This is a genomic window from Actinokineospora enzanensis DSM 44649 (assembly GCF_000374445.1).
Taxonomy (GTDB): domain Bacteria; phylum Actinomycetota; class Actinomycetes; order Mycobacteriales; family Pseudonocardiaceae; genus Actinokineospora; species Actinokineospora enzanensis.
In genome coordinates, this window is sequence record NZ_KB894445.1 from 1 (window position 1) to 52,226 (window position 52,226).

At 69.8% G+C, this 52,226-nt stretch carries 67 protein-coding genes and 1 pseudogene; 48 read left to right on the forward strand and 20 right to left on the reverse strand.

The genetic code is table 11. The annotated features are described in order from the left end of the window. Positions 1 to 97 precede the first annotated feature (97 nt). Genes C503_RS0132945 through C503_RS0132955 form a run of 3 tightly spaced genes read right to left on the reverse strand, consistent with a single transcriptional unit; the run spans position 98 to position 1,412 of the window. Positions 98 to 895 (reverse strand): SIR2 family NAD-dependent protein deacylase, encoded by a 798-nt coding sequence (locus C503_RS0132945; RefSeq protein ID WP_018686494.1) that lies wholly within the window; start codon positions 893 to 895, stop codon positions 98 to 100. Then, positions 892 to 1,053, reverse strand: coding sequence for an antibiotic biosynthesis monooxygenase family protein (locus C503_RS41750; protein WP_018686495.1), 162 nt, complete (start codon positions 1,051 to 1,053; stop codon positions 892 to 894). Before C503_RS41750 ends, C503_RS0132945 begins: the two co-directional genes overlap by 4 nt. A 35-nt stretch (positions 1,054 to 1,088) precedes the next feature. Continuing rightward, entirely contained in the window at positions 1,089 to 1,412 is a 324-nt protein-coding gene (locus C503_RS0132955; protein WP_033401318.1) for an antibiotic biosynthesis monooxygenase family protein, read from the reverse strand. 44 nt (positions 1,413 to 1,456) lie between these two features. Between C503_RS0132955 and C503_RS0132960 the strand changes: the two genes are divergently transcribed. Beyond that, entirely contained in the window at positions 1,457 to 2,278 is an 822-nt protein-coding gene (locus C503_RS0132960; RefSeq protein WP_018686497.1) for a TrmH family RNA methyltransferase, read from the forward strand. Here the strand turns inward: C503_RS0132960 and C503_RS0132965 are convergent. The 3 genes from C503_RS0132965 to C503_RS46435 form a co-directional block, all read right to left on the reverse strand. Then, positions 2,268 to 3,596 (reverse strand): radical SAM protein, encoded by a 1,329-nt coding sequence (locus C503_RS0132965; RefSeq protein WP_018686498.1) that lies wholly within the window; start codon positions 3,594 to 3,596, stop codon positions 2,268 to 2,270. The genes C503_RS0132960 and C503_RS0132965 overlap by 11 nt on opposite strands. A 40-nt stretch (positions 3,597 to 3,636) precedes the next feature. Continuing rightward, positions 3,637 to 3,765, reverse strand: a complete 129-nt coding sequence (locus tag C503_RS48665; protein ID WP_018686499.1) for a hypothetical protein — start codon at positions 3,763 to 3,765, stop codon at positions 3,637 to 3,639. 83 nt (positions 3,766 to 3,848) lie between these two features. Next, the gene (locus C503_RS46435) at positions 3,849 to 4,196 is read right to left on the reverse strand and encodes a hypothetical protein (RefSeq protein ID WP_156893680.1); all 348 of its coding nucleotides are present in this window, start codon (positions 4,194 to 4,196) and stop codon (positions 3,849 to 3,851) included. Between the two features lie 586 nt (positions 4,197 to 4,782). Between C503_RS46435 and C503_RS41755 the strand changes: the two genes are divergently transcribed. Together C503_RS41755 and C503_RS45210 are read left to right on the forward strand one after the other, a co-directional pair. Continuing rightward, positions 4,783 to 5,589 (forward strand): helix-turn-helix domain-containing protein, encoded by an 807-nt coding sequence (locus tag C503_RS41755; RefSeq protein WP_018686500.1) that lies wholly within the window; start codon positions 4,783 to 4,785, stop codon positions 5,587 to 5,589. Beyond that, positions 5,495 to 5,770, forward strand: coding sequence for a DUF397 domain-containing protein (locus C503_RS45210; protein WP_084477451.1), 276 nt, complete (start codon positions 5,495 to 5,497; stop codon positions 5,768 to 5,770). The genes C503_RS41755 and C503_RS45210 overlap by 95 nt, the downstream gene beginning before the upstream one ends. A gap of 538 nt (positions 5,771 to 6,308) precedes the next feature. Here the strand turns inward: C503_RS45210 and C503_RS0132975 are convergent. Next, on the reverse strand, positions 6,309 to 6,734 hold the full coding sequence (locus C503_RS0132975) for a hypothetical protein (RefSeq protein WP_018686501.1): 426 nt from the start codon (positions 6,732 to 6,734) through the stop codon (positions 6,309 to 6,311). A gap of 528 nt (positions 6,735 to 7,262) precedes the next feature. On the opposite strand from C503_RS0132975, the gene C503_RS43820 reads away from it, so the two are divergent. From C503_RS43820 to C503_RS0133035, 12 genes are all read left to right on the forward strand, one after another. Beyond that, on the forward strand, positions 7,263 to 7,541 hold the full coding sequence (locus C503_RS43820; RefSeq protein ID WP_018686502.1) for a hypothetical protein: 279 nt from the start codon (positions 7,263 to 7,265) through the stop codon (positions 7,539 to 7,541). Beyond that, the gene (locus tag C503_RS0132985; protein WP_018686503.1) at positions 7,538 to 7,996 is read left to right on the forward strand and encodes a hypothetical protein; all 459 of its coding nucleotides are present in this window, start codon (positions 7,538 to 7,540) and stop codon (positions 7,994 to 7,996) included. Before C503_RS43820 ends, C503_RS0132985 begins: the two co-directional genes overlap by 4 nt. Beyond that, positions 7,993 to 8,241 (forward strand): hypothetical protein, encoded by a 249-nt coding sequence (locus tag C503_RS0132990; protein ID WP_018686504.1) that lies wholly within the window; start codon positions 7,993 to 7,995, stop codon positions 8,239 to 8,241. The genes C503_RS0132985 and C503_RS0132990 overlap by 4 nt, the downstream gene beginning before the upstream one ends. After that, entirely contained in the window at positions 8,231 to 9,271 is a 1,041-nt protein-coding gene (locus C503_RS43825; protein WP_018686505.1) for a hypothetical protein, read from the forward strand. Before C503_RS0132990 ends, C503_RS43825 begins: the two co-directional genes overlap by 11 nt. After that, positions 9,268 to 9,819: a zinc finger domain-containing protein gene (locus C503_RS0133000; RefSeq protein ID WP_018686506.1), complete on the forward strand. Its 552-nt coding sequence runs from the start codon at positions 9,268 to 9,270 to the stop codon at positions 9,817 to 9,819. Before C503_RS43825 ends, C503_RS0133000 begins: the two co-directional genes overlap by 4 nt. Next, positions 9,816 to 10,685: a hypothetical protein gene (locus C503_RS0133005; protein WP_018686507.1), complete on the forward strand. Its 870-nt coding sequence runs from the start codon at positions 9,816 to 9,818 to the stop codon at positions 10,683 to 10,685. The genes C503_RS0133000 and C503_RS0133005 overlap by 4 nt, the downstream gene beginning before the upstream one ends. Positions 10,686 to 10,921: 236 nt before the next feature. Next, on the forward strand, positions 10,922 to 11,305 hold the full coding sequence (locus C503_RS0133010) for a hypothetical protein (RefSeq protein WP_156893681.1): 384 nt from the start codon (positions 10,922 to 10,924) through the stop codon (positions 11,303 to 11,305). 179 nt (positions 11,306 to 11,484) lie between these two features. Next, positions 11,485 to 12,309: a DUF2786 domain-containing protein gene (locus C503_RS0133015; RefSeq protein ID WP_018686509.1), complete on the forward strand. Its 825-nt coding sequence runs from the start codon at positions 11,485 to 11,487 to the stop codon at positions 12,307 to 12,309. Between the two features lie 162 nt (positions 12,310 to 12,471). After that, positions 12,472 to 13,041, forward strand: coding sequence for a hypothetical protein (locus C503_RS0133020; RefSeq protein ID WP_156893682.1), 570 nt, complete (start codon positions 12,472 to 12,474; stop codon positions 13,039 to 13,041). A gap of 241 nt (positions 13,042 to 13,282) precedes the next feature. Beyond that, entirely contained in the window at positions 13,283 to 13,759 is a 477-nt protein-coding gene (locus tag C503_RS0133025; RefSeq protein ID WP_018686511.1) for a hypothetical protein, read from the forward strand. A 175-nt stretch (positions 13,760 to 13,934) separates the two neighbouring features. Next, positions 13,935 to 14,591 (forward strand): hypothetical protein, encoded by a 657-nt coding sequence (locus C503_RS0133030; protein WP_156893683.1) that lies wholly within the window; start codon positions 13,935 to 13,937, stop codon positions 14,589 to 14,591. 91 nt (positions 14,592 to 14,682) lie between these two features. After that, entirely contained in the window at positions 14,683 to 15,309 is a 627-nt protein-coding gene (locus C503_RS0133035; protein ID WP_018686513.1) for a winged helix-turn-helix domain-containing protein, read from the forward strand. A 99-nt stretch (positions 15,310 to 15,408) separates the two neighbouring features. Here the strand turns inward: C503_RS0133035 and C503_RS0133040 are convergent, their stop codons facing one another. Then, positions 15,409 to 15,624, reverse strand: a complete 216-nt coding sequence (locus C503_RS0133040; protein WP_018686514.1) for a hypothetical protein — start codon at positions 15,622 to 15,624, stop codon at positions 15,409 to 15,411. 57 nt (positions 15,625 to 15,681) lie between these two features. Here C503_RS0133040 and C503_RS0133045 point away from each other — a divergent pair, with 57 nt between their 5' ends. From C503_RS0133045 to C503_RS41775, 6 genes are all read left to right on the forward strand, one after another. Beyond that, positions 15,682 to 15,996: an HNH endonuclease gene (locus C503_RS0133045; protein ID WP_018686515.1), complete on the forward strand. Its 315-nt coding sequence runs from the start codon at positions 15,682 to 15,684 to the stop codon at positions 15,994 to 15,996. 172 nt (positions 15,997 to 16,168) lie between these two features. Further along, positions 16,169 to 16,321 carry a hypothetical protein gene (locus tag C503_RS46440; RefSeq protein WP_156893684.1) on the forward strand — a complete coding sequence of 51 codons (153 nt, stop codon included), beginning with the start codon at positions 16,169 to 16,171 and terminating at the stop codon, positions 16,319 to 16,321. 16 nt (positions 16,322 to 16,337) lie between these two features. Next, positions 16,338 to 16,973, forward strand: a complete 636-nt coding sequence (locus C503_RS46445) for a Mom family adenine methylcarbamoylation protein (RefSeq protein WP_483756927.1) — start codon at positions 16,338 to 16,340, stop codon at positions 16,971 to 16,973. Then, positions 16,966 to 17,145, forward strand: coding sequence for a hypothetical protein (locus tag C503_RS46450; RefSeq protein WP_018686518.1), 180 nt, complete (start codon positions 16,966 to 16,968; stop codon positions 17,143 to 17,145). Before C503_RS46445 ends, C503_RS46450 begins: the two co-directional genes overlap by 8 nt. Next, a complete protein-coding gene (locus C503_RS0133065; protein WP_018686519.1) occupies positions 17,145 to 18,293 on the forward strand; it encodes a GNAT family N-acetyltransferase in 1,149 nt (382 codons plus the stop codon). The genes C503_RS46450 and C503_RS0133065 overlap by 1 nt, the downstream gene beginning before the upstream one ends. Before the next feature lie 12 nt (positions 18,294 to 18,305). Further along, the gene (locus C503_RS41775) at positions 18,306 to 18,995 is read left to right on the forward strand and encodes a formyltransferase family protein (RefSeq protein WP_018686520.1); all 690 of its coding nucleotides are present in this window, start codon (positions 18,306 to 18,308) and stop codon (positions 18,993 to 18,995) included. Here C503_RS41775 and C503_RS0133075 read toward each other — a convergent pair. Further along, positions 18,992 to 19,333: a hypothetical protein gene (locus tag C503_RS0133075; protein WP_018686521.1), complete on the reverse strand. Its 342-nt coding sequence runs from the start codon at positions 19,331 to 19,333 to the stop codon at positions 18,992 to 18,994. The two genes, C503_RS41775 and C503_RS0133075, sit on opposite strands and share 4 nt — an antisense overlap. Before the next feature lie 90 nt (positions 19,334 to 19,423). Here C503_RS0133075 and C503_RS43830 point away from each other — a divergent pair, with 90 nt between their 5' ends. From C503_RS43830 to C503_RS0133165, 18 genes are all read left to right on the forward strand, one after another. After that, the gene (locus C503_RS43830; RefSeq protein WP_018686522.1) at positions 19,424 to 19,879 is read left to right on the forward strand and encodes a phage terminase small subunit; all 456 of its coding nucleotides are present in this window, start codon (positions 19,424 to 19,426) and stop codon (positions 19,877 to 19,879) included. After that, the gene (locus C503_RS0133085) at positions 19,869 to 21,545 is read left to right on the forward strand and encodes a hypothetical protein (protein ID WP_018686523.1); all 1,677 of its coding nucleotides are present in this window, start codon (positions 19,869 to 19,871) and stop codon (positions 21,543 to 21,545) included. Before C503_RS43830 ends, C503_RS0133085 begins: the two co-directional genes overlap by 11 nt. Before the next feature lie 20 nt (positions 21,546 to 21,565). Beyond that, positions 21,566 to 22,933, forward strand: coding sequence for a phage portal protein (locus tag C503_RS0133090; RefSeq protein ID WP_018686524.1), 1,368 nt, complete (start codon positions 21,566 to 21,568; stop codon positions 22,931 to 22,933). Further along, a complete protein-coding gene (locus C503_RS43835; protein ID WP_018686525.1) occupies positions 22,930 to 23,628 on the forward strand; it encodes a VG15 protein in 699 nt (232 codons plus the stop codon). Before C503_RS0133090 ends, C503_RS43835 begins: the two co-directional genes overlap by 4 nt. A gap of 74 nt (positions 23,629 to 23,702) precedes the next feature. After that, positions 23,703 to 24,260 carry a hypothetical protein gene (locus C503_RS0133100; RefSeq protein ID WP_018686526.1) on the forward strand — a complete coding sequence of 186 codons (558 nt, stop codon included), beginning with the start codon at positions 23,703 to 23,705 and terminating at the stop codon, positions 24,258 to 24,260. 35 nt (positions 24,261 to 24,295) lie between these two features. Next, positions 24,296 to 25,207, forward strand: coding sequence for a phage major capsid protein (locus tag C503_RS0133105; RefSeq protein ID WP_281170554.1), 912 nt, complete (start codon positions 24,296 to 24,298; stop codon positions 25,205 to 25,207). A gap of 13 nt (positions 25,208 to 25,220) precedes the next feature. Next, positions 25,221 to 26,204, forward strand: a complete 984-nt coding sequence (locus tag C503_RS0133110) for a glycosyltransferase family 4 protein (RefSeq protein ID WP_018686528.1) — start codon at positions 25,221 to 25,223, stop codon at positions 26,202 to 26,204. A 3-nt stretch (positions 26,205 to 26,207) separates the two neighbouring features. Beyond that, complete coding sequence (locus C503_RS47065) at positions 26,208 to 26,390, forward strand: DUF7302 family protein (protein ID WP_018686529.1); 183 nt, start codon at positions 26,208 to 26,210, stop codon at positions 26,388 to 26,390. Then, entirely contained in the window at positions 26,387 to 26,782 is a 396-nt protein-coding gene (locus C503_RS45220; protein ID WP_018686530.1) for a Gp19/Gp15/Gp42 family protein, read from the forward strand. Before C503_RS47065 ends, C503_RS45220 begins: the two co-directional genes overlap by 4 nt. 7 nt (positions 26,783 to 26,789) lie before the next feature. Continuing rightward, the gene (locus tag C503_RS43840; RefSeq protein WP_018686531.1) at positions 26,790 to 27,149 is read left to right on the forward strand and encodes a hypothetical protein; all 360 of its coding nucleotides are present in this window, start codon (positions 26,790 to 26,792) and stop codon (positions 27,147 to 27,149) included. Next, complete coding sequence (locus tag C503_RS41790) at positions 27,121 to 27,402, forward strand: DUF5403 family protein (protein WP_033401316.1); 282 nt, start codon at positions 27,121 to 27,123, stop codon at positions 27,400 to 27,402. The genes C503_RS43840 and C503_RS41790 overlap by 29 nt, the downstream gene beginning before the upstream one ends. Before the next feature lie 12 nt (positions 27,403 to 27,414). Then, positions 27,415 to 27,825 (forward strand): hypothetical protein, encoded by a 411-nt coding sequence (locus C503_RS0133135; RefSeq protein WP_018686533.1) that lies wholly within the window; start codon positions 27,415 to 27,417, stop codon positions 27,823 to 27,825. Between the two features lie 88 nt (positions 27,826 to 27,913). After that, the gene (locus tag C503_RS41795; protein WP_018686534.1) at positions 27,914 to 28,459 is read left to right on the forward strand and encodes a phage tail tube protein; all 546 of its coding nucleotides are present in this window, start codon (positions 27,914 to 27,916) and stop codon (positions 28,457 to 28,459) included. A gap of 35 nt (positions 28,460 to 28,494) precedes the next feature. Then, entirely contained in the window at positions 28,495 to 28,857 is a 363-nt protein-coding gene (locus C503_RS0133145) for a phage tail assembly protein (protein ID WP_018686535.1), read from the forward strand. Next, complete coding sequence (locus tag C503_RS47475) at positions 28,821 to 29,231, forward strand: hypothetical protein (RefSeq protein ID WP_018686536.1); 411 nt, start codon at positions 28,821 to 28,823, stop codon at positions 29,229 to 29,231. The genes C503_RS0133145 and C503_RS47475 overlap by 37 nt, the downstream gene beginning before the upstream one ends. A gap of 26 nt (positions 29,232 to 29,257) precedes the next feature. After that, positions 29,258 to 31,519 carry a phage tail protein gene (locus C503_RS43850; protein ID WP_018686537.1) on the forward strand — a complete coding sequence of 754 codons (2,262 nt, stop codon included), beginning with the start codon at positions 29,258 to 29,260 and terminating at the stop codon, positions 31,517 to 31,519. Positions 31,520 to 31,537: 18 nt separating this feature from the next. Next, positions 31,538 to 32,434, forward strand: a complete 897-nt coding sequence (locus tag C503_RS0133160) for a phage tail family protein (RefSeq protein ID WP_018686538.1) — start codon at positions 31,538 to 31,540, stop codon at positions 32,432 to 32,434. A 25-nt stretch (positions 32,435 to 32,459) separates the two neighbouring features. Further along, positions 32,460 to 33,500, forward strand: a complete 1,041-nt coding sequence (locus tag C503_RS0133165; RefSeq protein ID WP_018686539.1) for a hypothetical protein — start codon at positions 32,460 to 32,462, stop codon at positions 33,498 to 33,500. On the opposite strand, the gene C503_RS0133170 is transcribed toward C503_RS0133165, so the two are convergent. Next, a complete protein-coding gene (locus C503_RS0133170) occupies positions 33,497 to 33,706 on the reverse strand; it encodes a hypothetical protein (RefSeq protein ID WP_018686540.1) in 210 nt (69 codons plus the stop codon). The genes C503_RS0133165 and C503_RS0133170 overlap by 4 nt on opposite strands. A 595-nt stretch (positions 33,707 to 34,301) precedes the next feature. Here C503_RS0133170 and C503_RS0133175 point away from each other — a divergent pair. The 4 genes from C503_RS0133175 to C503_RS0133195 all read left to right on the forward strand — a co-directional run bounded on the left by C503_RS0133175 (position 34,302) and on the right by C503_RS0133195 (position 37,181). Then, complete coding sequence (locus tag C503_RS0133175; protein ID WP_018686541.1) at positions 34,302 to 35,117, forward strand: hypothetical protein; 816 nt, start codon at positions 34,302 to 34,304, stop codon at positions 35,115 to 35,117. Between the two features lie 10 nt (positions 35,118 to 35,127). After that, positions 35,128 to 35,871, forward strand: a complete 744-nt coding sequence (locus tag C503_RS0133180; protein WP_018686542.1) for a hypothetical protein — start codon at positions 35,128 to 35,130, stop codon at positions 35,869 to 35,871. Between the two features lie 79 nt (positions 35,872 to 35,950). Beyond that, positions 35,951 to 36,907: a LysM peptidoglycan-binding domain-containing protein gene (locus C503_RS43855; RefSeq protein WP_018686543.1), complete on the forward strand. Its 957-nt coding sequence runs from the start codon at positions 35,951 to 35,953 to the stop codon at positions 36,905 to 36,907. Between the two features lie 16 nt (positions 36,908 to 36,923). Continuing rightward, complete coding sequence (locus C503_RS0133195) at positions 36,924 to 37,181, forward strand: hypothetical protein (protein WP_018686544.1); 258 nt, start codon at positions 36,924 to 36,926, stop codon at positions 37,179 to 37,181. Between the two features lie 199 nt (positions 37,182 to 37,380). Here the strand turns inward: C503_RS0133195 and C503_RS45230 are convergent, their stop codons facing one another. The 3 genes and pseudogenes from C503_RS45230 to C503_RS0133215 form a co-directional block, all read right to left on the reverse strand. Further along, a complete protein-coding gene (locus C503_RS45230; RefSeq protein WP_169514648.1) occupies positions 37,381 to 38,943 on the reverse strand; it encodes a recombinase family protein in 1,563 nt (520 codons plus the stop codon). Between the two features lie 18 nt (positions 38,944 to 38,961). After that, a pseudogene (locus C503_RS41825) lies at positions 38,962 to 39,126 on the reverse strand (antibiotic biosynthesis monooxygenase family protein); the annotation flags it as partial. Positions 39,127 to 39,135: 9 nt separating this feature from the next. Then, complete coding sequence (locus tag C503_RS0133215; RefSeq protein ID WP_018686548.1) at positions 39,136 to 40,569, reverse strand: M1 family metallopeptidase; 1,434 nt, start codon at positions 40,567 to 40,569, stop codon at positions 39,136 to 39,138. Positions 40,570 to 40,656: 87 nt separating this feature from the next. On the opposite strand from C503_RS0133215, the gene C503_RS0133220 reads away from it, so the two are divergent. Beyond that, complete coding sequence (locus tag C503_RS0133220; protein ID WP_018686549.1) at positions 40,657 to 41,421, forward strand: alpha/beta fold hydrolase; 765 nt, start codon at positions 40,657 to 40,659, stop codon at positions 41,419 to 41,421. Here the strand turns inward: C503_RS0133220 and C503_RS0133225 are convergent. The 4 genes from C503_RS0133225 to C503_RS0133240 all read right to left on the reverse strand — a co-directional run bounded on the left by C503_RS0133225 (position 41,411) and on the right by C503_RS0133240 (position 44,415). Further along, positions 41,411 to 41,923, reverse strand: a complete 513-nt coding sequence (locus C503_RS0133225) for a 2'-5' RNA ligase family protein (protein WP_026316948.1) — start codon at positions 41,921 to 41,923, stop codon at positions 41,411 to 41,413. The genes C503_RS0133220 and C503_RS0133225 overlap by 11 nt on opposite strands. A 10-nt stretch (positions 41,924 to 41,933) precedes the next feature. Beyond that, entirely contained in the window at positions 41,934 to 42,959 is a 1,026-nt protein-coding gene (locus C503_RS0133230) for a peptidoglycan recognition protein family protein (protein ID WP_018686551.1), read from the reverse strand. Positions 42,960 to 43,040: 81 nt separating this feature from the next. Next, on the reverse strand, positions 43,041 to 43,907 hold the full coding sequence (locus tag C503_RS0133235) for an HhH-GPD family protein (RefSeq protein ID WP_018686552.1): 867 nt from the start codon (positions 43,905 to 43,907) through the stop codon (positions 43,041 to 43,043). 16 nt (positions 43,908 to 43,923) lie between these two features. After that, entirely contained in the window at positions 43,924 to 44,415 is a 492-nt protein-coding gene (locus C503_RS0133240; RefSeq protein WP_018686553.1) for a beta-class carbonic anhydrase, read from the reverse strand. Positions 44,416 to 44,592: 177 nt separating this feature from the next. On the opposite strand from C503_RS0133240, the gene C503_RS41830 reads away from it, so the two are divergent. Then, positions 44,593 to 45,270 carry a hypothetical protein gene (locus C503_RS41830; RefSeq protein ID WP_018686554.1) on the forward strand — a complete coding sequence of 226 codons (678 nt, stop codon included), beginning with the start codon at positions 44,593 to 44,595 and terminating at the stop codon, positions 45,268 to 45,270. Between the two features lie 14 nt (positions 45,271 to 45,284). On the opposite strand, the gene C503_RS0133250 is transcribed toward C503_RS41830, so the two are convergent. Beyond that, complete coding sequence (locus tag C503_RS0133250) at positions 45,285 to 46,385, reverse strand: LacI family DNA-binding transcriptional regulator (RefSeq protein ID WP_026316950.1); 1,101 nt, start codon at positions 46,383 to 46,385, stop codon at positions 45,285 to 45,287. A 229-nt stretch (positions 46,386 to 46,614) separates the two neighbouring features. Between C503_RS0133250 and C503_RS0133255 the strand changes: the two genes are divergently transcribed. From C503_RS0133255 to C503_RS0133265, 3 genes are read left to right on the forward strand one after another with little or no spacing between them, the layout of a single operon-like run. After that, the gene (locus C503_RS0133255; RefSeq protein ID WP_018686556.1) at positions 46,615 to 47,580 is read left to right on the forward strand and encodes a metal ABC transporter solute-binding protein, Zn/Mn family; all 966 of its coding nucleotides are present in this window, start codon (positions 46,615 to 46,617) and stop codon (positions 47,578 to 47,580) included. After that, the gene (locus tag C503_RS0133260) at positions 47,577 to 48,473 is read left to right on the forward strand and encodes a metal ABC transporter ATP-binding protein (RefSeq protein WP_018686557.1); all 897 of its coding nucleotides are present in this window, start codon (positions 47,577 to 47,579) and stop codon (positions 48,471 to 48,473) included. Before C503_RS0133255 ends, C503_RS0133260 begins: the two co-directional genes overlap by 4 nt. Continuing rightward, entirely contained in the window at positions 48,473 to 49,318 is an 846-nt protein-coding gene (locus C503_RS0133265) for a metal ABC transporter permease (RefSeq protein WP_018686558.1), read from the forward strand. Before C503_RS0133260 ends, C503_RS0133265 begins: the two co-directional genes overlap by 1 nt. A 30-nt stretch (positions 49,319 to 49,348) precedes the next feature. Here C503_RS0133265 and C503_RS0133270 read toward each other — a convergent pair whose 3' ends face one another. Together C503_RS0133270 and C503_RS0133275 are read right to left on the reverse strand one after the other, a co-directional pair. Continuing rightward, positions 49,349 to 50,527 (reverse strand): DUF445 domain-containing protein, encoded by a 1,179-nt coding sequence (locus C503_RS0133270; RefSeq protein WP_051115003.1) that lies wholly within the window; start codon positions 50,525 to 50,527, stop codon positions 49,349 to 49,351. A gap of 103 nt (positions 50,528 to 50,630) precedes the next feature. Then, a complete protein-coding gene (locus C503_RS0133275) occupies positions 50,631 to 51,800 on the reverse strand; it encodes a hypothetical protein (protein ID WP_051115004.1) in 1,170 nt (389 codons plus the stop codon). Positions 51,801 to 52,226 lie beyond the last annotated feature (426 nt).

The window sequence follows — 52,226 nt, forward strand, 5'->3', positions numbered from 1 at the left end:
GAAACGACCAAGTACATCCAGTACGAGGCCGTTCCGGCGGCACCGCCAGCCACGCCGTGGACCCGCCGATACACGGCCGACGTTCTGGGTCGCACCACTAACGGCGTGCGTCGATTTCGACCAACGCTTCCCGGGCGCCCATGGCGAGCGAGATCCCCCGGCCATGGCGCACCTCTGGCTCGCGTGGATTGATCCGGATGAGATTCCCGGTCGCCGCGCTGGCCAGTTCCGCCTGCCTGCGCACCGTGGGCACGGCCTGACCCGCGCCGATTTCGATGACCACCAGGTTCTTGCCGTGGCAGGCCCGACGCCAGGTGTTGAGCGCGGTCAAGGCTTCCTGGCTGCGGTCGGGGACCCAGGAGATATCGCCGAACATGAGGATGTTGGGGCGGGCCAGGGCACCGCAGTTCGGGCATTCCGGCAGTGGGCTCGCGGCGCGCATGGTTTCCGGGTCGACGGTGATGTCCACGGTGGTCGACCAGATCTCACGGCGGCAGGGGAGTGTGCATTGCAGATGGTGGATGGAACCGTGTACCTCGGCGACGTGCTCGAATCCGGCCAGCTGGAATTGGCCGTCCACGTTGGAGGTGAAGACCCGGGCGTCCCACTTCCGGAGGATCGCGAAACCGGAATGCGGCACGGTGGTGCGGTAGAGATCGAGTCGGTGGCCGTAGAAGCCCCAGGCGAGCTCCGGGTCCTCGGTGAAGTGGATGGGATCGGCGATCTCCTCGAACCGGAGGCCGAGCCGCTCGTATGGGGGATAAGCGCGCCAGAAACCGGTGGTGCCCCGGAAGTCGGGGAGGCCGGAGTCGACGCCCATGCCCGCCCCCGCACAGACGAGGACCGCGTCGGCCGATCCGAGCAGAGCGGCCGCGCGGTCCAGGGGGTCGGTCACGGGCGGGGGTTCGCGGACTGGACGATCTCGAACTCCAGCAGGTCGGAGCCGGTGCCGACGGGCTTGGCCCGCGCGCCTGCGTGGGCCTCCTTGGCCGAGCCGGTGAGCCAGGCCTGGAAGTGCTCCTCGGACTCCCAGCAGATGTGTGCTGTAGGCAATACCCGCTGACCTGGGAAAACTTGCTGACCTGCGCTCATGCGGAGGTTTCGGTGGTCGGAAATGTGCTCTGCACCACATCGAACTCAAGCAACGCTGACCCCGTAGCTACCGGCTTAGACCGATGCTCGGCATGTGCTTCCCTGGCGGGGCCGTTGGCCCACGCCTGGAAGTCCGTCTCGCTCGCCCATCGTGTGTACACGTAGTAGCGCGTCTCGCCAGCTCTCGGACGCAGCAACTCGAAGCCGAGGAAACCAGGGGCCGACTCGACCGCCCCAAGGCGTTGCGCGAAGCGCTGTTCGAGTTCGGGGCCTGCGCCCTCAGGCACTTCGATCGCGTTGATCTTCACCACGGCGGTCATGCTGTCAGCGTAGCCCGTCAACGCTAGCGCTAAGCTAGCGTCCCATGGACATGGACCTACAGCAGATCGGACCGGGGCACCCAGCGGTCAAGGATGTTCTGGCGATCCAGAAGAACACGGCGAACCCTTTCCGCCTGTTCGTGGCCGAGGGGCTGTGGGAAAACAACGTCGTCCTGGACACCGATCTCCGCGTGGACACGTTCTATTGGTGTCCGGAGCTGACCTACTCGGATGAAGCCAAGAAGCGTGCCGCCGAACTGGTAGCCGTAGCACGCAGGTCTTTCCGAGTGTCGGAAAAGACCATGGCTCGCCTGACCGAAAAGGGGCAGCCTGACGGACTCCTAAGCACAGCGCGTATGCCAACGTGGACGCCCGACGATATTCGATTGGAAGAGTCGTCCCTGGTGTTGGTGACCGATGCCCTGGAGATTCCAGGCAATCTAGGAACGCTCCTACGTACCTTGGATGCCGTGCATGGAGACTTGCTCGTCATGACGAACCGACGGACCCGCATGAGCCACCCAAAGGTTCTCAGGGCTAGCCAGGGGATGAGCGTGCGTGTTCCGCATCTCGACTTTGACGACACCGGCGATGCCATTGCCTGGTTGAAGGCCAACCAGTTTACGGTATTGCTCGCCGATACAGACAAAAGCATCAACTACAGGACTGCCGACTACGCGGGGCGAACAGCGATCGTAGTCGGTAGCGAGCGATACGGCGTTTCAAAGCCTTGGTATCAGCACGGTTTCAGTAGGATTGGTCTGCCCATGCTTGGATACGCCGATTCGCTCAATGTTGCCGTGTCAGCCGCCGTTTTCTTGTACGAGGCTCGCGCACGAAAGTCCGCATGGGACGCTAAGCGTTGACCGCCGGTTCAGGACCGAGGTCAAACAGGCTTGGATTGTCGGGGTAGTGCTTGACGAAGAAGCGCAAGAACTCGTCCAGGTCGAACGGCAGGAAGTCACACGGGTTGTTGTCGGGGACGTTCTCGTTCGTCTTGCAAAACAACATCCCGCCGCAGATGCCCACGTTAGGGCATCCGCCGCACTGAGGGTGCAGGAACGGGTCGTGGCTCGCAACCTCGTGGAAGATTTCGCCGTGCTTGTCGATGTCGGCGACAAGTTCGTCGGCAGAGCCCCGAGCGGTGTGCATCGCGTCGCAGGCGGCCAACTGCCCGGTCGCAGTGAACTTGACGTTGAACGGCGTGTAGGCCGAGCACGGCGAAAAGGTCGGTCGCGGGAAGTCGGTCACCACCTCTCCGTGCTGCACCTTTAGGGCGATGATCTCCATGTACAGGCGTTTGAAATCATCACCCGACATGCTTCCGGCCAGCGCGTTGTATCCGTACTGAACCGTGTTGTGCAGTTCAAACTCTGTGTGGGTGATGCCCAGACCCTTGATCATCTTGTACACCTCGGCCGCGTACTTGGCGTTGAACGCGTTGGCGTTGTACCTGATACTCAAGATGGTCTGATGGTCGTTGAAGACGGGAGCAAGCTTCCCGAGGATCTTCAAGATCGTGTCGTAGGTTCCAGACCCGTTGTGGCGAATCCGGGACTTGTCATGGTCAGCCTTGTTTGTCAAAGTGATCGAGATGGAGCGCATGGCGCGTACAACGCTCTCGTCAACCAGTAGGCCGTTTGTGTCGATTTGCGGATGGAAGTTCACGCCAAAGCGTTTTGCGATCTCCGCGCCACGCGTCACGCCATCCAACACCTTGGCCTTCTGCATCAAGGGTTCGCCACCGATCGTGCGGAACACCACGTCCGTAAAGGGACGCTTCTGCTCCTCCAGGACGGAGGTCATGTAACGTAGGACGTTGTCCAGTCCGCCGTCCGTTATCGGAGTGTCATCCCGATAACTATTCTGGTAGCAGAATGGGCAGGCCAAGTTGCACGCCTGCGTCATTTCCATGGTCAAGTTGAAGACGGAGTTCGTGGCTTTGCGGCGAAGGTACTGCTCGTGAGCAACGTCGATCTCGTTCGTTGCGGCGTCAACGACGAACCCCGCGTCTTCCATGCTCGCCAAGGTGCTGGCGTCGAGGCGAACCAAAGTACCTGCTTCGAGCGCACTAGCGTCGGCAGCGTCGAAAACAGCAACGCTGCCCCAATACCGGTTGAAGACGATAGCGGAGCCGTCGCCGGTCGCGGCATAGTGATTGTAAAAGGACGACTTGAGCGGCACAGATATGCCCTTTCTCCGGTTCGCGACCGGCGACGGTCATCTACTTGGCAACGACGGGCGCGGCCGTGCGGAGCTTGCCGTCGTTGGACGACCCCGAGCACTGGCCGCACGCCTTCGCGGCGAGCTGGCGCCCCCGCAAGGACAGAACCACGTTGGGCTTGGTCTTCAAGCTGACACCTCCCTTCGTCACTAGATGATGCAAACGTGCCTCCGGCCGGATGGCTAGAGCCGGAAGAGTGGTGTAGTTGCCATCTACGCCGATATCCCTTCGAGGATGGCAAGTTGTCCAGGGAAACGCGTCACGGTGCAAATTGATGCGTCCGGGTAGTAACGTGAGAGCAAGGTGTCCACAACCCGGTCTAGAGGGCCAGCCAATGTCCAAGTCGGCAGGTCCAGGCGGAGCGCGGTAGTTGGATTGAAGTCGTTCCGCACTCGCGAAGCAATAGCCATCTCGTCCACCGCGATAAACAGGGTGTCCACATAACCATGCGGCAGGTATTTGTTAAGGACAATGCCACCAAATCCGCTCTCTGTCCTTGGGAACGGATGCACGCGAAAGCCAAGGTCGAGCAGTCGGGTGATGCTGTACGTCTCGCTCACCGTTCGGTCCTACGCGTGGACTTGCCGTTGGACGAGCCACTCGGTCGGTCGTCAAGGTTTATGGCTATGCGCACGACCGTCACCACGAGAAGGGCGGCCAGAAGAACCCACTGGGCCCACTCTGCGCCATCAGACACGGGCACACCCATCGCAACTCCTGGTAACTAGGGTCGGGCTCGCGGCGAGGTGGCGGTACCCACACCGCGAGCCCGACCGGGCGCGTAGCGACGCCGGGGGGCCACGCCGCACGCTCGTCGCGCCACAGGTCGCACAGCGCGCGGCAGCGTCACCGCGGCGAGCATGATCCGCACTCGCGTCCGCTGTACGTCGCCAGATGCTCAGCGCACACCGTTGTGCGCTGCTGGCGTTGGCACGCCGCCGGGTGCGGGGCTTCCTGTGTCCGCAGGTCGGCCCTTAGGCCAGCGGAAGTCGACCACACCCGGCGACTCGTGAACAGTACCACGTGAACAGTACACGGAGATCAGCGCTGAACGGGTGAATCTGTCCGAACCCGATTGACGAGGCCGACTACGGTGTTCGCGTGGCCACGGGCGAGACGAGACGCAAGCGGGTACTGGGCGCATGGATGCGCCAGCTCCGGACGAGGGCGAGTAAGACGCCAGAGGCGGTCGCCTCGGCCATCGACGTCACCCGCCCTACGGTCCAGCGCATGGAGACCGGCTACTCGCTTCCGGGTCCTCCGACGTTCGCTGCTATCCTGGACCAGTACGCGCCCTCGGATTCTGATCGCGCGAAAGCGATGCAACTGTACGCCTATGCCAAGGAAGACGACGCGGTTGTTGATCACGCGTTCGGTCTGGACCTGGCATATCGAGCGTTTCGGCAAGACGAGCGGGACGCGATCAAAGAGCAGAACTACCAACCGTTCGTGACGCCAGGTATCACCCAACTTGACGGGTACGTCGCGGCGCTGCGCGGCGACATGGTCGCCGAGGTAGCGGGGGCGGCAGAAGAGAGACGCGTGCGGCGTGATCAACTGCGCCCGCCTCGCTCCTTTCCGTTGGAGGTCGTCCTGCACGAGGCGGCTTTGCTCAACCCCGTTGGCGGCCCGGCGGTCATGGTCGAGCAACTTGAATATCTGTTGGAACTCGCCGAATTGCCGAATGTGGACATTCGAGTCCGCGCGTTCGCCGATGGACCATTCGTGTTGATGCACACGAGCGCCGTCATCTTGTCGTTTGATGACGCTGGTGTTGGCCTCAGCCGCTCGGTATACCTCGAATCCCCCGCAGGGGGCAGGACCTTGGAAGATGTCGAGACTGTGCAAGTCCTCGCAGATGAGTTTGAGCTGGCCAAGCGAGGCGCGCTGCCCCCGGCAGCTTCCATGGAGAGGATCAGACAACAGATTGAGGTGTACCGCCGTGGCGCATGACAACAAGCTTGTGTGGCGCAAGAGTTCCTTTAGCCAGTCGCCGACCAACGAGTGCGTCGAGGTGGCGTGGCCGCGCACTTCGGTAGCGGTGCGAGACTCGAAGCAGGGAGAGTACGGACCGACCCTAGGGTTCGGGGCTGCGCAGTGGCGGCGATTCGTCCAAGCCGCTACGAAGGGATGAGGCCGTGGTCGGGTTCTACCGTCCAAGGTCGAACCCGACCACGCCGTCCTAGTCCATCGCAGCAACATCGGGACCATCCGCGTCACGTCGTCCAGGCTGTTCGCCGTGTGGACTCTGATCAGGGATGGTCCTGCTACTGGCGGCGTTTAGTAGGCGCTCGGCTAGCCGCCCGTTCTCGCCGTCGTCGGGGTGGTTGCAAGCGCTGCCCGTAGCTTCCCCGATCCGTTGGCAGTGTAGGTCGTTGATGACCTCGTAGAGGGCTCCGATGCGGGCCAGTGGCCCCGCCAGGAGCTTGCTGCTGCCGTCTGGGTTTTGGACGACTTGCGCTGTCGTGCCTAAGTCTTGTCGGATCTCGATCAGGTCTGCCGACACGTCTCTCCCTCGCGCACAACCCCCCAGGTTGCGCTGTGCTGTGCTTCGGGCTAGCTCTCCGCCAGGGCCGCGGGCAGGGTGGCTCGCGGAAGCGTTGAGCTTAGCGACTGTGTGCTTCGCCGCGTACCCACGATCTCAGGATGTGCCGGTCGGGCGCCGGGATGATCTACGTGTCGGATGTGATGCTGGTCTCTTGAGCGATCGAGGGAGATCCGCACTCGACGGTGGCCGCCTGGTCGGCCAGGAGGGCGTCAAGTAGACCGATGGCTATGCGCCGTCGTTCCGGTGTCAACAGGGCGTAGGTGTCGACCACCTGCTGTTGCTCGGGCGTGAGCACGGGTCCGTCCAGCGCTACGCCCGCGTCGGCGAAGAACGCCTGCGAGACCTCCCACATCTCTGCGCCGAGGGCTGCCGCGAAGCGCTCGATGACCTTCAAGTTGGGCGAGCGTCCAAACCGAACGCTGGGCTTGAGGTGGTGGGCGAGGTGGCCAGGCTTCATCCCCGCCAGCCGTTCGATCTCTGCGGTGGACCGGCCTCGGCGGTACTTGTCCACCAGCATCCCGACGCGCGTCTTGACGTCGTCATCTGCCATGTCGTCCCCCTGTCGACCCGGTCGGCGTGATCCCCAGTGATCACAGACGTACCCCGTACTGGCGTTGGCAGCGTAGGGATAGTCACCGACTCGTGAGCACACGGTAGGACCTCGGTCCGAGGTCCGCTTGAACAGTTGCCATTTTCCGGTTCGGGCACGGAGCGTGTCTGTCGAACTACTCCACATCGTCTCAGTGTTCGTACTTTCTTGACAGACGCGTGCGCTGTGATCCACTGTGGAGATCGCTCGCCGGGATGGGTTTGTCAACCCTCCGGTCGGTGGGTTTCTGAGCCTCTGGGGGAGGTCTGCTGTGTCCTGGCGAATACGTCGCCTTGCGCCTGCTGTGGTGACAGCTCTGCTGTCGGTGTGGCTGGCGCTGATACCCGCTGCGCCGAGCGGGCCTCGCTCGGCGCGCGCGTCCGGGTTCACACGACGTTGTTTGCGCCGCTGGGAGGCGGTTTCGTCATGTCCACAATCGCTTTGGCTACGCCCGATCCCGAATCGGGTAACGAAGACGCGGCATCGCTGGTGTCGCTGGATCGGGTCGCGGACGAGTTCGCGCAACTGGAACGGTTGGTGCCGCGCCTGGACAAGCTCGCCGCGCGTCAGCGGCAGCTACGTCGGGTCATCCAGGCCGTCATGGGAGACGGGGAGATCGGCACCATCGGCGAGGTGCCGGTGGTCTCGTGGCGGAAGACGCTGCGTGTCGGGGTGTCGCAGAAGCTGTTGAAGGAGAAGTACCCGGACATCGTGCCGGAGGTACTCGACATCACCGAGGTCCGGCGGTTCCTGGTGCTCGGGCGGTGAGCACGGTCGCCGCACCACAGGAGCGCGGCGTGCGGGAGCTGGTCGGCGAGATCGCGCGGCGGGCGATCTCGTTGACCCCGGCACAGGGTGATCCGGTCGCGGCCGTGGCGGCGCTGCTGGTACTCGACCCGCGCAACGTCGACCACGTCGAGGCGGTCATCACGGTCATCGTGTGCGATGCGCTGGGTGACCCGTGGCGGGAGACCACGGCGAACCGCTGGCGGTCGTTGCTGCCGACGTGGATCAGGCCGCAGGTCATCGGCGCGGTTGTACAGCGCATGAGGTCGGCGGGGCTGCTGGTGTCCACCGGCCGGTGGGTGCGTTCGACCGACCGGGCCGGGGGCAACGGCGGCAAGCCGCAACCGGTGTACGTACTGATAGTCACTGGGGAAGACCAGCCGTTGCCGCTGTCGCGGCTGGGTGACGTGGGGCCGGACGGCCCCGACAGGACGTGATCCCGGCACGCAGCCACGCCGACGCCGAACAAGCCCGCCGCTGTATCGGCGGTGAGTTGGTCGCCGAGGAGCTGACCAGCGCTGCCCGCGGGCTGGTCGTGGCGTGGCTGCACGCCCGCAAGCTGACAGACACCGAGATCGCCAGGCGCGCCCGGATGTCGACCTACACCACTAGCCGCATCAGGGAACGCCTGGGCCTCCGGGCGCACACCGCACATTCGAGGAGCACCGCACGTGGCGCGTGACCACGCCCGCATTCAGTGCGACATCTGGGACGACGACGACTTCCGTCCACTGTCGACACTGGCCAAGCTGATGTACATCCACCTGCTGTCACAGAAGAAGTTGAGCTATGCCGGGCTGCTCGATCTGGCCGCGAAGCGTTGGGCGCGCGCGCACCCCGACCACGACGTGAGCGAGATCCGGGCGGCGTTGTCGGAGCTGGACGCGGCGCGCATGGTCGTCATCGACCACGACACGGAGGAGCTTCTTGTCCGGACCCTGATCCGCAACGACGGCATCGTCAAGCAGCCGCAGGTGCTCGCCGCCGCGTTGCGGCAGTCCTACGCGATCGAGTCGCCGATCCTGCGGGCGGCGCTGGCGGTGGAGCTGCGTCGCCTGCCGGTCGAGTTGTGCGGGTCGCTGCCGCAGATCGTGGCCGCCTCGCTGGAGCGCGGCGACACCGCGCCGCCGGTGGAGATCAAGCCCGTGCGCCGCCGCCCGGCCAGCGACGCCGCCGACGCGCCCGCGGCGGTCGAGTCCGCCGAGCGGGAGCCCGTCGACAACCCTGCGGGCGACCCTTCCCGGAAGGGTTCCGGGCGGCCTCTGGGGGAAGGGGGCAGGGGGCAAGGGGACTCTTCCCGTCCTCGGTCTCGTAGTTCTTCTGGGCGCACGCGCGCGACGCGACCCGCCCGCGAGCTGGCCGCCCGCTTGGTCGCCGACCACGTCCCGGCGCAACCGCGCCGGGTGACCGATCGGCTCACCACCGAGGCCGCCGCGCTGCTGACCGAGGGCATCACCACCGACCGGGTGGAAGCCGGGCTACGCCGTTGGGCACAGCGTCGGGTCGGGGCCGGTCTGCTGCCGGAGCTGGTCGGCGAGGCCATGCGCACCGCCGCGCCCGCCGGGGCCGCGGGCACGACCCCGCTGGCCGCCGCGCTGGAGCTGGCTCGTCGGGTCGCGCACGAGGACCAGGACGACAGCGAGCTTGGACGCATCCTGCGCACCGCCGACGACGAGACCGCCGTGGCCGCGTTGCTGGGGGTGGCGGCATGAGCCAGGAGACCATGAGCGGCCAGGCCGGGCCGCTCATGTCGCGGGTGGAGGTGTCCGGGCTGCTGGCGATGATGGCCGCGTTCCGCTCCCGCACCCCCAGCGACACCGAGCTCCGTTGGTGGCGTGACCAGCTCGTCGGGTACAGCTCGGCCGAGTGCCAAGCGGCGCTGCTGGCGCACTCCAAGACCAGCCCGGAGAGCGTGACCCCGGCCCAGATCATCGGGCGCATCCGCGACGCGCGGCACCGTACCGAGGTCCGGCGGCAGCGCCTCGCCCGCGACCCGGAGACCGACCGGCGCCGCAGTGCCGACGCGGCCCGGCGCGGCATGGCGGCCGTCTACGCCGAGACCGGATGGACCCGGCTGCCCGAACAACGCGCGGCGCTGACCGTGCCATGCCCGGAACCGGGGTGTGAGGTCCCCGCCGGGGTGATGTGCGCCCAGACCGGCCCGCGTCCCCGCCGGGACCCGGCCACCGGCGTGCACCGGTCCCGACGTGACGCCGCCCAGGCCGCCGCCGCCGCGCAGGACCGGGAGGTGACCGCGTGAACGACCTCGCCGACCTGGATATCTACGCCGCGACGCCGTGCCTGCTCGGCTGCGTCGCGGGCGACGGAGAGCCGTTTCCCGCCCAGCACGGCTACCGCACGTGCGACCCGTGTGCCGACCGGCTCCGCGCCACGCTCAACGAGCTGGTGGAGCTGTACGCGCTGGTCGACGACGCCATGGTCCCGGGCGGCGGCGGGGCCGCCGCGCGCGGCGCGCCCGGTCACGGCTCCCGGTCCCCGGCCCGGGACAGCGTGATCGTGCTCACCGACCCGCGCACGCACGCGGTGGAGGACGACGACCCGCACTCGGTGTTGGCGGTGCTGTCGAGCTGGGCGGACAACGTGCGCCAGGACACCGGCCAGGATCCGCGCGGCGGCCCGGCCACCGTGTCCGGGGAGGTCGCCGTCCTGGTCCGGTGGCTGGACTGGGCGACCCGCCAGTACTGGATCGGGGACCTGGGCCAGGAGGTGGACGAGCTGGCGCACCAGCTCCGCGCCGCGCTCGGCGTGCAGGAGCGCACGATCCCTGTCGGTCCTTGCCCGGCCCGGGTCACCGACCCGGGCACCGGCCGTCTCACGACCTGTGGCGGGCCGCTCAGGGCCCGATTGTCGGTCGAGCGGATCAGGTGTCCCCGGTGCCGGGCGAGCTGGCCGCGTGACCGCTGGGACGACCTCGGCGGCGAGCTGGGCACCCCGGTGTCGGACTACGCGTCGCTGTCGGTGTGGCTGTCGACGCCGACCGGCACCCTGCGCCGCTGGCGGGGCGAGGACGAGTGGGCCAACCACGGCAGCAGACGCCGCCCGCAGTTCGCGCGCACGGACGCGCTGGCCTCCTGGCGGCGCAGACACGCGGCGGTGCCCGGGTAGTGGGTTGCGGGACCGGTGACCACCCCGGAGGGCGGTTGGAACCACCGGCCCCGCAGTCCCGTTGCACTCGGCCACGAAGGCCGCAGAAAGGACACGCTCAGTGTAGGCGAGCGGGTCCCCGTGTCGCCAGGTGGCGTCGTGGATCACCATCGCTAGCTCCACTCCCATCACTCCGGATATAGTTATTGCTGTGAGGGGGACGGGATGGAACCCCACCCCACACCAAAGGAGAACCGTTGCACACCAAGGAAATGGACACCATGGACTTCCCCATTCCCGTATGGCTCGGCACATTCAAGGAGGTGACCGTATGGGCGGTGTACCACTGGCGACCGGCCGGTCCGACGACCCTCGGGGCCCAGGGCGTCGGCACGCCCGTGGTACACGCCCTGTTCAGTGACGACCGCTGCTACTGCGGCCTGTGCACGCTGGTACCCGGCAACGTCGGTCCCTGCCCGAACCTGGAGCGGCGCGCCCTCCTGGCGCACGACCAGTTCCGGGAGCTGTACTCCGACTACTCCGTCCAACTGGGACAGTTTCCCGTGCTGGGTTACCTGAGCCTCGGCGCCCGCCGGATCGAAGTGGTCGCCCGCTTGCTCAACCTCGCCCCCGAGGACTGATTCACAGGCGAGGCGGGAGCCGTCGCGCTCCCGCCTCGCCCCTTGGAGAAGTGGCGTCGTGGATCACGATCGCTAGCTCCACTCCCCGCAAGCCGGATATAGTTCTTCTTGTGAGGGGGACGGGATGGAACCCCACCCCACACAACACCAAACCGTTGCACCGAACCGAAAGGACCATCATGGCCACCACTCGCAAGACCTCCAAGGGCAAGGCCGCCGAGTCCAAGCCCGCGGCGACGGAGGACAAGGCCGCCATCAAGCGCAAGGTCGCCGCGCTGCTCAAGCAGGCCGAGGACTCCGCCGTCACTCCGGAGGAGGCGCAGGCGTTCGCCGCCAAGGCGGCCGAATTGCTGGCCCGGTACAGCTTGGACGCCGCCGCGTTGCGAGAGGAGAAGGGGCAGAGGCCGGAGCCCATCTCGACTCACGTCTTCACCGTGTCCGGCCAGGGATGCCACGGCAAGGCGCGCACCATCCTCCACCGCTTCGTGATCGACGCCGTGGGAGGCAAGCATATCGCCCAAGGCGATGACATGACGACCAAGGACCGTTTGGTGACCGCAGTCGGCACGGCCTCGATGATCGACACGTTGAAGACGCTCCTGCCCTGGGTCATGGCGCAGGCGGAGAGCGCGGCCCGCCTGGCGACGCCCTTGTACGTAGCGCAGGCAGACACCGATCACCTGACCACGGCGAACAAGAACATCCTCCGCCGCGACTACTTCCGGTCGTTCATCAAGGGCTACGGCCAGGGGGTGGCGGACAAGATCCTCGCCACCCGGAACGACCTGGCCGAGGAGGTCAAGGGAAGTGCCAAGGCGGTGGTACTGGTTCGCGACACGGAGCGGATCGCCGCCGAGTACGCCCGCAAGTTCCCCGAGATCTCGCAGGATCGCGGCAGCAAGACCACCGTCGCCGGACACGCGGCCGGCGTGCGCGCCGGTCGGGCCGCCGACACCGGTCAGGCCAAGGTCACCACCAGGAGTCGGAAGGGGGTCGGCAAGTAGTCGATGGGCGCCCCGGCCTCCGGGTCGGGGCGCCCCGCTCCTGGCGTCGTGGATCACCTTCCATGATCCCCACATTCCGGATAGAGTTATTGGTGTCAGGGGGACGGGATGGAACCCCGCCACCCGACGCGAAACCCGTTGCAACAGGAGGATTCAATGTCCATGAACAACACTCCCCCCGGGCGTCACCGCCGCGCCCGAATCCAGCGGTGCCGGGCACTGCTGGTCACCCCGAGCGGGCCGACCACGATCGACATCCACGCCGACCGTCGCGGGCTGCCCGTCCTGCTGACCGCCACGTCCGCCTTGACCGGCTGGGATCTGGCCGGGGTCGCGTTCTGGGTCGACCGGGACGCCGAAGTCGACACCGCGCCGCTGAACCGGCCCGCGACCAACCTGTTGGACGCGTTCCTGCGCAGTGTCAAGGCGGGCCGCTACCTGCCCGGCAGGGACACGTGGGAGCGCCGCCACGCCGCCGAGCTGCTCGACGGCGACCCGAGGGACCGCCGGGTCTACGGCGCGTGCGTGGTGGACGGTCTGATCCCGGAGGCCGACCGCGACTACACCGACCCCCGGCCCATGTTCCGGCCGCTGTCTCGCGAGTTCTGGACCTGGTACACCCGCGATGGCGACCCCCGCGTCACCGACCTGGGCCGTGAACTGGCGTTGCTGATCCGTGAGAGCGGCCACCGCCTGGACCGCGTCATCGGTGTCCGGATAGTCGCCGACTGACCGACGCGGGTCCCGCTCACACGAGCGGGACCCGCCCCCTGGGGAGCGTCGTGGATCACCTTCCACGATCCCCGAATTACGGATAGAGTTATTGGTGTCGGGGGACGGGATGGAACCCCGCCGCCGACGCCACCGTTGCGAACAGAGAGGCACCACAAGCGTCATGCGCACCACAATCCGGCCACACCAGCCGAACGTCATTCCACAAAGGATCAGGGTCGCTCCCGGTGAGGTCGACCTCATGCACATCACCTTCGACAGGCTGTACGCCTTCACCGTCGAACAGGGCGACGCCCACGGTTTCATCGGCTCACACCTGGCCTACCCCAGGGCGCACCGGTGGGAACCCATTGCCGGGGTCGGGTTCTGGACCGGCCAGCAGTCCTACAAGCGGTGGGACCTCAACCCGGTGGCGGGCGCGGTCTACGTCGAACTCGTGCGCGCCGTCGCGGACGGCCGCTATGCCGCCGACGAACAGGAACGAGTGGCCGCCGGGATCAACCGCGTCGGCAGCCCCTGTTTCTACGGGCCGTGCCTGATCGCCGGGATCGGCGACCAGGGCGAGGCGACACCGCTTCCCGACGCGTTCTGGTCGTGGTGGGAAGGCTCCGCCCCCGACCTGCACCGGATCATCCTCGCGCACCGCATCGCCGACACGCTCGCCGAGGTGGGCGTGACGGCCGACCAGGTAACCGAGGTGACCGTCCTGTCCGACTGACCGACCCGGCCCCCGGCCCACGGGCCGGGGTGTCCCTGGGGGGCGTCCCTGGGGGGGCGTCGTGGATCACCTTCCATCTTCCCTGTAATCCGGATACAGTTATCACTGTTCGGGGGACGGGATGGGACCCCGCCCCGACACCGCAACCCGTTGCGAAACAACGAAAGGAACACCAGTGAGTAATCAGATGTACGCCGACCTCGCCGCGTTGCTGGCCAGGGTTACCGAGCTGGTCGCCGACTCGGTTGGCGGCGAGTCGCCCGACGCGGCGAGCTGGTCGCAGGAGGGCACGCAGCGCCCGGAGGACTCGGACATGGACGGCGGCCGATTCCAGGCGGTACTCATCCGCCGCAACGGCGAGATCGGCTTTCTGGCGTTGACCGCCGAGACGGCCACGGACAAGATTGCGGCGGTCCTGGGGGAGCAGGAGATCACCCCGATGGACCTGGTGACCGGCGTGGGCTTCTGGCGGCCCGGGTTCGCCGCGCCGCGAACCGAGGTCAACGTCCCCGCGACCGTCGCGATCACCCGCCTGGTCAACGACATCGTCGCAGGCGACTACGCGGTCGGTGACAAGGACCTCGCCCGAGTCAAGCGGTTGAAGCGCAACAACATGGCCGATCTCACCATCCACGGCCCGTGCGTGATCACCGGCCTGAGCCTGACCAACCGACCGGCGCCGATGCCCGAGCGGTTGAAGGACTGGGTAAACGGGCTGATCGTCGACGTCGCCTACTACCAGCTCGGTACCGAGATCGCCGAGCAGTTGAAGGCGACCGGCGTCCCGCCGCACCTCGTCACGGGCGTCATGGTCAAGGTCTCCTCGGACTGACGACCGTAACCGCTGCCCCGGCTCCCACGCGGAGCCGGGGCAGCGGCCACAATGACACCGACCACGCGCACCGGAAGGGAGCCGATCGACCGTGATTCACGCCGGACGCACCGCCGTCGACAGCGAGGCCATCGCCGTCATGCACGGTCTGTCGCCCGCCACCGCGCACAAGCGGCGGCCGTGGACCGACCCCGGCCACCCCAAGCCGATCACGCAAGGGCGGCCGGTCCCCGGCCGCCCCCGGCTGTGGGACGAGCAACAGGCCAGGGCCTACGCCAACGGCGAGCCGATCCCGGCCCTGCCCACGCGGCCGAACGAGCGGGACCTGTTGGATCGCGGTGAGGCCGCCGCGTTGGCCGGACTCACCCCCGACACCTGGAGCAAGTACCAGCGCACCGCCCGCGCCCAGGTGCGCGAGGGCGCGCCGTTGGTGCCCCCGGCCGACGAGGTCGTGTGCGGGGTCGACCACTGGTACCGCGCCACCGTGAAGCGGTGCAAGCGCGAACGGGCCGCCCGCGCGACAGCAGCCCGCGGCGGCCGACCGCCCGGCAGCGGCGACCGCCTCGCGCGCGAGAAGATCGGCCCCGCCGTCGCCGAGCTGGTGCACGCCGCGCGCGCGAACGACGAGCGGGTCAACGTCGCCGAGATCGCGCGCACGCTGGGCATCGCCTACTCAACCGCCCACGCCCACGTGAAGCGGCTAACCGGCGCCACGTGATTGTCGGTTGCGCCTGACCTGGGGCGAACGTAGAGTGATTCACAGTGGTGAACTCTGCGCCAAACGAGTGAATCTTACGGCGCTCGCCGACCGCGCGCGCTACTCACCGTCGTAGTCGCGGTGTCCGGTCGGTGTGTAGCGGTCCAGGCTCGTGGCCTCCATGAACGCGATCATCCGCGTGAGCAGGACGGCCTCCGCCGCGCCGCCCCCGGCACCCAGTAGTCCATCACGCTCGGCTTTCAGCGCGTCCAACGGCGCGCCGTTGCGGGCCAGCGCGAACGGCGTGAACCCCACCGACTGTGTCTCATCCGTCACGCGGACAGTATCCCGCCGCCCTGACCGCCGCGTCCCCGCGCCGCCGGACGGGGGCACGTGGGCACCGGATGGACCGGCAGCGACCGCCGCGCGCGCCTGCCCCGAGACTGGCCGCGCCGCCGCGCGTTGGTGCTGGCCCGTGACCCGTGGTGCCGACTGTGCTGGACACAGCCCTCCACCCAGGCCGACCACATCATCGCGGGCGACGACCACAGCCTGTCGAACCTGCAAGGCGTGTGCGCCCGGTGCCACGCGGCCAAGAGCTCCAGCGAAGGCGGACGCGCCCGCCGCCTCTCCCGGCCCCGCCCGGCGGTGCCGCACCCGGGCGAGTTGCCCCGGCCGACAGATCGACCCGACCAACACCACATGTAGTCGACAGGTCGGCCCGGGGCGCTCCCGTGCGCCACACCCCAGGGGGGCACCCCCCACCCCCGCCGTCGCCGTGCACCGGTTGGTCATAGCGACTCGCGGTCCGTACGAAACTCCCCGACCGCCCACACGAACAGGGCCCACCCCGCGCACCCGCGCTCACCAGGGAGAACGCATGTCCGCATCTCCGTCGCCAGCACGCGCACCCGCCCACCGGAGGGAGGTGCCCGGCGATATCGACTTCACCCCCCAGCCCGCGGCGACCCTGCCCCGGCTCGACCAGCTCTCCCTCGTCACCCAGCGCCGCCACGCCCGCACCCCACGCTGACCCGACCGTCCCCCTGCTGGTCGCCCCGTGCACGCGGGCCGCCGCCGCCGACGCGGTCATGCGCTGGCACTACAGCGCCAAGACCCCGCGCGGCAAGCTCGCCACCTGGGGAGTCTGGGAACACGGGCGGTTCGTCGGCGCGATCGTCTACGGCCGGGGCGCGTCCAACCACCTGGGCCGCCCCTACGGCCTGGAGCAGACGCAGGTGGCCGAGCTGGTGCGCGTCGCGCTCACCGACCACGCCGCCCCGGTCACCCAGATGATCGCCGTCACCCTGCGCCAACTGCGCGCCAGCTCGCCCGGCCTGCGGCTGGTCGTGTCCTTCGCCGACACCACCCAGGGCCACCACGGCGGCATCTACCAGGCCGGGAACTGGCTCTACAGCGGAACCACCGACCCGCACACCCTGTCCTACATCGTCCACGGCCGCGAGATCCACGGGCGCAGCCTGCGCCACCTCGCAGCAGCCCGCGGCCCCGACGAGACGGCGGAGGCGTTCGTGCGGCGGACCATCGACCCGCACGTGCGGGCGATCAAGACGCCCACGCTCAAGCACCGCTACCTCTACCCGTTGGACAAGGCGATGCGCCGCCAGCTCCGTGACCGCGCCCGCCCCTACCCGCCGCGACTGGAGGTGAGCACCGATGCCTGAACCCCGCCGTGCGCCGGTTCCCGGGTCGGCCGACGTGCTGACCAAGCCTGACACGGACCACTACCGCGAGCGACACGGGATCGTGGTCGTCTGCCGCGACGCCCACCACCAGGAGCAGGTCTACAACCGCCTGCGAAAGATGGGCCTGCGCTGCCGGGTGGTGAGCGTCTAGTGCGGATCAGCGTGCGCCACCAGGTCCCCGTGGCCGAGTCCTTCCGGGCCGCCAAGGTGCGGGGCCTGTTCAACGCCACCGACGCCGACGCGACCCGGTTCCACCTGGACGTCGATCTGCCCATCGAGGACGAGCAATGGCGGATCGGGGTCGTGGTCGGACCGTCCGGGACCGGCAAGTCCAGCATCGGCCGCGCCCTGTGGGACGGCACCGCGTTCTACACCGCCGACGACTGGCCCGACGACGCGCCGATCATCGACGCCATCGCCCCCGGCGGCGACTTCGAGGCCGCCACCGCCGCCTTGAGCGCGGCCGGTCTCGGCGACGTCCCGGTATGGCTGCGCCCCTACAGGGTGCTCTCGACTGGTCAGCGGTTCCGCGCCGACCTGGCGCGCGTCATCGCCGAGCAGCCTGACAAGGTCGTGATCGATGAGTTCACCTCCGTGGTGGACCGTCAAATCGCGCGCGTGGGCGCGGGCGCGTTCGCCAAGGCGTGGCGACGCGGCAGCGGGCAAGCGGTGCTGCTGACCTGTCACTACGACGTGCTCGACTGGCTGGAACCGGACTGGGTCTACGACAGCGGCACGGCTTCGTTCACCAGGGGGTCGGTTCAATTCCGGCGCCCGAGGATCGACGTGGAGATCCGGCAAGGCGGCTGGAACCTATGGCCGCTGTTCCGGGCACATCACTATCTGACCCTGCCCAAGATGGTCGCCGCGAAGGCATACGTGGCCTTTGTGGACGGTGAACCGGTCGCCCACGTCGGCATGACCACCAAGTCGCTGACCACCGGCCCCCACACCGACCGGGTCGTCTCGGTGGAGGCCCGCGCTTCCCGCCTGGTCGTCCTTCCCGCGTGGCAGGGCGCGGGCGTCGGCACGCGGTTCCTCAACCACGTGGCCGAGCTGCAACGCACCGGGCACGGCGTTCTCGACGGCCGCCGGATGACCACCCTGTTCCACACCACCCACCCGCATTTGGCGGCGGCCCTGCGCCGCGACGACCGATGGCGGCAGATCACCGCCCGACTCACCGGCCACAAGACCGGCGACAGCGAGAAGTTCTTTCCCGATCGCGAGAAGTCGTTGCCGCGCACCGGATACGGCGGACACTTCCGGTCGGTGCAAGGGTTCCGCTACTACGGCTGAGGGGGTGGGGTCGTGCGTCTGTTCCTGTCCGGACAGGGCGGTTTCGCGCTCGCCGTCGCCAAGGCGGTCACCGACCGCGGGCACACCCTCGCAGGGGTCGCCACCCCCGCCACCCGCCGGAACCGGCCCGACGACGACGACCCGCTGCACTGGGACCGGCTACGCGCCTGGGCCTACCCCCGCCGCCTGCCCTGGGTCGACGCGGGGCAGCTGCACGCGCACCACGTCCCCGACGACACGGATGTCCTGGTCGCCGCCCACTCGCACGCGTTCATCGGCCGCGCCACCCGCGCCCGCGCCCGCGTCGCCGCGATCGGCTACCACCCCAGCCTGCTCCCGCTGCACCGGGGCCGCGACGCCGTGCGCTGGACCATCCGCGACCGCGACCGCGTCACCGGCGGCAGCGTCTACCACCTCACCGACCACACCGACGCCGGACCACTCGCCGCCCAGGAGCACGTCCTTGTCCCGCCCGGGGCCACGGCCACGACCTTGTGGCGTGAGCACCTGGCCCCGCTCGGCGTCCGGCTGATCCTGGGTGTCCTGGACGATCTCGCGGCGGGCCACCGCGTCGAGGTCCCCCAGGACGAAGCCCGCGCCACCTGGGAACCGTCCTGGTCCCGCCCGCCCCTGATCAAGCCCGAGCTGCCCCAACTCGGCGGTACCGCGCACACCCACCCGGAGGCGCTGCACCGGCCCTAGGCCCGTGTGGGCCGCGCCCGCTCCGGGGGGACGCCGCGTCCGCGTGGGTCGACCATGATCGGCGTCATGTCCCGGTACGGTTCATCGTCGAGCTCCACCAGCTCCGGCGGCGCGCCCCGCAAGGCCAGGACCCAGAAGTGGTCCACGTCCGGCACCTCGGCGCACTCCCGGCACGAGATCCGCACGACCCCCTCATCCTCGCTGGCTCGCGCGATGTAGCCGACCCGCGCCAGCGAGTGGACACCCACCTTGCACGTCGCCGGGATCGCCGCCGCCCTGATCCCCGCGTTGGTCGTTCGGTAGCGCACAGGCCCGTCCGGCGGGCGGTCATCGAACATGCCCGCACCCTAACCCCCAGTCGAACGCGTGTTCTAGTCAGTGCTGTTCGGTCTCCACACCGGCACCCGCCGTGACCAGGCTGTCCGGGGGTGCTCGTGCCGCTGGCCGGACGCACCCCCTCGGCGAACCCGCGCAATCGCAACGCCAAGACCTACGACTGGACCACCGTCGAGAACACCGCCTATGACGGCCCCTCGCCCGAGCTGCCCGCCAAGGGCGGGCGGCAGCGCTGGCACCGGGAGACCCGCGCGTGGTGGGACGCGGTGCGGCGGATGCCGCACTGTCGCCTGTGGTCGGACACGGACTGGCGCTTCGCGATCGAAACCGCCGTGCTGGTGGAGGCGTTCTGGCGTGACCACCCCTCCGTCGCCGCCGAGCTGCGGTTGCGGTCGGCGAAACTCGGCCTGACGCACGAGGACCGCTTGAAGCTGCGCATCCGCTACGTCGACCCCGACGACGGCGAGCAGGTGAGCACGCAGGCCCCGGCCGCCGTGGCGCGACTGGACGAGCGGCGCAAGCGGTTGGCGGGCGACGATGCCCCGTGAACTGGTGCACGCGCCCGGACACGATCGGGCCCGTTCCCTGGGCTGGCTGGCCGCCGCGTGGATCGAACACTGGTGCGTGCACGGCCCCGGCGACATCCAGGGTGACCCGGTCGAGCTGGACGACGAGTTCGCCGGGTTCCTGGTCGACGCCTACGCGCTGGACTCCCACGGGCGGCGGCTGTACTCCCGCGCGGCCCTGGTGCGCCCCAAGGGCCGCGCCAAGAGCGAGCTTGCCGGGTTCATCGGCCTGTTCGAGGCACGCGGTCCGGCCCGCTTCGCCGGGTGGGCGCGCGGCGGCGAGGTCTACCGGTGGCGCGACTTCGTCTACCACTACGCCCCCGGCGAACCCATGGGCCGGGAGATCACCTACCCCTACATTCGTTGCCTGGCAACCGAAGAGAGCCAGACAGGCAACACCTACGACGTCATCCACCACAACCTCGAACATGGCCCGCTCGGCGAGGACCTGACCCGCGACGCGGTCGGCCTGACCCGGATCACGCTGCCTGACGGCGGGGAGATCGTCCCGTCCACCGCCAGCTCGTCATCCAAAGATGGCGGAAAAGAGAGCCTGGCAATCTACGACGAACCGCACCTGTACACCACGCCCGAGCTGCGGCGGATGTTCCGAACAGTGGACCGTAACCTCCGCAAGCGCAAGCAGGCCGAGCCGTGGGCGCTGCTGACCTCCACGATGTACCAGCCGGGCGAGGACTCCGTCCTGGAGGCGGTGGACCGCCAAGCCCAGGCCATCCGCGAGGGCCGCACCCGCGCGGCCCGGCTGCTGTGGGACCACCGGGAAGCCCCCGCCGGGGTGGACCTGTCCGACTTGGACGCCGTGGTCGCCGCCCTGGTCGAAGTGTACGGCCCCGCGGCGGCCTGGATGGACCTGCCCGGGATCGTGCGGGATGAGTTCTGGGACCTGACCAAGGACCCCGACGACGCCGTGCGGTACTTCTTCAACCGGCGCACGGCGTCGGCGACCGCGTGGATGACGGTCACCGAGTGGGACGGCAACGCCGTTCCCGAGCTGGCGGCCCTGGCCGAGGGCGACGAGGTCGTGTTGTTCTTCGACGGCTCTTCCGGCGACGACGCGACCGCCCTGGTGGCGGTCGCCATGGACGACGGCCGCCCCGAGCTGCTGCACCTGCAAGAGCGCCCGCCCGGCCCGGCGGGCAAGCGGTGGCGCGTGGACAAGGCGGACGCCGACCTGGCCGTGCGGCGCGCGTTCGAGCGGTTCGACGTGCTGGGTTTCTTCGCCGACGTGCGCGAGTTCGAGAGCTACGTCGACGCGTGGGCGCTGGATTTCGGGGACAGTCTGCTGGTGGAGGCCACCACCGGTCGCCATCGTCACGCGGTGGCCTTCGACATGCGGGTGCGGGTCGCTGAGTTCACCGCCGCCGCCGAACGTGCCCGCGCCGACTTTCGCGCGGGGCAGCTGCCCCACGGGGACGACCTGCGGCTGCGCCGCCACGTCCTCAACGCCCGCCGCGCCCCCAACCGCTACGGGGTCAGCATCGCCAAGCCCACCCGCGACAGCCCGCACAAGATCGACTCTGCCGTGTGTCTGATCGGGGCGAGGATGGTCCGGCGCCTGGTGCTGGCGTCGGAGAAGTACAAGCGCCGCCACCGCAAACGAGACCGTCACGTGGTCGTCCTCCGCTGAGTTCCGGGGCGGGGGTGGCCATGGCGAGCACCGCCGACGATCTGTCCGTCCTGCACGAGCTACGTCAACGCCTCGCCGCCACCGCGTCGCGGACGCGGCGGCTGGACGCCTACTACGACGGCGCGCAACGCCTCGCCGCGCTCGGGCTGGGCCTGCCCCCGGAGATGCGCCGGTTGCAGGTGGTCGTCAACTGGCCCCGCCTCACCGTCGATTCCCTGGCGGAGCGGCTGGACCTGGAGGGCTTCCGACTGGCGGGCGCGGCGGAGACCGATGAGCGGCTGTGGTCCTGGTGGCAGGCCAACGGCCTGGACGACGAATCCGGCCTGGCGCACCTGGAAGCGCTCATCACCGGGCGGGCCTACATCACGGTCGGCCCCGGCGACGACGGCGCGGACACACCGGTCATCACCCCGGAGTCCGCCCGCTCCATGATCGCCGACGTCGACCCGCGCACCCGCGCCGTGCGCTCCGCGCTGCGCCTCTACACCAGCCGATCCGGCGGCGAGCTGTCCGCGACGCTCTACCTACCCGACCGCACGGTCTACTACGACCGTGGCCGGTCCGGGTGGCGAGTAGTCGACCTGATCGCGCACAAGCTCGGCCGGGTCCCGGTGGTACCGCTGATCAACCGCGCCCGCATCGGCGACCGGCACGGCCGCTCCGAGATGGACGACGTGATCGGCCTGACCGACGCCGCGTGCCGCACCATGACCAACCTCGGTGGCGCGCAAGAACTCCTCGCGGTGCCGCAACGGTACGTCCTGGGCGCGGGCCGTTCGGACTTCGTCAACGAGGCGGGCGAACCGATCCCGGCGTGGGAAGCCTACATCGGCCGGATTCTGGCTCTGGGTAACGAGAACGCCAAGGTCGGTCAGTTCGCGGCGGCCGACTTGCGGAACTTCGTGGAGGTCGTCAACCTCTACGCCCGCCTTGTCGCCGCCCTGTCGGGTCTGCCCCCGCACTTCCTCGGACTGTCCACCGACAACCCGGCGAGTGCCGACGCGATCCGCTCGGGGGAAACCCGGTTGGTCAAGCGCGCCGAACGCCGCGCCCGCGCGTTCGGCTCCGCCTGGGAGGAATCCATGCGGCTGGGGATGCTGATCGTGGACGGTGAGATCCCCCCGCACGCCGCCCGGCTGGAGAGCATCTACCGCGACCCGGCGACCCCGACCTACGCCGCGAAGGCGGACGCGGTGTCCAAACTGGTCGCGTCCGGAATCCTGCCGATCTCGGCGGCCTGGGAGGAACTCGGGTACAGCGCCGAGCAGCGCCGCAAGCTGGCCGCCGCGTCCGGGGATGACCCGCTCGCGCGGCTGCTGGACACCGTGGGTGCCGGTCGGACCGGCGGCCTGGAGCTGCCCGCGGCCCCGGCGGTCGGTGACCGGTGAACCTCGCCGAGTACCGCGCCGCGCACGACCGGGTGACCGCACCCGTCGCGGCGGCGACGGTGTCCACGCTGCGCGGGCTGGCCGGTCGCCCGGTCACCGGCACCGGGTGGCGGCTGCTGCTCGACGTGCTGTTCCCGATCGTCGTGCAAGGCCGCCGCGCGACCGGCGAGCTGGCGGCGCGCTTCTACCTCGACCAGCGCCCGCCGCTGGAGCTGCCCGCGCCGCCGCTGGAGCCGCCCCCGTACCGGCGGGACGCGCTCGATCGCGCGGTGGCGCGCACCGCCCGTACCCGGCTGAGCGAGCGTGCCAGCACCCGGGCCGCGATCAGCGACACCACCGCCACCGTCGTCCGCCACGTCGCCCAGGCCGGACGCGATGTGCTCGTCACCGCCGCCCAGACCGACCGCGTCCGCTGGGCGCGGGTACCGACCGGGCGGGAAACCTGTGCGTTCTGCTGGCTGCTGGCCTCACGCGGACCCGTCTACCGCTCCGGCGACATGACCCACTGGCACGACCGGTGTGACTGCCTGGTCGTGCCGGTGTCCAACCCCGACGACTGGGAAGGCCGCGCCACCTTCCTTGCCGCGCAACGACTCTGGCGCGACTCCACCGAAGGGCTGTCGGGGCGGGACGCGCTGAACGCGTTCCGCCGCGCCCTCGCCCGCACCCGCACTCCTGATCCGACCGCGACCTAGACGGTCCACCCCATCCCGCACCAGCCGGGCCCCCGGCGGACCTGGCACACCCGCACGCCCCAGGAGGGCCACCCATGACCATCACCGACCCCACCGAACCGCCTGAACCCACCGGTTCGACCGGTCCCGCCGAGCAGGCCCCGGCCGACGGCACCGGCACCGAGCCCGCGGCGGCGACCACCGCCGGGTCGCTGGACGAGCTGCCCGAGTGGGCGCAGAACGAGATCCGCCGCGCCCGCACCGAAGCCGCCCGCTACCGGCGCGAACGCAACGCCGCTCAAACCGCGCTGACCGCCCGCGACACCACGACCGCCGATCAGGACCAGGCAGCCGAGGTCCAGCAGTTGACCGCCCAGCTCGGGGCCGCGCAGCGCGACGCCGCCCTGCTCCGCGCCGCGATCGGCGTCGGTGTCCCGGCCGACTACGTCGCCGACTTCGCCGCCCGGCTGGTCGGCGACACCGACGAGGAGCTCGCCGCCGACGCCGCGCGGCTGCGCGAGTTGATCGGCCTGCCCGCCGCCGACCGCACCCGCCCCGACCCCACCCAGGGCGCGGGCCTGGACAACGGCACCACCTCCGCCGCCACCCCCGCCGAGGCGTTCGCCGCCTTCATCCAGGACCGCCTCCACTGACCACCTTGGAGTGATTCCCCATACCACCCGTCACCCTGGCCAACCTCCCCGAGCAGCTTCTCCCGCGTGAGGTCACGGCCCCGATCTTCGAGCGCGCCCAGCAGCGCAGCGTCGTCATGCGACTGGCCGGAACCGTCCCGGTCGACCTGGGCGAGAACAGCGTCCCCACCACCACCCAGCGCCCCGAGGTCGGCGTGGTCGGCGAAGGGGAGGCCAAGCCCGTCAGCAACACCGGCTACGCCGTCAAGGTCTTCAAGCCCGTCAAGCTGGCGACGATCGTGGTCGTGTCGGAGGAGTTCGCCCGCAAGAACGTGGGCGGCACCTACACCCAGATCACCGATGACCTGGCCTTCGCCATCGCCCGGGGCGCGGACCTGCTGACCATGCACGGCCGCTCGCCGCTGACCGGCGCGCTGGTCGAGGGCAAGCAGTACATCAACCAGACCAGCAACCGTGTCACCCTCGGGTCCACCCCTCCGGAAGAGGGCGGGATCTCCGGTGACCTGGTCGCCGGGTACGAACTGGTCGTCAACGACGACACCGCCGACGAGTTCACCGGGTTCGCCGCCGACTCCCGGCTCAAGCCCCGCCTCATCGGCGCGACCGACAAGAACGGCCGCCCGCTGCTCCAGACCGCCACCAACCTGGCCGATGGGATGGACGTGGTGCTGGGGCTGCCCACCGGGTACGCCCGCGCCGTGTCCGGCCGTGTCGGGGCCAGCCCCGACACCGGGGTCCGCGCGTTCGGCGGCGACTGGACACAGATCCGCTGGGGTTTCGCCGACGAGATGAGTATCCGGGTCAGCACCGAGGCCACGGTCATGATCGACGGCCAGCTCGTGTCCCTGTGGCAGCACAACCTCGTGGGCCTCCTGGTCGAGGCGACGTTCGGGTGGGTGCTGGGCAACGTGGACAGCTTCGCCGCCTACGAGGTCGCCGGAAGCTGAGAGGGGCCGTCCCGTGCGCGTGGTCGCGCTCATCCACTTCTACCTCCCGGCGCACCGCGCCGGGTCGGAAACCATGCTGGACGCCATGCTCCGCGCCCTCGCCGACGCGGGGCACGAGTCCCATGTGGTCGTGACCTCCCAACCGGAGGGCGACGACGAGTACACAGTGGACGGCGTTCGGGTGCACCGGGCGGGCGCGGGTGAGCGCACCGTGCCCCGCCTGGTCGCCTCCCTGAACCCGGACGTGCTCCTCACCCACCACCAGGAGACCCCGCACGCCTCCAAGCTCGGCCGGGACCTGGGGGTGCCGGTCGTGCACGTGGTGCACAACAACATGCACCACACCACCCTGTGGCTGCACAAGCGCCCGGACCTGGTCGTGTTCAACACCTGGTGGATTCGCCGCTACTACGCCACCCGGCACCGGGGCCTGCGCTCGATCGTCGTGCACCCCCCGGTGTGGGGCGAGCAGCACGCCACTACCCCCGGTGACCGGGTCGCCCTGGTCAACCTCAACCGCGACAAGGGCGGCTTGCACTTCTACGAGCTGGCCCGCCGGATGCCCGACGTCGACTTCCTCGGTGTCGTCGGCGGGCACGGCGCACAGGTCATCGACTGGAGCGTGCCGAACCTGGAGATCCAGCCGCAGACCCCGGACATGCCCGGCGACGTGTGGTCCCGTACCCGGGTGTTGCTCATGCCGTCCATCTACGAGTCGTTCGGCATGGTCGCCATCGAGGCCGCGCACTCCGGCATCCCCACCATCGCCCACCCCACCCCCGGCCTACTCGAATCCTTGTCCTACGCCGGGACCTTCATCGACCGCGACGACCCCGACACCTGGGTCCGCACCATTCGGTCCCTGCTCGATCCCGACACCTGGGCGGCGGTGTCGGCCGTGGCCCGCCGCCGCGCGGCCGAGCTGGACCCGCGCACCGAGCTGGCGGCGTTCGTCGCCGAGCTGGAAGCCCTGCACACCGAGCACAAGGGACGTTGACCCATGGAGCTGATCAACACCGTGGGCACCCGCGTCCACGTCCGCGAGGAACTGGCCGCCCAGCTCATCGCCGCCGGGTACCGCGAACCCACCGGCCCGACCGCGACCGCACCCGACCCCGCGCCCAGCGCTGCGGCGCGGCGCACCACCACTCGCGCCAAGCGCGTCCGGGGCCGCGGGCAGTGAACTACGCCGTACCCGAGGACGTCAGCAAGCGGCTCGGCCGCCCGCTCACCGACCCCGAGCGGGAGCTGGCGGCCGTGCTGCTCGGCGACGCCGAGACCATGATCCGCGCCCGCCTGCCCGACCTGGACACTCGCGTCGCCACCGGCCGCATCGCGCGGAACCTGGTCGTCATGATCGAGGCCAACGCCGTGGCGCGCGTGCTGCGCAACCCGTCCGGCTACACCAGCGAGACGGCCGGGGACTACTCCTACACCCTCGACGTCCGCGCCGCCGCCGGGTACCTCACCATCCCCGACACCGACTGGCGCGATCTCGGCGTCAACCCTCGGGGCGGGGCGTTCACCATCCGCCCCGCGCTCGCCTCACCACCGGAGCCTGATCGCTGGGGGTGAGCGGCGGGTGAGCCTGCTCGACCACGGCCCCGACCAGGTCGTGATCTACCCCTCCGTCTGGGCCGCCGACGCCGACGGCAACCACGCCTGGCGACCCGGTCCCACCGGCCATCCGGTCACCGCCCGGGTCCAGCCGATCAGCTCCGCCGACCTGGTCGTCAACGGCCAAGCAGTCGCCACCCTGGCCCGGGTCATCGCCCGCGACGCCCCCAGCGGTCCCTGGGACCGGGTCGAGTGGAACGGGCACACCTGGGATGTGGTCGGCGAACCCGAGCAGCGCGGCGACAGCCCCGCCACCCGGCACACCACCATCCTGATCCGCGCCCGGGGGGTGACCCGTGGCAGAGGTGAACCGGCGGGCCGATGACATCGTGGCCCACCTGCCCGAGGTCCGCGCCGCCGTGCGCGAGGCCGCCGACGAGATCGCCGACCGTGCCCGCGCCGCCCTGGCCGCCCACCGTCGCACCGGCACCGCCGCCATCGAGGTCACCCGGGGCCGCACCGACACGGTCGTGTCCTTGGTGGACGAGGGCGCGCTGTCCATCGAGTACGGACACCTCGCGCCGGACGGGACCCGGGTTCGCGGGCTGCGCGTCCTGCGGGACGCCGCCGACCTGTAGGCGGAGGTGAGCGTGGTCCGTCTGCTGCCCTACGTGGACGGCCTGGTCCTTCACCTGCTGCGTTCCGCGCTGCCGGATGCCGTGACGGTGGAAGCCGAGCTGTCCGACCCGCTGCGCCGCAGCCCCTACGTGTTCGTCGACGTGGTCGGTGGCGAGGAAGTCCACCCGGCACAGCTCGGCGTGCCGCTGGTCGAGATCGAGACCTACACCCACGGCCCCAGGCGGGCCGCCGCCGACCTCGCGGAAGCCGTGCGGGCCGCGCTCTACACGGCGTGGGTCGAGCAGACGGTCACCCCGTTCGGTCACCTGGCGTCGTTTCGCACGGTGTCCTATCCCCGGGCGCTGCGACTGGCAGGCCAGCCCACCGAGATCCAGCACTTCACCGGGACCTACGCGCTAGGCGTGCGTCCCCCTCGCGCCTGATCAGTGGCGCGCGTCCCCCGTTCGCAAGGCGACTTGCGGAGGAGGCACACGCGCACGCGGGTCGCCACTCCACAGTGGAGATCCGTACTTGGCGCTCAACGATTCCGCCGTCCTCATCCCCGGCACCGGCCGCGTGTATCTCGCCGCGCCCGGTCAGGCCGCCCCGCTCGATCCGCGCAACCCCGTCGATCCCTGGTCGGTGGTGGGTCACACCTCCCGTGAGGAAGGGTTGACCATCAGCCGCGACAACGGCGACAGCGAAGTGAAAGGTACGTGGGAGAACCCCGCTCTGCGGGAACGCCGCGATCCGGCCACCTGGGCGGTGAGCTTCCAGCTTCACCAGCTCGACAACAACACCCTGGAACTGTTCTTCGGCGCGGGCGACGTCGACACGCCGGGGGTCTTCGGCGTGCAGGGTTCCGCCCCGCCGGTCGAACGCGCCTTGTTCGTGCGCATGATCGACGGCGCGGCAGAGGCCGGGCTGTACGTGTCCCGGGTGTCCATCGGGTCCGACGACGATATCTCCGTGGACGTGGAGAACTTCCTCGCGTTCCCGGTGCGCGCCCAGGTCCTCCAGGTCACCGGCTCGAACATCATGGAGTGGTTCGCCGCCGGTCTCGGACGCCCCGCCTGATCACCCCTTTCCCCATCAGCAAAGGAGAATCGCACGTGTCCGCTGTGATCGGGCTCGACCAGATCCGCGCCGAGGCGCGCCGCAGCATCCAGGACCTGACCGTGGGCCTGGCGGGCGGCAAGGCCGTCTGCCTGCGCAACGCACTGCGCATGTCCAAGAAGGACCGTGCGGAGTTGACCGCGCTGGGTGAGCGGGTCGCCGCCGTCGCCGAGGCCGGGGACGACGAGGACGAGCTGGTCGCCGCGCTCGCCGACGTCGTGCTCCTGGTCGCCGAGACCAAACCCACCGCCCGCGCGCTGCTGGCCGAGATCGGCGGCGACCTGCTCACCCTGACCGGCTTGTTCCGCAAGTACCAGGAGGTGTGCCAGCTCCCGGAAGTCTCGGGCTCGACCAGCTAACCGACAAGGTCGGCGGGGCCGCCCTGTACGCCGACCTGCGGCGCTACTACGGGGTCGACCTCGCCGACCTGTGGCACGGCACCCTGACCCCGCGTCGGGTGCTGTGGCTGATCGAGCACCTTCCCGAGGACTCCGCCACCGTCGCCGCGCTCCGCGGCGGCCCCGAACACCGGGCGTGGACCACGCCCGCTCACCTGCTCGCCACCGTGGTGGACGCCGTCCAGCTCGGCACCTGGACCACGATCGCCGCCAACGCTCGCCGACGCCCCACCCCGCCCAAGCCGCTGCCCCGCCCGACCCAGCCGCGCAGACGCGCGGCCCGGGTGGTGACCGTGGCCGAGATCGCCGCACACCAACAGAACGGCACAGTATGACCAGCTAGTCGAGGGGGTGCGCCCCCTTGGCGGACCCCGGTGGCCGCGAGATCGGCCGGTTGCGTGTCCGGGTCCTGCCCGGAACCGACGCGTTCGGGCGGTCCCTGGCCCGCTACCTGGGGCGGATCGAGCGCACCAGCGTGGTGCGCATCCCCGCCGTCCTGGACGCGGTCGGACTCGCCGCCGACGCTCGCCGGGTCGCCGACACCGCCGAGCGGGCCGCCGCCGTCACCGTCGCGGCCGAGCTGGACGACGCCACCGTCCAGACGCGGTGGCGCGCGCTGGTCGCCCGGCTCTCGGGCGACACCGTCCACCTCAACGTCGAGGTCGACAAGAAGGCGCTCGACCAGGCCCGCGCCATCGGCGCCGCGTTCGGTCGGCTGGCCGGGACCACCCTGGCCATCGGCAACGCCGCTGGTACCGCGCAATCCCTGATCGGGATCGTCTCCGCCGCCACGCAGGCGGCGGGCGCGCTGCTGCTGCTCCCCGCCGCCGGAGCGGCAGCCGCCGCGACCATCGGAACCCTGATCCTGGGGTTCCAGGGGTTCGGCGAGGCGCTGTCGAGTCTGGACGACTCGAAGGCGTTCGCCGCCGCGCTGGCCAAGCTCGCGCCCTCGGCGCGGGAGACCGCCCAGGCGGTCAAGGATCTGCAACCCGCGTTCGGGGCGCTGCGCCTGGATGTGCAGCAGCGCCTGTTCGCCGGGATGGGGCAGGAGGTCACCCGGCTCGGCGGCTCGTATCTGCCGGTCCTGCGCTCAGGGCTCGGCGGGATCGCGTCCGAACTCAACACCGGCGCGCGTGGCTTCGCCGCCTTCCTCAGCTCCTCGCAGTCCTTATCGGACACCGGGAGCATCCTGGACAATGTCCGGGACTCCCTGGCGAGGCTGTCCCCGGCCGGGGTCGCGGTCGCGAGCGCGTTCCGCGACATCACCGCCGTCGGATCGGAGTTCCTGCCGCAACTGGCGTCCAGCCTTGCCGCCTCCGCGCAGCGGTTCGCCGACTTCATCGCCCAGGCCCGTCAGACCGGCCAGCTCAAGACCTGGATCGGTGAGGGCCTGTCGACGCTGTCACAGATGTGGCAGGTCCTGCGCAATCTCGGCTCCATCGTCCGCACCGTTTTCGGTGCGCTGGACAACTCCGGCGGGGGTTTCCTCGCTTTCCTGGTCGACGCGACCGGCCAGCTCCGCGAGTTTCTCAAGAGCGCGGAGGGCACCGAGGTCCTGTCCAAGTTCGCCGATTTCCTCGCCGCCGCAGGCACGGCCGCCTCGGGCGTGTTCGGTACCGCGATGACCGAGCTGGCGCCGGTCTTGATCAACCTGCTGCCCGCGCTGGCGCAGTTCGCGACCCAGGTCGGTGGCGCGTTAGTCGTCGGGCTCCAGCTAGCCGGGCCACTGCTCGCCCAGTTCGCCTCCTTCCTCTCCCAGAACGCGGGATGGCTGGGGCCACTGGTCATCGGGCTGGGCACCCTCGCCGCCGTCGCCGGTCCACTGGCGAGCGCACTGTCCTTTGTGGTCTCCTCGGTGCGTGCGGTGACGATGGCGTTCAACCTGATGAAGGTCGCGTTCGCGACGAACCCGTTCACCGCCATCGCGCTGGCCATCGTCACCCTGGTCGTCCTGGTCGTCACCAACTGGGACGCGATCAAGGCCAAGACGATCGAGATCTGGAACGCGGTGTCGGACTGGGTGGGCGCCCGGGTGCGGGACGTGCTCGCCGTGGTCGGCTGGTTCGGCCAGCTACCGGGCCGCGTCGCGAGCTGGTTCCGTGGCGTCCGAGACGGGGCCGTGAACTCCCTGGGAGAGCTGCTGTCGTGGGTGCGCGGCCTGCCCGGCCGCATCCTCGATTCCTTGGGAGAGCTGGGAAATCTGCTGCTCCAGACCGGCCGCAACACGATCCAGGGCCTGCTCAACGGCCTACGCGAGGCCGCGGGCGCGGTGGGCCGGTTCCTGCTGAACCTGATCAAGGACGCCGTCGGCGGCGTGCTCGACTGGCTGGGGATCGCCAGCCCGTCACGGCGAATGCACCAGATCGGGGCCTTCACCGCCGAGGGGTTCGCGCGCGGCATCGCCGACGCCACACCGCTGGCCGCGCGAGCCGCCGACCGGCTCGCCGCCGCCGCGACGTTCGACCCCGTGCGAAGCGACTTCGACTCCGCGACCGCCGCAGCGGGCGCGGGTGTCACGGTCAACCAGACCATCACCCCGCACCCGGACCAGTCGCCTTGGTCGATCGCCACCGCCGCCAACCGGCAACTCGGCTACGCGCTGCGTACCGGCGGACTTCCCTAGGCCCGGAGGTGGTGCCCCGTGCCGCCCTCGGGGCTTCCCCTCCGCGTCCGCTGGACCCTCGACGGCCAAGAGTTCAACGGCCCGCCCGACGCGGCGGGCCGGGAATGGGTCATCGACAAGGTGACCGGCTGGTCCGCCTCGCCCGGTGTTCGTGACTCGCTGGCCGGGTCACGAACAGGGGACCACGGGTCGTGGCCGGGCACCGTCTACCGGGAAGCCCGTACCATCCGGCTCGACGGCTGGGTGTACGCGCCCACCTGGGAAGCCCGCCGCGATGCCGAACACCGCCTTGCCGCGCTGTGCGCCAGCCCCGCGGGCCGGTACCCGTTGCGCTGCACCGAGGAAACCGGCGACCTGGTCGCCGAGGTCGTCCAGGAGGACGCGACCCTGGTCACCATCCGCCCCGGCGGGTACTGGCTGGACTTCTCCCTGCAACTGGTCGCGGCCGACCCCCGCAAGTACGGCCCCGAGCAGGCCGCCACCACCCGACTGCCCGCACCCTCCACGACCGGCGGGCTCGACTTCACCGCCCCCGGCCTCGACTTCACCGCGCCCGGGTTGGACTTCGGCCCCCAGGAACACACCGGCCGCGTCACCGCCACCAACACCGGCACCGCCGACACCGCCCCCACCCTCACCCTGACCGGCCCGCTCACCCCACCCATCACCATCACCCGCGACACCGTATCCGTCGTGTTCCTGGACCCGATCACCGCCGACCAGCGGCTGACCATCGACACCCGCGCCCGTCTCGTGCTGCTCGACGGCGTCCCCGCGCGCGCCCGCGCCGTGGTGACCGACTGGGACGCGCTGGCCCTGCGCCCCGGCGCACCCGGGGTGTTCGTCCTCACCCACAACGACCTCCCCAACCCCGCCGCGTCCCTGACCGTCACCTGGCGGCCCGCCTGGTGGTGACCGACCACGAAGGGAGCCCCGACCGGTGCCGATCACCTTCGACGGCCTCGACCCCTGGGCGGTCAACCGCCGCCTCACCGAACGCGACGCCCGCTACGCCCTCGGCGCGATCCTCGGACCCGCCCCCGGCCAGCTCATGGGCTGGTCCTCCGGCGTGCTGCCCACCCGCGCCGACAGCGGCGTCATCGCCGACCTCCGCCCGCTGCTGCGCGCCGCCGACGGCCTGGGCGTCACCATCGGCGTCGGGCAATGCGTCATCGAACGCCCCGGGCAAGGCCCCTACATCTGCACCCTGGACGACACCGGCCGCGTCGAGCTCGACCCAGCCGACCCCTCCCTGCCCCGGGTGGACCTGATCGTCGCCCGCGTCTACGACGAACGACTCGGCGACCCCCGGACCGGGTTCGTCATCGAACCCGTCACCGGCCAGCCCGCCCCCGAACCGGCCGCCCCGCCCCTGCCGCCCGGGTCCATCCCGCTCGCACGGTTCACGCTGCCACCCGCGACCCGGCAACTGTCCACCACCATGCGCACCGACCTGCGCCGCGCCGCCGGAACCCGTGGCGGCGTCGGCGTCCTGCTCCCCGGCGACGCACAAGCCGACCCCGGCGCCTACCCTGGCCACACCCGCTACCGGCCCACCGGACTGGAAGCCTGGGACGGCGAACGCTGGCGGGCCGGACAACCCGGCTGGTCCGGCATGGGCAACCGCTTCACCGTGCGCACCGGCATCCGCGACAGCGCCGAGATCAACAGCGTGGACGTCCCCGACCCTGGCTACCCCTACCGGCTCACCGTCCAGGGATCAGCCGAGGTCGTCGCCACCAACTGCCGCGCCGACCTGTTCATCCGCCTCGACACCCCGACCGGCGGGATCTACGCCGTCGGGGTCGGCCCCACCAACGGGGGCGGATGGTGCCAGACCCAGACCGCCAGCACCGGGCCGCTCACCGGCCCCCGCACCGTCTATCTCACCATCGCGCGCCTGTTCGGCGACGGCACATGGTCGATCACCCCGTACAACAGCCACCTGTGGGTATCCCGCGATCCGGCCGGGCCGGTCTAGCTGCCATCGTCCGCGCCGGGTAGTGAGCGGTCGCCCTCGGTGCCATGCCGCCGCACACGGCCCGTGTTCTTCTCTCGCGCAGACGACAGCGCCCGCAACGTGGGAGTCAACGCCCGGATGATCGCCACCCGCTCTTTCGGGGGAACGTCCTTCAACGTCATGCGCATGATGAGCGCCGCACCCAACCAACGGATCAACGCGATCACAGCGCCACCCGCCAGAACGGCTCCCAGAGCCTCAATTCCCACAGCCACCACGTGCCATTGCCTTCTGCCTGGCTGATCAGGACTGGGGCCACGCGGACAGCCTCAACCTGACCAGCTAACTGGTCCCGGTCGAGTCCATCCGCCGGAACAGAGGGCTCATACCAACGCCGCTTTCCGGCGTCGGTGACAACATTGGCCGGTCCCCGCTGCCAAACCTCGGCACCGTGTGACTACCTCAGGCCGTACCGGCGACCTGAAGCGCTGTTGTGGTGAACGGCGGACACCCTAGCAGAGCGGGGGGTGCACGCCGCTGCCCCGCCTTCTGTTGGGTCATCTGCGAACCGGCGAGATCGTCGCCGAACTGGACGCGCCCGCCGACTACACCGACCAGCTATCCGCGCCGGGTTCGGCGCGCACATCGTTGATCTTGGATGCCGTACCCGGGGATGTCGATATCCGTGCCGTCACCGCACCGTGGCGTCATTACCTCGCAATTGCCGACACCGACCGGGTGTTGTGGGCGGGGCCGGTCATTTCCCGAACTCGACGCCCCGGCGCAGACGAATTAGAGGTAACCTGCGCCGGGCTGTGGGCGGTGTTCGATCACCGCATCCTCGCCCGCTACGGCGATTGGGGCTTCACCGACCCGCGTGCCGACCTGGTGCTGACCTATCGGTCGCTACCCGGGGTCGCGCTTGACATCGTCCGCGCCGCTGTGGACCGGCCGCACGGCGAGTTGCCGCTGCTGCTGCCGCGACTGGACAGCTCCGGCGACGAGGACCGCACCTTCTACGGGCACGAGCTGGCGACGGCAGGCGAACGTCTCGGGCAGCTCACCCGCGCCGAAGCCGGGCCGGACCTGCACTTCCTTCCCCGGTACCGGGCTGACCGGTCCGGGATCGAGTGGGTGTTGCGCGTCGGCAACCCGACCCTGGCCCAGGGCGGGCAGTTGTGGCACTTCGACCACGGCCGCCAGCTCGTGGCCTACGGCTGGGACGAGGACGGGTCGGTCATGGCCGATGCCGTGACCGTGCCCGGGGACGGCGTCGAGCGCGGACGACTGATCGGCCGCGCGTCCCAAGACGCGCTGCCCCGGGCCGGGTGGCCCGCGCTCGACGCCGTCATTACCAGTCATAGCAGCGAGAAGCGCCCCGCCGTCCTGGCGGCACATGCCCGCGGCTACCTCGACGTCCTGCGGACCGGTGTCACCCGCGACAGCGCGACCGTGCGCACCGACACCGACCCGCGCCTGGGTCGCTACCTGGTCGGCGACCAGGTCGTCCTGACCCCGCGCCCCGACCGGCTTACCCCCGCCGGACAACGGCGACGGCGCGTCACCGCCATCACCTACCGAGGCAGCTCGCCGCAGACGGCCGAACTCACCCTTGCCCCGGTTCCCGCCACCTCCTGAAAGGCGACCCGTGCCCGTCACCCCCAGCCCCGACGATTTGGCCCACCGCATCACCGCCCTGGAAAGGCAGGTGGACGAGCTCTCGCGTGGGACCCTGTCCAACGCGGTCATCAGCAGCGGCGGTATCGAGGTCCGAGACCTCGGCGGTATCAAGCTCATCGACCAGGACGGGCAAGTCGTGTTCCTCGTCGGTGGTCTGGGCGGCGGCATGGCCCGCCCGGACGGCACACCGCAGCCCATCACCGCCGTCAGCGACGATCGCGGCCGGTGGCGCATCACCGTCCTGGACGACAACCCCAACAGCAAGGGGTACCGGCAGTACGTCGCCATCTGGGACTACAGCGGCAACATCATCGTCGGCGACGACGTCGACTCGGGAGCCGGTCTGGCCCGCCCGTACATCCCCCACAACGTGGCTCGTGCCCGCTATACCGACTGGGCCGCAACAACATCCGGCGACTGGGAAGCCCTCGAAACCGCCACGTTCAACCGCCAGCACCCCTGCCTTGACGCGCACGTGCGATGCACCAGCGACAACCCCGACACGCGAGGGGAGGTGCGCATCCGCGACGAGGCCAGCGGCGTGGTCCTCGCCTCCGCGCCCGTGGGCTACGTGATCGACTACCGCTTCTGGCGTCAGGCCATGCCCGGCGTGTTCGGAGAACACCACAACGTGCACCTCGAAGCCCGCCGCACCAGCGGAACCGGCGCGATCCGCGCCACCTACGCCTACGCCGCAGGCGTCCAGTCCTGACCTGACCTGACCCACCCGAGCCCGTCACCCACCCGGTGGCGGGCTCTTTTCGTTCGTCCACAGGAGAACCACACAGCACATGACCGACTACGGTATCGACCTTTCCCACTGGAACCGCGTGACCGACTTCGGCGCGGTACGCGGCAACGGCATCTCCTTCGCGTCGGTGAAGCTCACGGAGGGCGTCGACTACATCGACCCCGCCTCAGTCAGCCACGTCAACGGCGCCAAGGGCGCGGGCCTGCACACCGGCGGCTACCACTTCGCCCGCGACGTCAACATCGACGCCCAGGTCAACCACTTCGCCGGGCAGCTCCGAGCCCGCGGGCTGCTCGACCCGGCGGCGCTGGCGCCCATGCTCGACATGGAACACGCCGACCTGCGCGACAACGGCAACGCATTCGTCGCGGCGTTCATCAACCGGCTGCGCGCGGTCACCGGCATCCGCAAGGTCCTGGTGTACGCCAACAGCGACTGGTGGACCCACATCCTCCGGCCCGACGAGTGGGCCGACGGGGACGTGTTCCTCTGGATCGCCCGCTACAACGGCAAGCCCGGCTCCCCGGGCTGGTCGCACCCGCGCCTCGCGCTGCACCAACACACCGACAACGGCGTCGTCCCCGGCATCCCCGGCAAGGTCGACCGCGACGCCACCATGCCCGGGTACAGCCTCGACCAGCTCACCCTCGGCGCGGCCCCCGCGCCCGCACCCAACCCGGCACCGAACCCGGCCCCCGCGCCCAACACCTACACCGTCCGATCCGGGGACACCCTCTCCGCCATCGCGCAGCGCAACGGCACCACCTGGCAGGAACTCGCGCGCATCAACGGGATCGCGGACCCGAACCGGATCTTCCCCGGCCAGGTCCTCACCCTCACCGGCCCGCAAGCGGGCCGCTTCCACACCGTCCGGCCCGGGGACACCCTCTCCGCCATCGCCCAGCGCAACGGCACCACCTCGCGCGAACTCGCCCGCATCAACGCCATCGCGGACCCGAACCGGATCTTCCCCGGCCAGGTCATCCGCCTGCCCTGACCCTGGAGGTTCAACCATGACCCGACCCACCAACGACCGCCCACGGCCCCTACGCGGCGCGGCCCGCGTGTTCGGCGGCATCACCGCGCTGGTCGCCGGACTCGCCAACAGCGGCGTCATCTCACCCGCCCAGGGCGGCGCGATCCAGGGCGTTATCACCGCCGTCCTCGTCCTGCTCGGCACGTTCGGCATCGTCGCCGTCGCCGAACCCAAAGTGACCCCGCTGTCGGACCCGCGCGACGACCAAGGGCGTTCTCTGACTCCGAGCAAGTAGCGCATCCCAGTAGCTCGACCAAAACGTAAATCGGCTGGGTCGAACAGCAAGTCTGTTCGACCCAGCCTCAACCGCTACTGACAGGGAGCCCAGATGACACCAAAAGAGTGGGGCCAGAAAGAAGCTGCGAAGTCCCCCCAGTGGAGCGCCGACATGTGGGTCCGCGCTGGCCAGATTCTCGGTGTGGAGCTAGAACTCTCTACGCTGCCGCGAGAGTCGGCACCTGGATCTCCTTCCGCCATCGCAACTCCAACAGGTCGGGATTGAACCGTCCGCCCTTGCCTGCTGGGTGGATGACCACAGCGTGGAGCGCAAGGCGTAAGAATGCCCGCTTCTGCGACAGGTCCAGCGCCACGTCAGGATCGTCAGCAAACCAACGCTCGCGAATGTTCGCCGTGGTCGTCAGCGCCTGCTGTCCCGAGAGTACAAATTTCCGCTGCTCGGCCCTGAGGCGGTCAATTTCCATTTCAAGAGAGCGAACCGTCTCGAAGAAGAACCCATCGGAGATTCCGCCGGATGAGTATTGGGCCTTAAGCGCCGACAGGCGCCTGTGCCTGTCGTCAAGTTGTTCCTGACCTTCCCATTCAACGTCGGCGACGTCAAAGGCGATAACCTCCTCAAGTTTGGCAAGCACCGCTTCCGTGACGTATTCATCGACTGCCGGTCCTTGCCGAGAGGTTCCAGCACACCCTCCATTGCACTTTGGCTGACACGAGTAGTTGTGCCATGTGTGCTTGGGAACCCAGGTGATCCGGTGTCGCGTGAGGCAAAGCGAGTCGTCATCCTTGGGCTTGCCACACCGCGCTAGGCCGGTAAGGAGGTACTTGGGTTCACGCAGGCCCAACTCACCTGCTGTCTCACCGTTAGGGCCGACCGTCTTCCCCTGGCGAGCTTGGAAAATCGCGTCGATCTTCTTCCATTCCGCTGGGGTGACCAGCGCATCCCACTCTCCGACGACCGGGTTTCCCTTTTCGTCACATACGAGCTGGCCATTGATCTTGCGATACCCGCAAATGCGCGGGTTCTTCAATACCAGCGCCACGGTCTGTTGCTTGAATGGATTACCCTCGGCTGTAAGGATTCCTTTCCGCTTCCATTCCATGGTAATGGAAGCTGTCGAGCGTCCGGCAATGAAGTCTTTTGCGGCCTTGTTGATTGCCCGACTGTTGACCGGGTGTGCTGTGATCTTGTCTTCGAGCCATCCGAAACGCGGCTTGCCCCGGGGGACTTTACCTTCCGCCGCGCGGCGGCGATGGTTGTTGCGAGCCCGCTTGCGCATCCTCCTGGATTCGGCTTTGGAGATCACGGCGCCCATGAGGCCCATAGTTTCCACGTCGTCCGAATAGAGGTCTTTTCGCCCCTGTTCGTCCGCGTAGACGCGACCATCTTCCAGGGTGAACTCTTCAACAAACCGCTCGTAATCGCCCGGACGTCGGATGAGCCGGTCCTCGTGGACGACGATCACGCCGCGAATCTCAACGCCCTCTGTAGTCTTGCCGCGACGGAGTGCTACTAGCATCGCCTCGAAGTCTTTGCGCACGACGTTGGGCTTGCTGGCAGACCTGTCGTTGTCCTCGTACTCGTAGACGACGATCCAGCCGTACTCCCTGGCGTTTCGCCTGTTATCGCAGTGTTGGTCCTTGACTCCGTGACGGTCCTTCTCGTCATCCTTGCTGATGCGCGCGTACCCAGCGACCGGGATGAGTAACCCGGCCTTGATCATGTCCAACTCTTCGTCGGTGAGTGTGACGATATTTCCCATAGAACACATCTATCAGCGGGTGTAGACGAAGTACCTGGTCTCGCCCTTGGTCGGGCGGAGCAGCTCGAAGCCCAGGAAGCCGGGTTCGCCCTCCACCGCGCCGAGACGGGCGGCGAAGCGCTGCTCCAGCTCCGGGCCCGCGCCCTCGGGGACCTCGATCGCGTTGATCTTCACGACTGCCATGGGACCAGGTTACTTCCGCAGCGAGCCGGGGTAGAGGAACTCGTCCGCGGGCTTGCTCGCCTGGTGGAACCAGGCGTCCAGGAAACGGGTGAGGTCCTGGCCCGCGACCTGGGCGGCCATCGCCTCGAACTCGGGCCAGGTGGCGTTGCCGTCGCGGTGGGTGCTGATCCACTGCTTGAGCAGGGTGGCGAACTTGTCGTCGCCGATCTGCCTGCGCAGCGCGTGCAGGGCGAGCTGGCCCTTGTCGTAGACGGCGGTGAACTCGTTGCCGGGGCCCATGTCGACCAGCTTGCGGTTCCAGAACGCGTCCTTGGACTTGTCGACCACCGCGCGGTAGCGCGCGTCCAGGTCGGTGCCGTTCTTGGCCTCCGCCCACAGCCACTGGGCGTAGGAGGCGAAGCACTCGTTGAGGCAGATGTCCGACCAGCGCTCCAGCGAGACGCTGTCGCCGAACCACTGGTGGGCCTGCTCGTGCACGATGACGTCCAGGTTGGCCCACTTGGCGTAGGTGGGCCGGGTCTGGGTCTCCAGCGAGAACGAGATGGACTCGTTGACGAAGATGCCGCCAGCCGCGCTCTGCGGATACGGGCCGAACTTGTCCGACAGGAACGCCAGCACCTCGGGCAGGTGGGCCTCGATCGGCTTCTTGTCCTCGGCGCCCGGCGCGTACGCGCTGACCACCGGGGTGCCGTCGGCCAAAGTGGAGCGTTCGAATGTCCACTTGTCGATGCCGATGGTGGTCAGGTAGGTGGCGACCCGGTTCGGCTCCACCCAGGTGTAGGTGGTCAGGCCGTTCGCCGACCGGGGTGCTTCCTCGTGCCCGTTGGAGATCACGCTCCAGTCGTCCGGGACCTGGGCGGACAGCCGGAACGTCGCCTTGTCCAGCGGGTGGTCGTTGACCGGGTACCAGGTGCTGGCCGAGTGCGGCTCGCCCGCCGCGAACGCGCCGCCGGACTTGGCTATCTGCCAGCCGTTGGGGCCAAGGGTGCCGTCCTTGTTCAACTGCGGCTCACCGGCGTAGCGCACGCGGGTGCGGAACGTCGCGCCCTTGGCGATGGGGGTGTCCGGGTTGATGACCAGCTCGTGTTCGCCCTCGCGGGAGAACCTGGCCTGCTTGCCGTCGATATCCACAGCGGACACGGTCAGCCCGGTGAGATCCAGGTTGAACCTGGCCAGCTCGTCGGTGGCGGTGGCGGTGACCGTGGTGTCGCCCTCCAGGTGCTTGCTCGGCGGGTCGTAGCCGATCTTCACCTCGTAGGCGGTGACGTCGTAGCCGCCGTTGCCGTCGTCCGGGTAGTACGGGTCGCCGATGCCCGCCGCGCTCGGCCCGGCAGGCGCCCTGGTCCCGGTGGTGGCGCTGGGTCGCGGCGGCTCGGCGGTGTTCGTGCACGCGGCGAGCGCGGTCGCGGTCAACAGCACGCAGGCGAGTCGGGCGCGGCGCATGGCGGTGGCAGCTCCAAGGCGTAGGGGTCGTCCCCATCATGGCCGCCGCGCTGTGTTCTCGCGGTTCACTCCGGCAAACTCACCCCCATGAGCAGGCCGGACGTGATCGACTTCGGCGGGGACGGTCCGCCGGTCCTGCTGCTGCACGGCCTCATGGGCCGCGCGACCACCTGGTGGCCGGTGGCCCGCTGGCTGACCGCCTATGGCCACGTCCGTGGTCTCGACGCCCGCGGCCATGGCAACAGCCCACACCGCGGCGGCGGCTGGCACACCGCCGATTTCGTGGCCGACGCGGCCGAACTGCTCGCCGGACCGTCCGAACCGACCGTCGTCATCGGACACTCCATGGGCGCCCTGCACGCCATCGCCTTGGCCGCAGGGCACCCCGACCTCGTGCGCGGCCTGGTCCTGGAGGACGTCGGCATCGACCTCCGCGGCCGCACGGTCGACAACTGGCGCGCGCTCTTCGACGCCTGGCCCGTTCCCTTCCGCTCACTCGCCCACGTCCGCGACTTCTTCGGCCCCGCGGGCGACTACTTCGCCCAGTGCGTCGAGAAACGCGCCGACGGCTACCACCTGATCGCGGCCCCACAGGACCTCTTCGACGTCGCCGCCGAATGGGGCGAACGCGACTATTGGGATCTGGTGGAACGGGTCTGCTGCCCGGTGCTCGTCATCGAGGCCGAGCAATCGGTCATGCCACCGGGACAACAGGCCGCGATCCCGCACCGCGCCCCCGGCGGCGGCACCCACGTGATCGCACCCGGCAGCTACCACCTCGTGCACGACTCGGCGTCCGAGTTCTACCGGGGCGCGGTTGAGGCTTTCCTGTCCGACTTGCTCAGCGGGTGACCAGGGTTTCGAGTTCGCCCGTGGTCGTGTCCGCGATGACCATCCGGTGGACCTTGGCCTCGATCGGGGGCGCCGGGAACGCCACTCCGAACGCGGTCACCATCTCCGCCTCGGTGACGCCCTCGACGAGGGTGCAGTGCGGGATCCACGAGCCGGGCAGGTAGTAGCTGTTCGGGTTGCGCACCTTCCCGGCGAGCACGTCGTGCACGGCCGAGTGGACGGCCAGCAGTTCGCCATCGGTGACGGCGCCCAGCATCAGGGTGTGCTCGGTGGTGGCGAAGGTCGACAGGGAGTGCAGCCAGAGCGAGGGGATGAACAGCAGCCGCAGGTCGGCGCGCAGGGCGGTGCGGGTCTTCGCCGGGATGTCGGTGGCCATGGCGAAGGTGACGTGCGGGGGGAAGCGGCGGGCCGCCGGGAGGCCCGCGTCGTCGAGGCGGGACCACAGGGTCCGGACCGCCGTGTCGGCTTCGTCGTCGAACAGTGCCATGACTGCCTGGGCCATGGCGGTGAGGTTAGCGGCTCAGCATGGTCAGCCAGTCGCGGATCTCCACTCGGCCCGCTGACCCGCGCGCCGGGTCGAGCAGGCGGGCGGCCGCGGCGGCCTCGCTGCCGTCGGCCAGGTCGACCGGGCGGACCAGGGCCGACCAGGTGGGCGCGCCGATCAGGTGGCGCTCGTCGGCGGACCTGGTGCCGTAGCAGGGCTGGTAGGGCAGTCCGGCGCGGATGGTGAACGCGCGCACGGCGTCCACGGTCGCCGACCCGTACATGCCGTCTGTCGCGAGTGGATAGCCGCGGTCGCGGAGCAGGTGCTGGGCGGCGCGGACGATCGTGCCGCTGTCGTTGGGGGACAACAACGGCAGTACCGCCGGTTGGTCGACCGGCTTCGCCAGCTCAGCGCCGACCGCGTCGCGCAGTTCCGGCAAGCGTCCATAGAGGACTTTGCCGGGGCACTCGGTGGCGTTGAAGTCGCGGTGGCCGCGGATCTCCGCGGGGGCGATCCCGTACTGGCGGGCGATCAGCACGACCGCCTTGACCAGCGAGTCCCACAGCGCGCCCGGCGCGTCCTCGGTGCTGTAGGTGCCCTCGTTCTCGATGCCGATGACCTCGCTGTTGTGGTCGGCCACGTTCGCGCCCTGCACGTGCTCGTGCCCGTTCGCCACCGCCTCCACGCTGCGCCTGCGGCCTTCCATCAGGTAGCCGCCGCGGGTGTTGGTGAGCTGCTGGCCGGAGTCGATCCACCCTCGGGAGTCCATGTGGAAGTCCTGGATGGAGTGCGCCAACCGGACCGCGTGGTCGCGCGAGATGTCGTCGGCGTTCGGCGTCGCGGTGTGGTGCACGACGATGTAAGTCGGCCGGTGATCGAGCATCTGGATGGGCTCGGATGGTTGTCGCGCACCCCATTCATCGCAGGTCACGATGGTCGGGGCGGCCAGGGGGAGGCCGGTCGGGACGACGTCCGCCGAGGCGTTGATGCCCAGTGCGGGCAATGCCGTGACGGCGAGACCGGTGTGCAGCAACGCTCGGCGGGTGACAGTCATAGCCGACGGTAGGCAGCAGCCCCCGTGTTCGGCAATGGCTCGCCAACTATTGAGTGATCTTGTTGCCGGTTTACCGGTCGGTCAGTGCTCGCCGGGCAGTGCGAACCGGCCGTCGGCGGTCTGCTCGACAAGGCCGTCCACCAAGAGCGAGTGCAGGCACCGGTCGCGTTGGCCCGCATCGCTCCACACCAGGTCCAGCTTGGTTTTCGGGGCAGGCTCGTTGGTGTCGCGCAACACGTCCAGCAGCAACCCGCGCACCTGGCGGTCGGTTCCCGCGAACTTCTGCACCGCCTTCGCGGGACCGTCGTAGGCGGGCCTGCCCGCGAGTTGCCACGCGCAATCCGCGAACACCGGGCAATCCGTACAACGCGGTCCTCGGGCGACACACACAACCGCGCCCAGTTCCATCAACGCCGCCGATGCGCGCGCCGCCCGCGCGGGCTCCTCGGGCAGGAGTGCCTCGGTGTCGTTCATGTCCCGCGTGGTCGACGGCGGCCCCGCGTCCCCCGCGCCGTGCACGGCCCGCGCGACTACTCGGCGCACGTTGGTGTCGACGACCGGACAGCGCTGCCCGTAGGCGAAAGCCGCGACGGCGCGCGCGGTGTAGGCGCCGATCCCGGGCAGGGACAGCAGGGTGTCGACGTCCGCGGGCACCACGTCGCCATGCTCGGCGGCGATCACTCCGGCGGCGGCGTGCAACCGCAGCGCCCGTCTGGGGTAACCGAGCTTGCCCCAGGCGCGCACGACCTCACCCTGCGTCTCCGCCGCGAGCGCCGACGGTACCGGCCACCGGTTCAGCCACGCCAACCAGATCGGCTCGACCCGCGCGACCGGCGTCTGCTGCAGCATGATCTCGCTGACCAGCACACCCCACCCGGTGGTCGCCTGCTTCCGCCAGGGCAGATCCCGGGCGTTCGCGTCATACCAATCCAGCAGCGAGTCGATCACCGGCAACAGTTTAGGTTCAATCGACCTCGGTCAGTTCGGCGGTCTGGACGTCGTAGACGAAGCCGCGGACGTTGTCGGTGTGCGGGACGAACGGGCTGCGCCGCACGCGCTCCACCGACTGCCGCACGCTGATCTTGACCTCGCGGAACGCCTCCACCGCCCAGGTCGGCCGCAGGCCGGTGTCGCGTTCCAGGTCGGCGCGGAACTCGTCGTCGGTGAACGTGGACAGGCCGCACGAGGTGTGCTGCATGACGATCACCTCGGTGGTCTGCAGCTTGCGCTGGCTGATCGACAGCGAGCGCAGCACGTCCTCGGTGACGATGCCGCCTGCGTTGCGCAGGATGTGCGCCTCGCCGTGCCGCAGGCCGAACACGTCGAACACCTTGATCCGGGCGTCCATGCAGGTCACCACGGTCAGGTGCAGGCTGGGCGCCGGCGTCGGCACGCCGGGGGCGCCCCGGTCGAGCCCATCGGTGTGACGCTTGAGCAGGACGTCGATGGCGGTCACGGCAGCCCCCTCGGCTCGGGCAGGACACAGATCGTGTCCATTGCACCCGGCTTGCCAGTTGCCAGACAAGCCCCCTAGACGATTCTCACTGAGCGTGCGCTTGCGCGGTTGAACATCCCTCGATCGGGGTATGTGTCTAGGCCGATTTCCCGGCTGGCCGGGTTTACCGTTTTCCGGATGATCGACCGGAACGGACCCTTGCCGCGCGCGGTCTACCTGCGCAGGCGGCTGGCAGCGGTGGCCGCGACCGCGTTCGGCGTGGTGGTGCTGGTCTGGATCATCGGTGGTCTGGTCGGCCACGACGAGGGCAGCGCCGCCCGCAACTCCGCAGGTCCGGCGAGCGCGCACCCGAGCGACCCGCCCAGCACGACCCCCAGCTCGGCGCCGTCCAGCACGGCCCCGCCGACGTCGAGCGCGCCCGCTCCGCCGCCCCCACCGCCACCACCCCCGCCGCCGGACCCGAACCTGCCGTGCCCCGATCAGGCGATGGCGATCAGCGCCGAGCCGCGGCCCGGCGCGTTCCAGGCCGGTTCCCGGCCGACGCTCCTGCTGGTCGTGGTGAACGCCGGGCCGGTCCCGTGCACCCGCGACATCGGCCGCGCCCAGCGCGAGCTCACCATCGACGGCGGCACCGGCAGGCTGTGGTCCAGCAACGACTGCGTGCGGGTGGACGGCGCCGAACCGACCATCCTGGCCCCCGGCCAGCGGGTGGAGTTCCCGGTCCGCTGGGCTGGCCGCACGTCGGCGCCGGGCTGCCCGGTGAAACGGACCACTGTGCCGCCGGGCCAGTACATGTTGACGCCGCGGGTGGGTGGGCTGGTCGGCCCACCCGTCCCGCTCACGATTCAGCCCTAGGAGTCAGCCCTGGCTCAGGGCCCGAACCAGCGCTCCTCGGCGGTGCGCGGCGGGGCGGCCGTGGCGCCGGGCACGAACTCGGTCTCCAGCACGATCTCGCGTGGCCGGGTCGGGTCGGGGGAGGCGAGTAACAGCTTCCCGGCCGCCCGGCCCTTCTCCAGCACCGGCTGCCGCACGGTGGTGAGCCCGGCGCGGTCGGCGTCGGCGATGCCGTCGAAGCCGGTCACCGTGAGGTCCTGGGGTACCCGCAGGCCGCGCCGCCTGGCCTCGGCCAGCGCGCCGAGAGCGAGGATGTCGGAGGTGCAGATGACGGCGGTGACGTGCGGGTCGGCGTCCAGCAGTTGGGCGGTGGCGGAGGCGCCGCTGCCCACGCTGTGGTCGAAGCGCTCCACCACCGGCACCCTGGACCAGTCCACGCCGACCGCGCCGAACGCGTCGGCCAGGCCCGCCAGCCGGGCGCGCTGGACGTGGAAGTGCGCGCTGTCGGCCCGCTCCACGGTGACGAACCCGTCGTTGCGGTCCCGGGCCAGGCGCATGCAGACCACGCCGACGCGGCGGTGGCCGAGCGCGATGAGCCGGGTGGCCAGCGCGGTGATGGCGGCCCGGTCGTCGATGCCGACCCGGTCCACGCCCTCCACGTGCGGCTGGTCGGCGACCACGGTGGGCACCGGCCGGGACAGCACGGCGGCCAGGTGCGGGTCGTCGTCGGGCACCGAGTACACGACGAACCCGTCCACGCCCGCGCGGTGCACCGCGGCCACGTCCTCGCGTTCGGGGTTGACCGGTACCAGGTGCAGGCCCTGACCCGCGCCCTCGCAGGCCAGCGCCAGGCCCTCCAGGAAGCCGAGCGCCGCCGGGTCGCGGAAGGCGTAGGAAAGGTTCTCGGTGAGCAGCAGTCCGACCGCGCCCGCCTTGCGGGTGCGCAACGACCGCGCCACCGGGTCCGGTCCTGGGTAGCCCAACCGCCGCGCGGTCTCCAGGACCCGCCTGCGCAGCTCGGGGGAGAGCTGGTCAGGCCGGTTGTAGGCGTTGGAGACCGTGGTCCGGGAGACCCCCAGTTCCGCCGCCAGCGACGCGAGGGTTGCCGGGCGTCGCACATGTGTAGACCGCGCCATGGATTGACCGTAACGGTTCAGAACCAATTGCAGAAGTCCGACCGGCGAGTGGTCCCGCCCACCACCCCCCGATGTGGTTTCACCCGTTCGTGTTACCAGTGGCGGTTCCGTGACGTAAGCTGAAACCGACAACGGTTTCCATTCTCGGCTCGCGAGTGGTCGCGAACCGGTCCGGGAGGCCGTCGATCCCCAGCACCAGACCCCCGGCAGCACGACCCAGGAGCGCAGCATGAACTCGCGGACCCCGAGACCCGGCCGGTCCACCGCGGCGGTCACCGGACTCGTCGCGGTCACCCTCGTCGCCACCGCGGCGTGTGGGGACTCACAACCCACAGCGAGCACGGACGGCCGCATCCCGGTCGTCGCCTCCACCAACGTGTGGGCGAGCGTGGCGACCGCGGTCGGCGGGGACGCGGTCAGCGTGACCGCGATCCTCAGCGACCCGGGCGCCGACCCGCACGGCTACGAGGCCAAGCCCGCGGACGCCACCGCGTTCGCCGGGGCCAGGGTGGTGGTGTCCAACGGCGGCGGCTACGACGACTTCTTCACCGGCCTGGCCGAGACCGCGGGCGCGGACGTGCGCCGGGTGGTGGCCGTCGACCTGTCCGAACACGCCCCCCGGCCAAGTGAACAGGCGCCCGCGGGCTCCCCCGAACCGGGCGAGTTCAACGAACACGTCTGGTACGACCTGGACACCGTGCGCAAGGTCGCCGACCGGCTGGCGGACGACCTCGGCGCGGTCGCCCCGGCCAAGGCCGACACCTTCCGGGCCAACGCCGCTCGCTTCGACCAGGGCCTTGACCAGCTCGCGGGCAAGGCCGCGGACATCGGCAAGGCCAAGCCCGGCGCCAAGGTGCTGGCCACCGAGCCGGTCGCCGCGTACTTACTGCACACCGCGGGCCTCACCGACGCCACGCCCGCCGAGTTCGCCGCGGCCATCGAGGAGGAGTCCGACCCGGCCGCCGAGGCGGTCGCCGAGACCGACGCGCTGGTGGACGGCAAGCAGGTCACCGTGGTCGTCTACAACAGCCAGACCGAGTCGCCGGTGACCAAGCAGCTGCGGGACCGGGCGAGCACCGCGGGGATCCCGGTCGTCGGGGTGACCGAGACGCTGCCGGCGGGCGTCACGGGTTACCTTGACTGGATGACCAAGCAGGTCGACGCGCTCGCCGCCGCAGTGGCGGCCGGGCCGTGAGCCGCGCGGACATCCGGCCCGCCCCGACGGCCGTGTCCACGGAACCCTGGGAGTCCACTGTGGAACACGCGGCGGTGGCGCTCGCCGGGGCCCGGCTGGCCTACGGCGACCGGGTGCTGTGGGACGGTCTCGACCTGGACGTCGCGCCGGGCGAGTTCGTGGCCGTGCTCGGCCCGAACGGCTCCGGCAAGACCAGCCTGATGCGGGTCCTGCTCGGACTGCAGAAGCTGTCCGCAGGCACCATCCGGGTGGCGGGCGCCGCGCCGGGCAAGGGCAACCGCGCCATCGGCTACATCCCGCAACAGCGCGCGATCGACCCGACCGTGGCCGTGCGCGGCCGCGACCTGGTCGGCCTCGGCTACGACGGCCACCGCTGGGGCCTGGGTCTCGCGGGCATGCGCGCCCGCAGGCAGCGGGTCGACGCCGTGCTGGCCGCGGTCGGCGCCACCGGCTTCGCCGACCGCCCGGTCGGCCTGCTCTCCGGCGGCGAGCAGCAACGGCTGCGGGTCGCGCAGGCGCTCGTCGGCGAGCCAAGGGTGCTGCTCTGCGACGAGCCGCTGCTCTCCCTGGATCTGGCCCACCAGCGCGCGGTGAGCACCCTGATCGACCGGCACCGGCGGGAGACCGGCAGCGCGGTCCTGTTCGTCACGCACGAGATCAACCCGGTGCTGCCGCTGGTCGACCGGGTCGTCTACCTGGTCGACGGCCGGTTCCGGGTCGGTACCCCGGAACAGGTCATGACCTCCGAGACGCTCTCCGAGCTGTACCGCACGGACGTGTCCGTGGTCCGCGTGCGCGGCCAGATCCACGTGGTCGGCGCGCATGGCCAGCTCGGCGACCTCTGCGAGAACGGCGCCCACCACCCCCCGCATCAGGACACTGTGGACCACTGATGGACAAGCTCTTCGACATCGACCTCACGCTGCGGCTGCTCAGCCTGCCGTTCGTCACCACGGCACTGATCGTGGCCGCGGTGCTCGGCCTGCTCGCTGGCGTGCTCGGGCCGTTGATCGTCAGCCGCAACATGGCCTTCTCCGTGCACGGCACCAGCGAGCTGGCCCTCACCGGCGGCGCGGCGGCCCTGCTGCTGGGCTGGGACGTCGGCAACGGCGCGCTCGCGGGCGCCATCGTCGCCGCCCTGGTGCTGGGTCTGCTGTCCCGCCGCAGCGCCGACTACGACTCGGTGATCGGCGTGGTGCTGGCCTTCGGGCTGGGCCTCGGCGTGCTCATGCTGTGGCTGTACAAAGGCCGCGCGGCCAACAAGTTCGGCCTGCTGACCGGTCAGATCGTGGGCCAGGACTTCGCCAGCGTGGCGCTGCTGAGCGGCTGCGCGGTCGTGGTGCTCGGCCTGCTGGCCGCGCTGTACCGGCCGCTGCTGTTCGCCGGTGTCGACCCCGAGGTGGCGCGCGCCCGCGGCGTGCCGACCACGGCGCTGGCGCTGGTGTTCGCGGTCATGGTCGGCGCGGCGACCGCGCTCGGCGTGCGCACGGTCGGGTCGCTGCTGGTGCTGGCGCTGATGGTCACGCCTGCCGCGGCGGCCTGCCGGATCACCGCGAGCCCGCTCAAGGCGACCCTGCTGGCGGTGCTGTTCGCCGAGGTCGCCGCGGTCGGCGGGATCGTGCTGTCGCTGGCGCCGGGCGCGCCGGTGAGCGCGTTCGTCACCGCACTGTCGTTCCTGATCTACCTGGTGTGCTGGGCGATCAGCCGCACCCGCCGGGGCAGCCTCACCCGGGCATGAGCGGGGATCAGGCCCGGGGGAACAGGGGGATCAGGAGAGCATGAGCAGGTCCTGCAGGTAGCCGACCAGGGCGCCGATGACCGCGCCGACCGCGATCAGCTTCCACTCGTCCTGGCGGAACGCGGGCCGCAGCAGGCCCTCGTACTCCTCGCGGGTGAGCCGGTTCATCTTCTCCGCGATCGTGTTGCCGATGTCCAGCGCCTCGCGCGCGTACGGCTCGGCGGACAGGGCCGTGCTGTCCAGGTAGGACATGGCCTTCTCGGCCGCGGCGTACTTCATCTCCTGGAACCGCTTCGTGCCGACGGCCACCGCGACGAACGGCTTGGCGATGCTCGCCTGCTCGTCCACCGACTTGCGCACCAGCTGCTGGATCATGCCGAGCAGCCGGTCCGAGCGCGGGCCGTGCAGCACGCCCTCGACGATGTTGGGCACGGTCATCACCTCGCGGGCGATCAGCTCCCCGTACTGGCGGGCCACCTCCGCGCGGCGGCGCTGGAACACGCCCTGGAACCAGAACAGGCCGAGCACCCTGGTGCGCTCGCGCGGGAAGAACACCAGCTTGATCGCCAGCCAGTCGGTGAGCCAGCCGATCGCGGCGCCGAACACCGGCAGCACCAGCGGTTCCCTGGTCAGTGCCCACACCGCGGTCTGCACGACGCCGAGCACGAAGCCGAAGTAGACCCCGCAGCGGGCGATGAACGCCATCTCCGGCCGGGAGATGTCGCGGACCAGTCGGACCAGCAGCTCCTTGTCCCGCTCCAGCGCGGTCACCGCGACCCGCTGCACGTCCAGCACCTCGCCGACATCCGCGCGGACCTGCGCCATCACCTCCCGCACCAGCGCGGGCGCGCCCGCCTGCACCTGCTTGATGATCATGTCCTGGGCCAGCACCGGGAGCAGCTCCCACAGCCGCGGGTGGTGCGTCTCCAGCACCTCCCGGGCGATCCGCTCGACCGCCAGCAGCAGCGGCCCCTGGATGCGCCTGGCCAGCTCGTCCGGGTCGATCCGGTGCACGATCTCGCCCGGGTCCACCAGCCTGCTGGTGATCAGCTCCGCCGAGGTCCGGATCATCCGTGCGGAGTTGCGCGGCACGATCCCCTGCCAGCCCAGCCACGGCTCGACCAGGCCGACGAAGCGCAGCGGCCGGAACATCATCTCGATCGCCACGCGCTTGGTCAGGTAGCCGATGACCGCGGCAACGAACGGCATCGAGGCGTAGACCGGCCAGTGGCGGGCGATGTCGTCGAGGATCGCGTCGACGTCCAACCCCGCCCTCCCGATTTAACGCGTGAGTAGACAAACGTAGATTAACTCAGTGCAGCAGCACCAGGACCTGTAGTTCACCCACCAGGAACCCGATCACCGCGCCCACCGCGATCAGCTTCCACTCGTCCTGACGGAACGCGGGCCGCAGCAGCCCCTCGTACTGGACCGGAGTCAGCGCCTGGATCTGCCGGATGATCGTGGCCCGGATGTCCAACGCCCCGGTCGCGTAGTCCTCGACGTGCCGCAGCGTCTCCGGCATCCGCTCGATCGCCTTGCGTGCCGCCTCGGCCTTCATCTCCTGGAACCGCCGACTTCCCACCGCCGCGACGACCAGCGGCTTGGCCAGGCTCGCCTGCCGGTCGATCGCCCGCCGCACCTCCCGGTGGATCAACGCGTAGAGCCGGTCCGACTTGGGCCCGGTGAGCACGGCCTCCAGCACGTTTCCCACGGTCAGGATCTCCCGCGCGATCAGGTCGCCGTAGTCGTGCGCAACCGCCATCCGCCTGCGCTGGAACATGCCCTGCCAGACGAACGGCCCGAACCGCCGCGGCAGCCGCGGAAAGAAGATCATCTTCAGCGCGAGCCAGTCGGTCAGCCACCCGGTCAGCCCGCCGAAGACCGGCAGCACCCAGGGATCCTTGGTCAGCGCCCAGGTGACCAGCTGCACGAACCCGATCACCAGCCCGAACCAGATCCCGGCCCGCGCGATGAACCGCATCTCCGGCGCGGCGGTGTCCCGGATCAGCCGGTTGAGCATCGCCTTGTCCCGCACCAGGTTCCGCACGGCCATGTCCTTGACATCGAGGATGTCCTCGATGTTGTCGGACACCTCCCGCATCATCCGCTCGACGACCCGCGGCGCCTCGGCCTTGACCCGATCGAGCACCCGGCGCTGCGCCTGGTGCGGCAGGAGCTCCCACAGGTTCGGTTGGTACTCGGCGAGCAGCTCCCGGGTGATCTCGTCAACGGCCTGCTCGATCGGACCCCGCAGTTCCTCGGTGACCCGTTTGGGATCCAGTCGGGAGAACACTTCCCGGGGGTCGATGAGGTTCGTGGTCATCAGTTCCATCGCGACAGTCGCCATCCGCCGCGCGTTCCGCGGAATGACGCCCTGCCAGCCGAACGGGCCGACGCCGACGAACTCCAGCGGGTGGAACATCATCTCGATCGCGGCCCGCTTGGTGACATAGCCGATGATCGCGGCGATGAGGGGCATCGAGAGGTAGACGTGCCAGTGCGCGCCGAGGTCGTCCAGCACCGCCCGCCACTGCACCCTGCCCTGCCTCCATCCGGGACGGCGACGTCGTCATCCCGGATGGAGTCTCGCATGGCGCGGGCCAGGTGTTGCCGGACTCGGGGGAACCCGGCACCAAGCACCTCGGACTAGGCGCTGTCCGGCAAGTCCGGCACGCGCTATCCGCGCCCGCGCGGCCTCCGGCCGCACGGGCGGAAAGCCCAAGTACAACCCGGTACGTGCGGCTTCCCGCCCGCACGCCCAGAGACCACGCGGATCACGAATCCCGCGCACCAGACTTACCGGACAGCGCCTAGACGCGGCCTTCCAGCCGCCGCCTGCGGGCGACCTCCGCCAACACGACCCCGGCCGCGACCGAGGCGTTCAACGACTCCACGCCAGCGGCCA

Bases quoted from the DNA above. Each gene is read 5' to 3' on its own strand.
- C503_RS0132955 (WP_033401318.1), bottom strand. From the start codon at position 1,412: ATGACCGCCGTGGTGAAGATCAACGCGATCGAAGTGCCTGAGGGCGCA.
- C503_RS0132960 (WP_018686497.1), top strand. From the start codon at position 1,457: ATGGACATGGACCTACAGCAGATCGGACCGGGGCACCCAGCGGTCAAG.
- C503_RS41755 (WP_018686500.1), top strand. From the start codon at position 4,783: ATGCGCCAGCTCCGGACGAGGGCGAGTAAGACGCCAGAGGCGGTCGCC.
- C503_RS45210 (WP_084477451.1), top strand. From the start codon at position 5,495: ATGAGTTTGAGCTGGCCAAGCGAGGCGCGCTGCCCCCGGCAGCTTCCA.
- C503_RS0132975 (WP_018686501.1), bottom strand. From the start codon at position 6,734: ATGGCAGATGACGACGTCAAGACGCGCGTCGGGATGCTGGTGGACAAG.
- C503_RS0133000 (WP_018686506.1), top strand. From the start codon at position 9,268: ATGAGCCAGGAGACCATGAGCGGCCAGGCCGGGCCGCTCATGTCGCGG.
- C503_RS0133015 (WP_018686509.1), top strand. From the start codon at position 11,485: ATGGCCACCACTCGCAAGACCTCCAAGGGCAAGGCCGCCGAGTCCAAG.
- C503_RS0133020 (WP_156893682.1), top strand. From the start codon at position 12,472: ATGAACAACACTCCCCCCGGGCGTCACCGCCGCGCCCGAATCCAGCGG.
- C503_RS0133025 (WP_018686511.1), top strand. From the start codon at position 13,283: ATGCACATCACCTTCGACAGGCTGTACGCCTTCACCGTCGAACAGGGC.
- C503_RS46440 (WP_156893684.1), top strand. From the start codon at position 16,169: ATGTCCGCATCTCCGTCGCCAGCACGCGCACCCGCCCACCGGAGGGAG.
- C503_RS46450 (WP_018686518.1), top strand. From the start codon at position 16,966: ATGCCTGAACCCCGCCGTGCGCCGGTTCCCGGGTCGGCCGACGTGCTG.
- C503_RS0133075 (WP_018686521.1), bottom strand. From the start codon at position 19,333: ATGTTCGATGACCGCCCGCCGGACGGGCCTGTGCGCTACCGAACGACC.
- C503_RS0133085 (WP_018686523.1), top strand. From the start codon at position 19,869: ATGCCCCGTGAACTGGTGCACGCGCCCGGACACGATCGGGCCCGTTCC.
- C503_RS0133090 (WP_018686524.1), top strand. From the start codon at position 21,566: ATGGCGAGCACCGCCGACGATCTGTCCGTCCTGCACGAGCTACGTCAA.
- C503_RS0133100 (WP_018686526.1), top strand. From the start codon at position 23,703: ATGACCATCACCGACCCCACCGAACCGCCTGAACCCACCGGTTCGACC.
- C503_RS47065 (WP_018686529.1), top strand. From the start codon at position 26,208: ATGGAGCTGATCAACACCGTGGGCACCCGCGTCCACGTCCGCGAGGAA.
- C503_RS43855 (WP_018686543.1), top strand. From the start codon at position 35,951: ATGACCGACTACGGTATCGACCTTTCCCACTGGAACCGCGTGACCGAC.
- C503_RS0133195 (WP_018686544.1), top strand. From the start codon at position 36,924: ATGACCCGACCCACCAACGACCGCCCACGGCCCCTACGCGGCGCGGCC.
- C503_RS45230 (WP_169514648.1), bottom strand. From the start codon at position 38,943: ATGGGAAATATCGTCACACTCACCGACGAAGAGTTGGACATGATCAAG.
- C503_RS0133215 (WP_018686548.1), bottom strand. From the start codon at position 40,569: ATGCGCCGCGCCCGACTCGCCTGCGTGCTGTTGACCGCGACCGCGCTC.
- C503_RS0133220 (WP_018686549.1), top strand. From the start codon at position 40,657: ATGAGCAGGCCGGACGTGATCGACTTCGGCGGGGACGGTCCGCCGGTC.
- C503_RS0133225 (WP_026316948.1), bottom strand. From the start codon at position 41,923: ATGGCCCAGGCAGTCATGGCACTGTTCGACGACGAAGCCGACACGGCG.
- C503_RS0133230 (WP_018686551.1), bottom strand. From the start codon at position 42,959: ATGACTGTCACCCGCCGAGCGTTGCTGCACACCGGTCTCGCCGTCACG.
- C503_RS41830 (WP_018686554.1), top strand. From the start codon at position 44,593: ATGATCGACCGGAACGGACCCTTGCCGCGCGCGGTCTACCTGCGCAGG.
- C503_RS0133250 (WP_026316950.1), bottom strand. From the start codon at position 46,385: ATGGCGCGGTCTACACATGTGCGACGCCCGGCAACCCTCGCGTCGCTG.
- C503_RS0133255 (WP_018686556.1), top strand. From the start codon at position 46,615: ATGAACTCGCGGACCCCGAGACCCGGCCGGTCCACCGCGGCGGTCACC.
- C503_RS0133265 (WP_018686558.1), top strand. From the start codon at position 48,473: ATGGACAAGCTCTTCGACATCGACCTCACGCTGCGGCTGCTCAGCCTG.
- C503_RS0133270 (WP_051115003.1), bottom strand. From the start codon at position 50,527: ATGCCGTTCGTTGCCGCGGTCATCGGCTACCTGACCAAGCGCGTGGCG.
- C503_RS0133275 (WP_051115004.1), bottom strand. From the start codon at position 51,800: ATGCCCCTCATCGCCGCGATCATCGGCTATGTCACCAAGCGGGCCGCG.